Here is a 57,671-nt window from a genome sequence, read left to right as displayed (position 1 = left end):
AGGCATGGCGGGGCGACCGGCTGGGCCGGCTGCTCCGGGGCAGGCCGGTGCACGTCAACCTCATTCCGCTGAACCCGACGCCCGGGTCGAAGTGGACCGCCTCACGGCCCGAGGACGAGAAGGCCTTCGTCGAGGCCATCGCGGCGCACGGGGTGCCGGTCACCGTCCGGGACACCCGTGGTCAGGAGATCGACGGTGCCTGTGGTCAGCTCGCCGCCACCGAGCGGTAACCTGACCCGGTCAGTACATCTTCATATTCCGACAGGGGAGCGCCACAGCGCTGAGAGTGCGGCAACCGGGCCGCAGACCCTCTGAACCTCGCCCAGGTCATTCTGGGTAGGAAGTTCGGTCACCACTCAAGCTGTTGCGCCCTGCCCGGGCACCCTCGCGGAGCCCGGGCGGGGCCGCGTCTCTTCCTGGCCAACCCCCAGGAGGACAATCAGTGCACCACAAGACCTTCGTGGCCGCGGCGGCCGGGCTCGGCATGGTCACCATGTCCGCGCTCACCGGCTGCGGGTCGACGGACGCCAAGGAGTCCACGGACTCCAAGACCGTGACCCTGGTCAGCCACGACTCGTGGGCCGTCTCCAAGAACGTGCTCAAGGACTTCGAGAAGCGGTCCGGGTACAAGGTCAGGGTCCTCAAGAGCGGCGACGCCGGCCAGGCCGTCAACAAGGCGATCCTGACCAAGGACAACCCGCAGGGCGACGTCTTCTTCGGCGTCGACAACACCCTGCTGTCCCGTGCCCTCGACAACGGCCTCTTCCAGCCGTACGCGGCCAAGGGGCTCGGCACGGTCGGCGCCGAGTACCAGCTCGACAAGGCCAAGCACCGCGTCACCCCGATCGACTTCGGCGACATCTGCGTCAACTACGACAAGGCGTACTTCGGCGAGCACCGTCTGAAGCCGCCGCAGACCTTCGCCGACCTGGCCAAGCCCGCGTACAAGAACCTCCTCGTCACCGAGAACGCCGCCACCTCCTCGCCCGGCCTCGGCTTCCTGCTCGGCAGCGCCGCCAGCTACGGCGACCAGGGCTGGCCGGACTACTGGAAGAAGCTCAAGGCCAACGGCGTCAAGGTCGTCGACGGCTGGGAGCAGGCCTACTACCAGGAGTTCTCCGGCTCCTCGGAGGGCAAGAAGGCCGGCGGCGACCGCCCGCTCGTCGTGTCCTACGCCTCCTCGCCGCCCGCCGAGGTGATCTACGCCAAGAAGCGCCCCAGCACCGCCCCGACCGGCGTGGCGGGCGGCACCTGCTTCCGGCAGATCGAGTTCGCCGGGCTGCTGAGCAACGCGCACAACACCAAGGGCGGCAAGGCGCTCGTCGACTTCCTGCTCTCCAAGAAGTTCCAGCAGGACATGCCGCTGAACATGTTCGTGTACCCGGTGGTGAAGGGTGCGACCGTACCCGCCGAGTTCACCGAGTACGGGCCGGTCGCCAAGAACCCGGAGACCCTGGCCCCCGGGAAGATCGCCGCCAACCGTGACCAGTGGGTCAAGTCGTGGACGTCGCTCGTACTGAAGTAGCCCCCCGCGGGGGCGGCCGCACGAGGAGCGCGGCGCGGCTCGGCCTGATGGCCCTGCCCGTCGCGTTCTTCGCGGTGTTCTTCGCCTGGCCGGTGGCCGCGATCGTCGCGCGCGGACTGAAGGTGGACGGCGGCTGGCAGTTCGGCCGGATGGCGGACGTCGTCACCCAGCCGGACATCCGGCACGTGCTGTGGTTCACCACCTGGCAGGCCCTGGCCTCCACCGCGCTCACCCTGCTGCTCGCGCTGCCCGCCGCCTATGTCTTCGCCCGCCTCGACTTTCCCGGCAGACAGCTGCTGCGGGCGGTCGTCACCGTCCCGTTCGTACTGCCGACCGTCGTGGTCGGGACCGCCTTCCTCGCCCTCGTCGGGCGCGGCGGGCTGCTGGACGAACTGTGGGGCGTACGACTGGACACCACGGTCTGGGCGATCCTGCTGGCGCACGTCTTCTTCAACTACGCGGTCGTCGTCCGCACGGTGGGCGGGCTCTGGGCCCAGCTCGACCCCCGGCAGGAACAAGCGGCCCGGATGCTCGGCGCCTCCCCCCTGCACGCCTGGCGGAAGGTCACCCTGCCCGCGCTCGCGCCCGCCGTGGCCGCCGCCGCGCTGATGGTGTTCCTGTTCACCTTCACCTCCTTCGGCGTTGTGCAGATCCTCGGCGGTCCCACCTTCTCCACCCTCGAAGTGGAGATCTACCGGCAGACCTCCGAGGTCTTCGACCTGTCGACGGCCGCCGTCCTCACCCTCGTCCAGTTCGTCGCGGTCGGTGCGATCCTCGCCGTGCACGCCCGGACGGTACGGCACCGGGAGACCGCGCTGCGCCTGGTGGACGCCGCCACGACCGCCCGCCGGCCGCGCGGTGCCGGGCAGTGGGCGCTGCTCGCCGGTGTCCTCACCACCGTCGTCCTCCTCATCCTGCTGCCGCTCGCCGTGCTGGTCCGGCGCTCGCTCGACGCACCAGGGCTCGGCTACTACCGGACGCTGACCGACTCCGACGGCGGCACCTTCCTCGTGGCACCGCTGCACGCCGTGTGGACCTCGCTCCAGTACGCGGCCGCCGCCACCGCCATCGCCGTGCTCATCGGCGGTCTCGCCGCCGCCGCGCTGGCCCGCCGGGACGCGGGGCGGCTGGTACGGGGCTTCGACGCGCTGCTGATGCTGCCGCTCGGCGTCTCCGCCGTCACCGTCGGCTTCGGCTTCCTGATCGCGCTCGACAAGCCGCCGCTGGACCTGCGCCAGTCCTGGATCCTGGTGCCGCTCGCCCAGGCGCTGGTCGGCGCCCCCTTCGTCGTACGGATCATGCTGCCCGTGCTGCGCGCGGTGGACGGACGGCTCAGGGAGGCGGCGGCCGTGCTCGGCGCCTCGCCCTGGCGGGTGTGGCGGGAGGTCGACCTGCCGCTGGTGCGGCGGGCGCTGCTGGTCGCGGCCGGGTTCGCGTTCGCCGTGTCGCTGGGTGAGTTCGGGGCGACCGTGTTCATCGCCCGGCCCGACAACCCGACCCTCCCGGTCGCCGTCGCCCGGCTGCTGAGCCGGCCCGGCGACCTCAACTACGGGCAGGCGATGGCCCTGTCCACGATTCTGATGGTGGTGTGCGCGGCCGCGCTGCTGGTCCTGGAGCGGCTGCGCACCGACCGGACGGGGGAGTTCTGATGCTGCTGAGCCTCGACGCCGCGACCGTGCGCTTCGGCGGGCGGCCCGCGCTCGACGCGGTCGACCTCGGCGTCGCCGAGCACGAGGTGGTGTGCGTGCTCGGGCCCAGCGGCAGCGGCAAGTCGACCCTGCTGCGGGCGGTGGCCGGGCTGCAGCCCCTGGACGGTGGACGGGTGCTGCTCGACGGCCGGAACCAGGCGGGCGTGCCCGCGCACCGCCGGGGCGTCGGGCTGATGTTCCAGGACCACCAGCTCTTCCCGCAGCGGGACGTCGGCGGCAACGTGGCCTTCGGGCTGCGGATGCACGGCGTGCCGAAGGGCGAACGGGACGCCGAAGTCGGGCAGTTGCTGGACCTGGTCGGGCTCCCGGGGGCGGCCCGGCGTGCGGTGACCGCGCTGTCCGGGGGAGAGCAGCAGCGCGTGGCCCTCGCCCGGGCACTCGCGCCCCGCCCCCGGCTGCTCATGCTGGACGAACCCCTCGGCCAGCTCGACCGCTCGCTGCGGGAGCGGCTGGTGGTCGAACTCCGCGAGCTGTTCGGCCGGTTGGGCACGACCGTGCTCGCCGTCACCCACGACCAGGGCGAGGCGTTCGCGCTGGCCGATCGGGTCGTGGTGATGCGGGACGGCCGTATCGCCCAGTCCGGGACGCCGCTGGAGGTCTGGCAGCGCCCGGCGGACGCGTTCGTGGCCCGCTTCCTAGGCTTCGACAACGTGGTCCCGGCGACGGTCGCGGACACGGCCGCCGACACCCCCTGGGGCAAGCTGCCCGTCCCCGACGGCTCCGCCGAGGGCGCCCGGCACCTGCTCGTACGGCCCGCCGGGGTACGGCTCGTGGCGGTCGACGAGGGGCTGGCCTGCACGGTGACCGCCCGTACCTTCAAGGGGACCCATGTGGCCGTACGCCTCCAGCCCCGGGACGGCGGCCCGCGCCTGGAGGCGGCCTGCGCGCTGCGGGACGCACCGGCGGTGGGGGACGTGGTGGGCGCGCAGTTCGACGTGGCCGAAATCGTCGTGCTCGGATGATCACCGCGACCTAGGGTAAGGGGCATGGCCCTGCTCGCACATGACCGTTACTGTGACGAAATCGCCCACCAAGTAGCCCAGTTGAGGGCTGTGGTGGTCTCCGGCGCGGATCTCGCCGGCATCGTGCCGACCTGCCCGGACTGGTCGCTGGAAGACCTCGTCCGCCACATGGGGGGCGCGCTGCGCTGGGTGAACGCCCTGGTGCGCGAGCGGGCGCAGGAGGACATCCCGTTCGACCGGATCCCGCTGTGCGGGGGCCCGCAGGAGCGGGGTGACACGGCCGCGCTGGACGCGTGGCTGGGCGCGACCGGCGACCTGGTCGTGGAGGCGCTGCGCGAGGCCGGTCCCGACACCCAGGTGTGGAGCTGGGCCGGCATCCCGACCTCCGGCTTCTGGGCCCGGCGCATGGCCCACGAGATCACCGTGCACCGCGCCGACGCCACGCTCGCCGCCGGGCTGCCCTACGCGGTCGCGCCGGACATCGCCGCCGACGCGCTCGACGAGTGGCTCCAGGTCGTGGAGTGGGTGCAGCGCACCGCCTCCGATCCGTCGGCCGCCGAACTGCGCGGCCCGGGCCGCACCATCCATCTGCACGCCACCGACACCGACCCCGGCCTGAACGCCGAATGGCTCATCGAGCTGGGTGAGGACGGTGTCGCCTGGCGGCGCGGCCACGAGAAGGCCACCGTCGCCCTGCGCGGCGCGCTCACCCCGCTGCTGCTCGCCTTCTACCGACGCCTGCCGCTGGACGCCCCCGGCCTCGAGGTGCTGGGCGAGCGCGAGGTACTGGAGTTCTGGCTGGAGCGAACCTCGTTCGGCTGATCCGCTCCGCGGCTGATCCGCTCCGCGGCGAGCACCGTCCGCCGGCGGCGCGCCGCGCGCCGGTCGCCTGCCGCGCGCTCTCCGTCCGCCGGCTGTCCGCTCCTCGGCGACCGTCGCCGGCTGTCCGCCGGTTGCCTGCTTGCCGCCCGCCGACCGCGCGCTCTCCGTCCGCCGGCCGTCATCCGGTCGTCCGCCACTCGCCGACCGCCGCCGGCTGTCCGCCGACCACCGCGGGCTGTCCGACTGCCGTCGGCTGTCCGCCGGGCGTTCCGCCAGCCGCCGGGTGCGCGGTGCCTGCCCGCCGTCCGCGGGCTGTCCTCCGCTCGCCTGTCTGTGGGCCGCGGGCCGCCCGTCGGCCGTGCGCTCCCGTTCCGCCGTCCGCGGGCCGTCATCCGGTCGTCCGCCACTCGCCGACGGCCGACGCGGGCTGTCCGACTGCCGTGTCCGCCGGGCGTTCCGCCAGCCGCCGGGTGCGCGGTGCCTGCCCCTGGTCCGCGGGCTGTCAGCCGGTCGCCCGCCGCGCGCTGACTGCCCGGCGGCGTCCGCCAGCCGGTGGCCGCCGCCGCCCGCCCGTTGTCCACCAGCCGTCCGCGGGCTGCTCGCCGGTTGCCTGCCTGCTTGCCGCCCGCCGCCCCACCCGCCGCCTGCCGTCCGCCCACCCGACGTCCGCCGCCCGCGCACCCCCGCCGGACACACGACCGCGGCCCGTCCCCCGGGGATAGGGGGACGGGCCGTGGCCTTGTACGAGCGGTGGTGCCGGGGTGGCGCGAGGCGGAGCGTCAGCTGCCGGCCTTGGCCCCACGGCGGCGCATGCCGAAGTAGACCGCGCCACCGCCGACGACGACCAGGGCGCCCGCGACACCGGCGATCAGGCCGGTGTTGGAGTTGGCACCGGTCTCGGCGAGGTTCGAGTCACCGGTCGCCGGGGACGGCGCGTTGCTGGCCGGGGCCGCCGGGGCGGAGCTGGTGCTCTCGGAGGCCGACGGGGTCGGCGTCGAGGCCGGGGTGGACTTCGACGGCTTCGGCGTCGGGGAGGCCGGCGCGCTCGGAGTCGAGGACTCCTCCTTCTTGCAGGCCGTGGACTGCGTCACCAGGTTCGGCGTGACGTCGTCGTCGACACGGCCGGCCTTGACGTGGATGCGGTAGGTGGCGTCGGGCTTCCAGTCCTCCTGGAAGGTGACCGTGGTGCCGTCGGCGGAGCCCTTGACCTTCTGCGGCTCACCGACCTGCTTCGCGTCGGCACCGTTGTTCTCCAGGAACACGGTGATCTCGGCGGGGGTCGCGGAGGCGTCGTAGTCGGTCACGACGATGACGCCCTTGTCGCCGTCGCACTTGGCTTCGGCCTTGAACTCGCTGATGTTGCACGCGAGCGCCTGGCCGGCGACGCCGAGGGCCAGAGCGGCGGTGGCGGAGGCAACACCCAGGATGCGCACGGAACGGCGTGCACTGCGGCGGGTTATGGACAACGTTTGTCCTTTACAGAGTGCAGAACTGCGGGGGGTTTCGAGAGAGTTGAGACACCCGGTCGAGGCGAGGCCCCAACGCCCCCTGGAGTCTCACAGGTTTATAAGCGCTCCATAAGAGGTGTCAATGCATATGCCCGCAGCCCCCGTTGACTTTACCTCCTTATTACCTGCAGAGACGTTTCAACGCCTCGGGAGCCTGCTCGATCCGGTCAACGAGGGTGATACGGGACTCCATCGCCCGTCCCGCCGCAAGTGACCGCAGCAGCGGCCACGCCGGCAACTCACGCGTCCAGTGCCCCTCGTCCACCAGCACCATGGGCGTGGGCTCGCCCCGCGACTCGTAGTAGTTGGGCGTCGCGTTGTCGAAGATCTCCTGTACGGTGCCGGCGGCACCCGGCAGGAACACCACACCGGCGCCCGACCGGGCCAGCAGGCCGTCCTCGCGCACGGAGTTGGCGAAGTACTTGCCGATGTGCGCGGCGAAGGCGTTCGGCGGCTCGTGGCCGTAGAACCAGGTGGGGATGCCCACCGACTCCCCGCCGCCGGGCCAGCGTTCGCGCACCTCGAAGGCGGCTCGCGCCCAGTCGGTGACGGACGGCCGGAACGAGGGGGACTTGGCGAGGACCAGCAGCGCCTCTTCCAGCATGCCGTCCGCGAACGGTGCCGCGTACGCCCCGAGGTTGGCCGCCTCCATGGCGCCCGGCCCGCCGCCGGTGGCGACCGTGAAGCCCGCGCGCGTCAACTGCCGTCCCAGGCGGGCGGCTCCGGCGTACTCCGTGGTGCCACGGGCCATCGCGTGTCCGCCCATGACGCCCACCACCCGCGCGCCGTCCAGGAGTTCGTCCAGGGCGTCGGAGACGGCGTCGTCGTGGATCGCGCGCAGCATCGAGGCGAGGATGTCGCCGTCGCTCCTGGTGCGCTGGAACCAGGCGTAGGCCCGGGCGTCCGGGGTCGCCTCGTAGCCCGCGCCGAGCGAGTCGAACAACTCGTCGGGCGTGTAGGCGAATCCGCGGTACGGGTCGAAGGGGAGTCCGGGGACGGGCGGGAACACCAGGGCCCCGGACGCGCCGACGTGGGAGGCCGCCTCGGGCTCCATCGGGCAGCCGAGGAAGACGGCTCCCGTGGTGTCGACGGTGAGCAGGGTCTCGGTACGGGCCGTCAGATCGACGGCCTGGATCCGGAACCGGGCCAGTGAGCCGTGCCCGGCGACCGCCTCGTCGAACTCGGCGAGGGACTCTATCTCGCGGTCGTGGGCGGCTCGGTGCGGCTGGGCGGGTGTCTGATACACCCGCCCATGCTAGGCACCCCTGTTCGAACGGGAGGCACTCAGCCCTGCACCGCGGCCGGGTCCATCCACACGACCTCCCAGGTGTGGCCGTCGAGGTCGTCGAAGGAGCGGCCGTACATGAAGCCGAGGTCCTGGGTCTTGTCGCCTGCCGAGCCGCCCGCCGCGACCGCCTTCTCGACCAGCTCGTCCACCTTCTCGCGGCTCTCCGCGCTCAGACAGATCAGCACCTCGCTGGTGCGGGTCGAGTCGGCGATCTCCTTCCGCGTGAACGTGGCGTAGTGCTGCTTGCTGAGCAGCATCGCGATGATCGTGTCGCTGATCACGACGCAGGCGCACTCGTCGGTGGAGAACTGCGGGTTGATCGTGTAGCCGAGTTCGGTGAAGAACTTCTTCGACGTCTCGACGTCGGCGGTGGCCAGGTTCACGAAGATCATCTGCTGGTACATGGGGTTCCCTCCGGGGTGCCGTCCGTGTCGTTCGGGTGGGTAGACACCGGCCCGGCGGGAAATTCATCGCCGCGCCGGCGACTTGCTCCGAGCGCTCAGCGGGCCTCAGCGGGCCTCAGCGGGCCGACGGAAGCGCCGCCAGGTCGGCGACGGCCAAGGTGAGCGGCCCGAAGAGGACCAGCAGGGCGGCCGCGCGCAGGAGGGCGGCCCCGCGCAGCATGGTGGCCGGGGCGCCCAGGCGCAGCAGGGCGGCGGTGGTCTCGGCGCGGCACTGGCGGGCCTCGACGGCCGCCGTCAGCAGCGTCGCCACCGTGCATCCGGTGACCACGAGCGCGCCGAGCGTGGTCAGCGGGCCGAAGGCGGTGGCCGTGCCGTGGGACAGGGCGGTCAGGGCGTAGGCGGCCGAGGTGACCGCGCAGAGCACGCCGAGCGGGCGGCCGATCCGGGTGGCCTCCGCCATCAGCCCCCGGCCGGCCAGCAGCCGCAGGGCCCCCGGGCGCGCGGACTGCAGCAGGCGCCCGCACAGGTGGGTCAGTCCGGGCCCGGCGAGGACGAGCCCGAAGGCGGTGAGGACCCAGCCGGCCAGCACGGCGACGGCGTCGGCGGGCAGGTGGACGAGGGCGGGGACGGTACGTCCCGCGTACGCCTGCACGGTGAGCCCGGCGGCGACGGTCGCGACGCCCCAGGGCAGACCGGCGGGCGCGGCGCGCGGCGCCGGGGGAGGAGCGAGGGCACCGGCCCCTTCCGGGTGGGCCGCCGCGGCCTCGGCCGCTCCGGTCCCCGTACCGTCCACCGTGGCGCCGTCGGTCCGGGCGCCGTCCGCGCCGCCGGCGCTGTCCGCCCCGCTCGGGCGGTCAGCCGCGTCGCCGGTGTCCCGGTCGCTCTCCCCTCGCCGGGCGGGAGCGCGCAGCCGCGTCCCGAACCTGCCGTACGCCCCGAACGTCTCCCGGCCGGCCGTGTGGCCGTACGCGCCGAAGCGGCCGAGAGGGCGCGCGTCCCGGCGGGCCGGGCGCGGGTCGCGCGGCCTCAGGGCGAGGGCCACCGTCGCGCAGGCGAGCGCCGGGACCAGGGCCAGCAGGGTGAGGGCGCCGGGGAGCGGCAGGGGCTCGCCGGCGGCCAGGAACCCGGCCGCCGCGCCGTCGAAGGGCAGGCCCTTCAGGTCGCCGCGCAGGTGCAGGAAGGCCGCCAGCGCGAGCAGCGAGCCCAGCGATGTGGACAGGGCCGTGGTCAGGGCGGAGACCGCCATCAGGCGGGCCGGGCCGAGGCCGACGGCCGACAGGCCCGGGCGGGGCCGGGTGCCGGGGTCCGTGCGGGCCACCGCGAGCGCGAAGTACACGGTGGCGGCGAGCGGCACCACGCACCAGGCCAGCCGCGGCAGGGCCGTGCCCGGCGTCTCGGGGTGGCCGAGGGCGTAGCCGAGGGTGCCGAGCAGCAGGAAGCCGGTGCCGCCCGAGGCGGCGGTCACCAGCAGGCGGCGCAGTTGGACGGCGGGCCGCGCCGCGCGGGTCAGGCGGAGAGCGAGCACGCGGCCCGGCCCTCCGCGTCGGCGGCCTCGGGCAGGTGCACGGTCTTCACGCGCCGTCCGTCCCGCAGCGAGACGGTGCGGTCGGCGAGGGCGGCGGTCTCGGTGTCGTGCGTGGCCAGCACGACGGTGATGCCGTGCGAGCGGGCCGCCGTGGTGAGGGTGCGCAGCACGTGGGCCCGGTCGGCGCGGTGCAGCGGGGCGGTCGGCTCGTCGGCGAAGAGGACCGTGGGTCCCGTGGCGAGCGCGCGGGCGATGCAGACGCGCTGGCGCTCGGCCTGCTGGAGGCCGTGCGGCCGCTTGCGGGCCAGCTCGCCGACGTCGAGGCGCTCCAGCCACTCCTGCGCGGCCACCTTGGCCCGGCGGCGGCCGACGCCGCGCAGCATCAGGGGCAGGGCGGCGTTCTCCCAGACGTTCAGCTCCGGTACGAGCACGGGAGCCGGGTCGATCCAGCCGAACCGGTCGCGGCGCAGCCGCTCCCGGGCCACCGGCCCCATCGTGTGCACGGGCGTGCTGTTGAACCACACCTCGCCGCCCTGGACCGGGGCGAGGCCGGACAGGCACCGCAGGAGGGTGGTCTTGCCGCTGCCGCGGGGGCCGCCGACGGCCAGGATCTCGCCCTCGCGCACGCCGAGCGAGACGCCGGCCAGGCCGGGCGAGCCGTCCTGGTGCCTGAAGTGCAGAGCGCGTGCCCACAGCACGTCGTTGTCCGGCGGGGCCTCCATGGGCGTACACCTCGGTTCTGATCCGTTTTCCCGTGCCTCGTCCCCCGTTGGGCGGAACGACGGCAGGGCCGATCGGTCACTGGAACGCTAGGCAGCCGTCGCGGGGAGGCCGGACAGCACACGGCCCCGGGCCGCCGTTCTCACTCGAACGGACGGCACCGGGGCCGGCACCGGTCATCCAGTCGGATGATCAGAGCCTTCGGTGGGGGCTCAGAGCTTCGTCCACGCCTCGGAGAGGGTGGCGCGCAGGATCTGCTCGATCTCGTCGAAGGTCTCCTGGTTGGAGATCAGCGGCGGGGCGAGCTGGATCACCGGGTCGCCACGGTCGTCGGCACGGCAGTACAGGCCGTTGTCGAACAGCGCCTTGGAGAGGAAGCCGTACAGGACGCGCTCGGTCTCCTCGTCGTTGAAGGACTCCTTGGTGTTCTTGTCCTTCACCAGCTCGATGCCGTAGAAGAAGCCGTTGCCGCGGACGTCGCCGACGATCGGCAGGTCGTGCAGCTTCTGCAGGGTCTTCAGGAAGGCGCCCTCGTTGTCCAGCACGTGCTGGTTGAGGCCCTCGCGCTCGAACAGGTCGAGGTTGGCGAGGCCCACCGCGGCGGAGACCGGGTGGCCGCCGAAGGTGTAGCCGTGCAGGAAGGTGTTGTCGCCCTTGTAGAACGGCTCGGCCAGGCGGTCGGAGACGATGCAGGCGCCGATCGGGGAGTAGCCCGAGGTCATGCCCTTGGCGCAGGTGATCATGTCCGGGACGTAGCCGAACTTGTCGCAGGCGAACGTCGTGCCGAGGCGGCCGAAGGCGCAGATGACCTCGTCGGAGACGAGCAGCACGTCGTACTGGTCGCAGATCTCGCGCACGCGCTGGAAGTAGCCGGGGGGCGGCGGGAAGCAGCCGCCGGCGTTCTGCACGGGCTCCAGGAAGACCGCGGCGACGGTGTCGGGGCCCTCGAAGAGGATCTGCTGCTCGATCTGGTCGGCGGCCCAGCGGCCGAAGGCCTCGGGGTCGTCGCCGAAGATCGAGGCGCGGTAGATGTTGGTGTTCGGCACCTTGTGCGCGCCCGGTACGAGCGGCTCGAAGGGGGCCTTCAGGCCCGGCAGACCGGTGATGGACAGGGCGCCCTGCGGGGTGCCGTGGTAGGCGACCGCGCGGGAGATGACCTTGTACTTTGTGGGCTTGCCGATCAGCTTGAAGTACTGCTTGGCGAGCTTCCAGGCGGTCTCGACCGCCTCGCCGCCGCCGGTGGTGAAGAAGACCTTGTTCAGGTCGCCGGGGGCCTCGTGGGCCAGGCGCTCGGCCAGTTCGACGGCCTTGGGGTGGGCGTAGGACCACACCGGGAAGAACGCGAGCTCCTGGGCCTGCTTGGCGGCGGTCTCGGCGAGCTCGGTGCGGCCGTGACCGGCCTGAACCACGAACAGACCGGCGAGACCGTCGAGGTAGCGCTTGCCCTTGTCGTCGTAGATGTAGGTGCCCTCGCCCCGGACGATGGTCGGGACGGGGGAGTTCTCGTACGAGGACATGCGGGTGAAGTGCATCCACAGGTGGTCGTACGCGGTGCGGCTGAGGTCCTTCTGGCTCACGGTTATCGGGTTCCCCACATGTAGGTCTGCTTCTTCAGCTTCAGGTAGACGAAGCTTTCGGTGGAGCGCACGCCGGGCAGGGCCCGGATGCGTCGGTTGATGACGTCCAGCAGGTGGTCGTCGTCCTCGCAGACGATCTCGGCGAGGATGTCGAACGAGCCCGCGGCCATCACCACGTACTCGACTTCCGACATGCCGGTCAGCGCGTCCGCGATCGACTCGACATCGCCCTCGACGTTGATCCCGACCATCGCCTGCCTGCGGAAGCCCACGGTGAGCGGGTCCGTGACGGCGACGATCTGCATCACGCCCTGGTCCAGCAGCTTCTGGACGCGCTGGCGCACGGCCGCCTCCGACAGGCCCACGGCCTTGCCGATCGCGGCGTACGGCCGGCGGCCGTCCTCCTGGAGCTGCTGAATGATGGCGAGGGAGACGGCGTCCAGCTGGGGGCTGTTGCCGTTCCTGGACTCGCGGGGCGAGTCCCTCTGGTCTGCGCTTCGACTGGCCACGACCTCACTGTGCACGACGTCTCGACAGTTTTGCAAGGTCGCAGCGATGAAATTCGTTGTTTCTGAGGACGAGACTTGCGGATTTCGCAGAACGGGTGGCGATGGGGGTGTTGAAAACGTGGGTATGCCGATTAGGGTGGGTGTCTCAGCCTTCGGACAACCGCATCGGCGGCCCGGGGCTGGACAGCGTGAACCCTCGAACCAGATCAGGAGGCCGGCAGTGAGCACCGAGCTGCGTCGTCTGCGCAACTACATCGACGGTGAGTTCCGGGACGCCGCCGACGGACGGACCACCGAGGTGGTCAACCCCGCGACGGGCGAGGCGTACGCCACCGCTCCGCTGTCCGGACAGGCGGACGTGGACGCCGCGATGGCGGCCGCCGCCGCGGCCTTCCCGGCCTGGCGCGACACGACCCCCGCCGAGCGGCAGAAGGCCCTCCTGAAGATCGCCGACGCGTTCGAGGAGCGGGCCGAGGAGCTCATCGCGGCGGAGGTGGAGAACACGGGCAAGCCCACCGGGCTCACCCGCTCCGAGGAGATCCCGCCCATGGTCGACCAGATCCGCTTCTTCGCGGGTGCGGCCCGGCTGCTCGAGGGCCGCTCGGCCGGCGAGTACATGGACGGCATGACCTCGATCATCCGCCGCGAGCCGGTCGGCGTCTGCGCCCAGGTCGCCCCGTGGAACTACCCGATGATGATGGCGGTGTGGAAGTTCGCCCCCGCCATCGCCGCGGGCAACACGGTCGTCCTCAAGCCGTCGGACACCACCCCCGCCTCGACCGTCCTCATCGCCGACATCATCGGCGCGATCCTCCCCAAGGGCGTCTTCAACGTCGTCTGCGGCGACCGCGACACCGGCCGCGCGATGGTCGAGCACCCGACCCCGGCCATGGCCTCCATCACCGGCTCCGTGCGCGCCGGCATGTCGGTCGCCGAGTCCGCCTCCAAGGACGTCAAGCGGGTCCACCTGGAGCTGGGCGGCAAGGCCCCGGTCGTCGTCTTCGAGGACACCGACATCGCCAAGGCCGTCGAGGACATCTCCGTCGCGGGCTTCTTCAACGCCGGCCAGGACTGCACGGCCGCGACCCGCGTCCTCGTCCAGGAGTCCATCCACGACGAGTTCGTCGCCGCGCTCGCCAAGGCCGCGGCCGAGACCAAGACCGGCCAGCCGGACGACGAGGACGTCCTCTTCGGCCCGCTGAACAACCCCAACCAGCTCAAGCAGGTCTCCGGCTTCATCGACCGGCTGCCCGCGCACGCCAAGGTCGAGGCGGGTGGTCAGCAGGTCGGCGACAAGGGTTACTTCTACGCCGCCACCGTCGTCTCCGGCCTGAAGCAGGACGACGAGATCATCCAGAACGAGGTCTTCGGCCCGGTCATCACCGTCCAGTCCTTCTCGGACGAGGACCAGGCCGTCGAGTGGGCCAACGGCGTCGAGTACGCCCTCGCCTCCTCGGTGTGGACCAAGGACCACGGCCGCGCGATGCGCATGTCCAAGAAGCTCGACTTCGGCTGCGTGTGGATCAACACCCACATCCCGCTGGTCGCCGAGATGCCCCACGGCGGCTTCAAGAAGTCCGGCTACGGCAAGGACCTGTCGGCGTACGGCTTCGAGGACTACACGCGCATCAAGCACGTGATGACCTCGCTGGACGCGTAACCGCGTAACCGCGCAGGGGACAGGACCGGATCGTGCGGCCCCCGGACGGGATCACCTCCCCGCCCGGGGGCCGCTGCCGTCGTGCGGACGCGGGCCTTCGTCGTCCGGGGGCCGTAACCGCCCCGCCGTGGGGCCGGTCGACAAGGTGTCGGGTCCGCTCCGGCGCACTCGACGCAGCGTCGATTGTCCGCCCGCGCGCCGCGGAGGCATCCTTTCGGGTGTGCCCGAGACCTCCACCAGCAAGCCGCCGCCGACCCGTCGCTCGTTCCTGCGCGCCGTCGGCGGGACCGCCGCGCTCGGCGCCCTCGCCGGCTGCGGGGTGCCCGCCGCCTACGTCGAGCCGGGCGACCGGGCCGGAGCCGACGCCTCCACCGCCGACCGCAAGCTGACCTGGGCCAACTGGCCGCTGTACATCGACACCGACGACGACAACCCGAACAAGCGGCCCACGCTGGAAGCGTTCGAGCGGCGCACCGGGATCTCCGTCGACTACGTCGAGGAGATCAACGACAACGACGAGTTCTTCGGCAAGATCAGCCCCGCGCTGATGAACCACCAGCAGACCGGCCGGGACCTGATCGTCATCAGCGACTGGATGTGCGCGCGCTTCGTCCGGCTCGGCTGGGTGCAGCGGATGGACCGCGCGCGCCAGCCGAACGTCGCCACGTACCTCGACCCGCTGCTGCGCTCGCCCGCCTTCGACCCGGGCCGCAACTACACCGTGCCGTGGCAGTCGGGCATCACGGGCATCGCCTACAACCGCCGCAAGCTCGGCCGCGAGATCCGGCACGTGAAGGACCTCTGGGCGGACGACCTCAGGGGCCGGGTCACCCTGCTGTCCGGCCTCGACGAGGCGTTCGCGCTGCTGATGCAGGGCAACGGCGTCGACATCACCAAGTGGACGGCGGACGACTTCCACCAGGTGTGCGACGAGGTGGAACGGGAGGTCAAGCGCGGCCAGATCCGCCGCTTCACCGGCAACGACTACACCAAGGACCTGGTCAGCGGCGATGTCCTGGCCTGCCAGGCGTACTCGGGCGACGTCATCCAGCTCCAGGCGGACAACCCCGACATCCGCTTCGTCGTCCCCGAGGAGGGCGCCGAACTCTGGTCCGACTCCCTGATGATCCCCGACCTGGCGCGCCACAAGAGGAACGCCGAGCGGCTCATCGACTACTACTACGACCCCGCGGTCGCCGCGAAGCTCGCCGCCTGGGTCAACTACGTCTGCCCCGTCCCCGCCGCCAAGGAGGTCCTGGCCGCCTCCAAGGACAAGGACACGGCCGCACTGGCCGCCAATCCCCTGATCTTCCCCGACGACACGATGCGGCAACGCCTCGCCATCGCGCGGGACATCACGTCCACGGAACGGGTGGAGTTCGCCCAGCGGTGGAACAAGATCGTGGGGCTCTAGGGGCAACTGCGCGCCCTGCCGGGCGGGATGCCTTTTGAACGTGTTCAAAACAAGGCGTACGCTGTTGTCATGAGCGACAGAGCTGCCCTGCTCAAGGGCATTCGTGTGTGGCTGGGTCTCTTCGTCGTGTGTCTTGCGCTCAGCGGGGCCACCGCCTTTCCGCTGGTGCACGAACTGCGTTGGGTCGAGGGCGGGTTGCGGGCGCTGTCGGTGTCGGAGTGGCTGCCCGGGCTCGTGCGGTGGATCTCCCGGGTGCGGGAGGGGCTCGACGCCGTCGACGCCGACCATCCGTTCGTGCTCTACGGGACGGACTGGCTGGCCTTCGCGCATCTCGTCATCGCCGTCGCCTTCTACGGGCCGTACCGCGACCCGGTCCGCAACATCTGGGTGGTCGAGTTCGGGATGATCGCCTGCGCCGGCATCGTCCCGCTCGCGCTCATCTGCGGTCCGGTGCGGGGAATTCCCTTCTGGTGGAGCCTGATCGACATGTCGTTCGGGGTGTTCGGGGTCGTCCCGCTGTACATCGTGCGCCGGAAGATCAAGCGGCTGGAGGCGCTCGACGGAGCGACGGCCGCGAGGCCGGTGCCCGCTGTATGAGGGGTGAGGCCGTCCGGGCAGCACACGGCCGGGGCCCGTGGACGGGCCCCGGCCGGTGAACTGTGCGAAGTGCGCCGACGCGTGTCGCGTCAGCTGTAGTTGTCGCGGATGAAGCAGAAGTCCGCGTGGCTCACGTCGGGCAGCTGGCCGCCGTTGTTGAGCGGGGAGATGAGCCCCGAGTCGCTGTCGATGCCGTTCGGGAAGCCGGTCACCGCGTCGTAGAGGTAGCGGTTGGCGTTGTCGCCGCCCTTCACGGTGACCTGGCGGACCGCGAGGGTGTTGGGCTGCGCGATGCTGAAGTCGACGTCCTTGATGCCGTTGGAGAACGTGACGGTCACGTCACCCGTCCCGCCGTCGGGCAGCACGATGTGGAACGTCTGCGGCGTCGTCGACGGGTTCACCCGAAGCGCGTCCGAGCCGTCGGGGCAGACCGCTGCCGGGTTGCCGGGGACGAAGATGGGGGGCACCTCGGCGGCCGCCGCGGGGCCGGCGGCGATGCCGAGGGCCACGGCCGCGGCCATGCCGACGCCGGTGAACCGCGCTCCCCATCTCGGGCGTCGCGACTGGGTCTTCGATCGGGTGGTCACTCGCATGACGAGTACTCCTCCTTGTTGCTGCGTTCCTGCATCGGGCACCTGTCCTGGGCCGCCCACGGGGGAGTTCTCGCAGGTGTTCCGTCGAGAGTTCGAGTCCGGGACTCCAGTCCACCGAGGGCGCCCTGAACGTTTCCACCGCTTTCGTCCCGGCACTCCCGTGGCATGCCTTTCCTGCTCCATCCGAGCCCATAACAGGCCGTCAGGGTGAATGCCGACCCTTGCTCGGCATCGCGGTCGGGCGACACACGCCGAGGTTCTGATCGGCGGTCAGCTCGTCAGTGTGTGCATTACGTATAGTTTGTCGCGCTTTCTTCCCCGCCGGTCGACCCCTCCTCCACCCCGGGATGTCTCATGCGTCTGAGGAAAAACACGGTGAGGCTGGTCACCGGCACCTCCACCGTGGCCCTTCTCGCGGCCGCCTCGCTCACGACCGCCCACGGCGCACCGGCGCGCAGCGAAAAGGCGCCGGCCCGCAGCGAGCAGACCCTGACCGCCGCCGCGCTGCCGACCTGGCAGACCGACGGCATCGTCTGGTCGGTCGCCTACGCGCGCGGTGTGGTGTACGTCGGCGGCACCTTCGACAGCGTGCGTCCGCCCGGCGCCAAGCCCGGCCAGAAGGCGGTCGCCCGCAAGAACTTCGCCGCGTTCGACGCTGTCACCGGCCGGCTGCTGCCGTGCGCCCACTCCTTCACCGAGGGCGAGGCGACGGTACGGGCCCTGAAGGCGTCGAGCGACGGCAAGGTGCTGTACGTCGGCGGATCGTTCGGCAAGGTCGACGACACGAACGTGTCCAGCGCGGTCGCGCTCGACACGGCCGGCTGCTCCCTGCGGGCGGACTTCCGCCCCGCGGTCGCGGCCACGGTCCGCGCCATCGCCACCACCAAAAACACGGTGTACCTGGGCGGCGACTTCCTCACCGTCGACGGCCGCGGGAGGCAGTACCTCGCGGCCCTGCGACCGGGCGGCTCCCTGCTCCCGCTCAAGGCGCACATCGACGAGCCGGTACGCGCCCTGCTCGTGCCCCCCAGGCAGGGAAAGCTCCTCGTCGGCGGTGACTTCCACCAGGTCAACGGTGAGGCGCAGCAGGCCCTGGTCGCCCTGGACCCGTCCAGAGGTTCGACCGCCGCCTCGTTCCCGGGCTGGCTGCCCACGGGGTCCTCGGTGAAGGCGCTGGCGAGCGACGGCACGAACTTCTACGTCGCCGCCGAGGGCCGGGGGACCGGGATCTTCGACGGCCGCATCGCCGGGCGGCTGTCCGACGGCTCGATGGTCTGGAAGGACTACTGCCAGGGCGCCACCCAGGCCGTCGTGGTGGACCGGGGTGTTCTCTACAGCGCCTCCCACGCCCACTACTGCATGCGCACCCCCGGCGGCTTCCCCGACGGCCGCCGCCGCCACTTCCTGGCCCAGTCCGTCGGTGACAGCCGCATCCTGCACTGGTTCCCCGACACCGACGACGGACTCGGCGAGGGAATCGGCCCGCGCGCTCTGGTGATGACCAAGGGCATCCTGTGGGCGGGCGGCGAGTTCACCACGGTCAACGGCCGGCCCCAGCAGGGTCTGACACGGTTCTCGTCCGGGCCGGGGAACACCGCTCCGCTGGCGGCACCCGAACCGGCCGCTCGCAGCGACAAGGCCGGGCGCATCACGCTCACCTGGCGTGCCACGTGGGACCGCGACGACGCGGAGCTGACGTACCGGATCCGGCGCGACGGCGTCCTGGTGGCCTCGCGCAAGCAGCGCTCCACCGACTGGGAGCTGCCGGAGATGACCTACACGGACTCCGTCACCCCCGGCTCCCGGCACACGTACACGGTCACCGTCACCGACGGCAGGAACACCGTGCCGCGCTCGGCGCCGCACGCCGTGACCGCGGCCGCCCGGAAGTGAACGGGAAGGCCACGACGGTCAGCGCGCGTCGCGCACGATGCCGTCCCGGACGGTGTCGTCCCGAACGGTGTCGTCCCGCAGGATCTCGCCCCGCAGGGCGGTGAGCACGTCGACGCGGTTCGTGGTGATCGAGTCGACGCCCACGTCCAGGAGGCGGCGCATGGAGCGGCGGGTGTCCGGTGTCCAGACGGACAGCAGGTACCCGCCACGGTGGACACGGGCCGCCAGGTCGTGGTCGACCAGGGCGAAGCGGTAGTTGAGCCAGCGCGGGCGCACCGCGTCCAGCACCGCGGGACGGGGCGGCGCGAGCGAGGTCCAGGTCAGGGCGATCTCGGCGGCGGGATCGGCGGCCCGGACCGCGAGCACGGCCTCGGCGTGGGCGCTGTAGTACACCCGGTCCCCGGCCCCGCACTGCCGTACGACGTCCAGGGTCCGCTCCACGGACCGCCGGTCGACCCGCCCGCACAGGTCGATCATCACCCGGCTGCCCTCCGTCGCCAGGAGCGCCTCGGCCAGCGTCGGCACCGCGCCCCGGGTGAGTCCGCGCACCTCGTTCGCGGACAGCGCGCGCAGCGGCCGGTCGTGCGTCCACAGTCGGCGCAGCGTCTCGTCGTGCAGCAGCACGGGGACGCCGTCGCGGGTGAGCCGTACGTCGACCTCGACCGCGTCCGCGCCCAGGGCGAGCGCGGAACGCAGCGAGTCGAGGGTGTTCTCGCGGAACCGGTAGGGGTCGCCGCGGTGGGCCACGGCGGTCACGTTCTGCATGGCCCCATTGTGGGGTGCGTCAGGGCGCGAGCCAGGCGGCGGTGTAGGTGTCGATCTCGGCCTCGATCCGGGACTTGCCGGGGGCGTCGAGGAAGGACGCCCGTACGGCGTTCTTCGCCAGGTCGGCCAGGCCCCGCTCGTCGAGGTCGAGGAGGCGGGCGGCCACCGCGTACTCGTTGTTGAGGTCGGTGCCGAACATCGGCGGGTCGTCGGAGTTGATCGTGACCAGCACACCGGACCGGACGAACTCCTTGATCGGGTGCTCGTCCAGGGTGCGGACCGCGCGGGTGGCGATGTTGGAGGTCGGGCAGACCTCCAGCGGGATGCGGTGCTCGGCGAGGTGCGCGAGCAGCGCGGGGTCCTGGGCGGAACTCGTGCCGTGGCCGATGCGCTCGGCGCGCAGGTCGGTCAGCGCGTCCCACACCGTCTGCGGCCCGGTGGTCTCCCCGGCGTGCGGGACGGAGTGCAGCCCGGCCGCGATGGCGCGGTCGAAGTAGGGCTTGAACTGCGGCCGGGGCACGCCGATCTCCGGGCCGCCGAGCCCGAACGACACCAGGCCCTCCGGGCGGATCCGGTCGTCGGTCGCCAGGCGCGCGGTCTCCTCGGCGGACTCGAGGCCGGCCTCGCCGGGGATGTCGAAGCACCAGCGCAGCACGGTCCCGAACTCGGCCTCGGCGGCCTTGCGGGCGTCCTCGATCGCGGCCATGAAGCCCAGCTCGTCGATCCCTCGGCGGGTCGAGGAGAACGGGGTGATGGTCAGCTCGGCGTACCGCACCTGCTGGCGGGCCAGGTCCCGGGCCACCTCGTAGGTCAGCAGCCGGACGTCCTCCGGGGTGCGGATCAGGTCCACGACCGACAGGTACACGTCGATGAAGTGCGCGAAGTCCGTGAAGGTGAAGTAGTCGGCCAGGGCCTCGGGGTCGGTGGGCACCTTGGAGTCGGGGTGGCGGGCGGCCAGTTCCGAGACGATGCGCGGGGAGGCGGAGCCGACGTGGTGGACGTGCAGTTCGGCCTTGGGCAGTCCGGCGATGAAGGCGTGCAGATCGCGGTCGGGCGTGCCGACGGCGGGTACGGAGCTGCGGTCGGACAAGGGTTCCTCCCCGGGAACGGCGCCCGCGGACCTGGGTCCGTGGTCCGGGCGCGGGTGATCGGCTGATCGGTGACTCGAGGTCATCGTAGGCCCCCGGCCTCGACGGTCCCGGCCTCGCCCGTAGCATGGCCGGACGTCCGACACAGGGGGGTCCTGAGCCATGTCAGAGCAGGTGCCGCAGCCGATACCGCCGGAGTACGGCGCCGGCGACGGGTCCGTGGCACCTGAGGGCTCCGCGCCCCGGGTCTCCCTGGACAAGGGGAGCGGGCGGGAGCCCGTCGACTCCGCCGGGGCCGAGCGGTCCGCACCGGACGGGGCGCCGTCGACGCCGGCGCCGGCCGCGGGCGTGGGCGTGGAGGCCGATCCGTGGGCACCTCGGGTGAGCCCGCAGGGAGCCGGCGCCACGGTCGTCTCCGACGTCTCGGCCGCCGCCCCCTTCTCCGGGCCTTCGGCCGCTCCCGCCGGCGAGGCCGCCGCCCCGGCTCCCGCGCCGCAGCCCCCCGTCCACGACCAGCGGACGGTCGCCTCCCTGCCCGCCCCGGACGCGCCCGCCGACCCGGTGCCCCCGGCCTGGGCCAAGCCGGCCGACCCCTTCGCCCCACCGGCCCCCGCTCCGTCCGCGCCCGGTCAGGCGAACCTGTTCGCGCCCCCTGCCGACATGCCGCCCGCGCCGCCCGCCGCCGCAGCCACGAACCCGTTCGCGCCCCCTTCCGGCACGCCCGCGAACCCGTTCGCGCCGCCCGGGCCCGGCTCTCAGGCCGGAGCGCCGGTGCACCCCTACGTCCCGCCGGCCCCCGCCGGGCTCGGCAACCCGTACGCGCCGCCCCCGGCCGCCGCCGCCCAGCCCCAGGAATCGGTCCCCGTCCCGCCGCCGCCCATGTCCCCCGACGGCCCCGGCCAGGTGCCGTACGGCTATCCGGGCGCGCCGGCGGCGTACGGCTACCCGGCCCCGCAGCCGCCCCCGGGCTACGGCGGACCCGGCATCCCCGCCTACCCGGCGGCGGCCGGTTACGGCTGGCCGGGCATGCAGCCGCAGCCGAACAACGGCATGGGCACGGCCGCGCTGGTGCTGGGCATCCTGTCGGTGGTCGGCTTCTGTGCCTGGCCGCTGGCCATCGTGATGGCGATCCTGGCGGTGGTCCTCGGCTCCCTGGGCCGCGCCAAGGCCCGCCGCGGCGAGGCGGACAACCCGGGCGTGGCCCTCGCCGGGATCATCTGCGGCGCCGCGAGCATCGTCCTGATGCTGGGGCTTCTCGCCTTCGCCATCGCGTACTACCACTGAGCCGCCCGGGGGCTGGCCGGCTCCCCGGCGATGGGCCGGCAGGCGGCGCGGACCGCCCAGGGCACGCACCCCCGCCTCTCGGCGAGGGGTGCGATGCCGCCGGCCCCCGGACTTCCGCAGCTCCGCTGAGTGGCGAGTCGGGGCACGCCCCGGTCCCACCGACCCTTGCGATGTCACACCGTGACGGTCACGCCTCCGCCGGCGGCTCCCGCGATGACGTGGCGCCGGCCATGCCGCGTCGGCGGCCGCTCGCCGTGTCGCCCGCGATGCTCCAACCCCGCAGCCACCTCCCGGCGGCCGTCTCGGCCGGAGGCCCCGCCGGCCGCCCCGGACATGCCCTACCCCTCAGCCTGAGGCGCCGCGGGCGCAGCCGCCGAACCGTCCGCGTGTCAGCCGCGCTGGACGGGGCCTGCCCCCCCCGCACAGCCCCCGGACCACGGACCAGACGCCCGTCAGTCGTGCCGGACGGTCCTACCCCTCACACACAGCCCACGCGCCGCCCGCTGCCAGGCGGTTCCCTACGAGCCCCGCCTCTCCTCCCGGTCTCAGACCCTTACGCCCCCGCCAGCCTCTCCCGTGCCTCCATCAGGGCGAAGCCCAACAGGTTCGGGCCGCGCCAGCGTTCCGGGTCCGAGGCCGCCTCGTCGTCGGCCGCGAGGCCGATGCCCCAGACGCGGTCCACGGGGCTCGCCTCGACCAGGACGCGGTCGCCGGTGTTCAGCAGGAACATGCGGAGCTCGTCGTCCGAGGCGAACTTGTGCACGCTGCCCTCCACGACGATGCGGAAGCGCTCCCGCCGCCAGACGGCCTCGTCGAACCCGCGGACCAGCCGGCCCGCCTTCTTCGCCTCGGCGGGGTGCGCGGCCGCCAGGATCCGGCGCTCCGCCTCCGCGTCCCCGAAGAGCCGCGCCTTGCCGGCCATCATCCAGTGCTCGGCCGTCACGTACTCGACCCCGTCGACCACGAAGGGTGACGGCCACCACTGGCTCAGGCAGCTCGCGCCGACGCGGCCGTCCGGGCGCGGCCGGTGGCCCCAGAAGTGCAGATACTTGATGCGGGCACCCGCCCGGACCTCGCTGAGCAGGGCCTCCACCCCGTCGATCTTCCCCATGCACGCGAGTGTGGCACGCACCACGGACACTCCGTCCGCCCTTTTCCGCGCCGACTCGACACCTGGTCGACAGATTCCGTCGCGTAACCAAAAGGCAACAACGGAATCACTTGTTGGAGTGCACTTGCTCTGTCAGGATCGGCACTCAAATCGAGCTGGAGCTACGCCACCCACCCCCGGGACGGGGCGAAACGGCGGAGGAGAGCGACATGCACAACCCGGGCATCCCGGAACGATTCGACGCGCAGGGGCGCCTCGCGGACGGTGCGCAGTTCATCGCGGGCCGACTCACCAAGGGCACCTCGGGCCGCACCCACGCCGTGGTCGACCCCTCGACCGGCGAGGAGGTGTACACCTACGAACTGGCCGGCACGGACGACGTCGACGCGGCCGTGGCCGCCGCGCGCGAGGCGTTCCCGGGCTGGGCCTCCGCCACCCCGGGCGAGCGCTCGGACGCCCTGCACCGGTTCGCCGCCGTGCTCGCCGACCGCGCCGAGGAGTTCGCCCGCGCCGAGTCGCTGCAGTGCGGCAAGCCGCTGAAGCTCACCCGCGAGTTCGACGTCCCCGGGACCATCGACAACACCGCCTTCTTCGCCGGCGCCGCCCGGCACCTGCAGGGCCAGTCCGCCGGCGAGTACTCGGGCGACCACACCTCGTACGTGCGGCGCGAGCCGATCGGTGTCGTGGGCTCGATCGCGCCCTGGAACTACCCGCTCCAGATGGCCGCCTGGAAGATCCTCCCGGCGATCGCGGCGGGCAACACCATCGTGCTCAAGCCCGCCGAGCTGACCCCCCTGACCTCGCTGCTGTTCGCCCAGGCCGCCACCGACGCGGGCATCCCCGACGGTGTCGTCAACATCGTCACCGGGACCGGCCGGGAGGCGGGCGAGCGCCTCGTCGGGCACCCCGACGTGGCCATGACCTCCTTCACCGGGTCCACCGCCGTCGGCAAGCGGGTCGCCGAGATCGCCACCGCGACCGTCAAGCGCCTCCACCTGGAGCTGGGCGGCAAGGCGCCCTTCGTCGTCTTCGACGACGCGGACCTGGAGGCCGCCGTGCACGGCGCGGTCGCGGGCTCGCTGATCAACACCGGCCAGGACTGCACGGCCGCCACGCGCGCGTACGTTCAGCGACCGCTGTACGACGCCTTCGTGGAGCGGACCGCCGCCCTGATGGAGACCGTACGGCTGGGCGACCCGTTCGCCGCCGGCACCGACCTCGGGCCGCTCATCTCGCACGCGCAGCGCGACCGCGTCGCCGGCTTCGTGGACCGGGCGCGCGGCTACGCGCGCGTGGTCACCGGCGGCGAGGCCCCGCAGGGCGACCTCAAGGACGGCGCCTACTACCGGCCGACCCTGGTCGCCGACGCGGCCCAGGACAGCGAGATCGTCCAGTCCGAGATCTTCGGTCCGGTACTGGTCGTCCTGCCGTTCGACAGCGACGATGAGGGAATCCGGCTGGCCAACGACACGCCCTACGGCCTCGCCGCCTCCGCCTGGAGCGGCAACGTCTACCGGGCCAACCGGGCCACCCGCGAGATCAAGGCGGGCTGTGTGTGGATCAACGACCACATCCCGATCATCAGCGAGATGCCGCACGGCGGTTACAAGGCGTCCGGCTTCGGCAAGGACATGTCGGCGTACTCATTCGAGGAGTACACGCAGGTCAAGCACGTAATGTTCGACAACACGGCGGTGGCGAGGAAGGACTGGCACCGCACCGTCTTCGGGGACCGTTAGCCACGATCCGGCCGGTGAGATGGCCGATTCCTCCCGAAAGGGCACCACGCGCATGGAGCAGTACGAGCCCGACCGCCTGACCCCTCCTCAACTGGCCGCCATGCGGCGCAGCCTGCGCAACGGCCGGGCGGCGATGACCCGCCGGTCACTGCTGCGCGCCTCCGCGGGCGGCGCGCTCACGGTCGGCGGTCTCGGGGCGCTGAGCGGCTGCGGGATCCCCGCGGCGGGCAAGACCCAGGGCGGCACGTCCGCCCAGGATCACTCGGCCCAGGAGAAGGTCGTGAACTTCTCCAACTGGACCGAGTACATCGACGTCGACGACAGCGGGAAGCGCCACCCCACCCTGGAGACCTTCCAGAAGCGGACCGGCATCGCGGTCAAGTACACCGAGGACATCAACGACAACAACGAGTTCTTCGGCAAGATCAAGCCGCAGCTCGCCGCGGGCCAGGACACCGGCCGCGACATCCTCGTCCTCACCGACTGGCTGGCCGCACGGCTGATCCGCCTCGGCTGGGTCCAGAAGCTGGACCCGTCCAACCTGCCGCACGCCTACACCAACCTGTCGTCCCAGTTCCGCGACCCCGACTGGGACCCGGGACGGGCGTACTCCTACCCCTGGCAGGGCATCCCGACGGTCATCGCCTACAACAAGAAGGCGCTCGACGGCGTCGAGGTGAAGTCGGTCTCCGACCTGCTCGACAACCCGAAGCTGAAGGGCCGCGTCTCCTTCCTGTCGGAGATGCGCGACAGCATCGGCATGACGCTCCTCGACATGGGCAAGGACCCGGCGAAGTTCACCGACGACGACTTCGACGCGGTGATAGCCCGGCTGCAGAAAGCCGTCGACAAGGGCCAGATCCGCCGCTTCACCGGCAACGACTACACGTCCGACCTCACCAAGGGCGACATCGCCGCCTGTGTCGCCTGGGCCGGCGACATCGTCCAGCTCAAGCACGACAGCCCGGACGTCGACTTCGTCATCCCGGACAGCGGCTACATGACGTCGAGCGACAACATGCTGGTTCCCAACAAGGCGCGGCACAAGACGAACGCCGAGCGGCTGATCGACTTCTACTACGAGCCGGAGCAGGCCGCCGCGCTCGCCGCGTACATCAACTACGCGACTCCCGTCGACGGCGTGAAGCCCTACCTTGCGAAGATCGACCAGGACGCGGCGAACAACCCGCTGATCGTCCCCGACAAGGCCATGCAGGCCAGGTCCCACTCCTTCCGCTCGCTGAGCCAGAAGGAAGAGACGGCCTACGAAGAGAAGTTCGCGAAGCTCACAGGGGCGTGACGACCATGACGACAGACAACAGCGGCGACGTCCGCCTCTCCGGTATCAGCAAGACCTACGACAACGGCTTCACCGCCGTGCAGCCGCTCGACCTGATCGTGCCGCAGGGCTCCTTCTTCGCCCTGCTCGGCGCCTCGGGCTGCGGCAAGACGACCACCCTGCGCATGATCGCCGGTCTGGAGGAACCTTCCTCCGGCACCGTGCACCTCGGCGACCAGGACGTCACGCACCTGCCGCCGTACAAGCGGCCGGTGAACACGGTCTTCCAGTCCTACGCCCTCTTCCCGCACCTCGACATCTTCGAGAACGTCGCCTTCGGCCTGCGCCGGCGCGGCGTCAAGAGCGTGAAGAAGCAGGTCGAGGAGATTCTGGACCTGGTCCAGCTCGGCGAGCAGGCCCGGAAGAAACCGCACCAGCTCTCCGGTGGCCAGCAGCAGCGTGTGGCCGTGGCCCGCGCGCTGATCAACCACCCGAAGGTGCTGCTGCTCGACGAGCCGCTCGGCGCCCTCGACCTCAAGCTGCGCCGTCAGATGCAGCTGGAGCTCAAGCGCATCCAGACCGAGGTCGGCATCACCTTCGTGCACGTCACGCACGACCAGGAGGAGGCCATGACCATGGCCGACACGGTCGCCGTGATGAACGCGGGCCGTGTCGAGCAGCTCGGCTCGCCCGCCGACCTGTACGAGAACCCGCAGACCACGTTCGTCGCGAACTTCCTCGGCACCTCGAACCTGATCGAGGCCGAGGTCGACACCAAGAACGGCGACGACATCGTGCTCAAGGCGGGCGGCGGCAAGCTCGTCCTCCCCGAGGCGCGCTGTTCCGCCCCGGCGACGGCCGGCGGGAAGGTGCTGGTCGGCATCCGCCCGGAGAAGATCTCCCTCACCCACGCCGACGACGCCGGCTCCGTCCCCGAGGGCCGCAACCGCCTCACCGGCAAGATCGCCGACGCGAGCTTCATCGGCGTCTCCACGCAGTACGTGATCGACAGCCCGGTCTGCGACGAGCTCGCGGTCTACGTGCAGAACGTCGAGCGCGACGGACGGCTCGTCCCCGGTGCCGACGTCGTCCTGCACTGGAGCCCCGCGCACACCTTCGGCCTGGACGCGGCCCAGGACATCGACGCCGGTGTCGAGAGCGTCGAGGAAGAGGCCGCGTAGACATGTCGACCCTCACCGAGGCGCCCCCGCCCCTGGCTCCGGCCGAGCCCGACAAGAAGCCGCCGCGCAAGCGGGGCCGGTTCACGCCGTACTGGCTGCTGCTGCCCGGCCTGCTCTGGCTGGTCGTCTTCTTCGCGCTGCCGATGATCTACCAGGCGTCCACGTCCGTGCAGACGGGCTCCCTGGAGGACGGCTACAAGGTCACCTGGCACTTCGCGACCTACTGGAACGCGCTGTCGGCGTACTGGCCGCAGTTCCTCCGCTCCGTCTCCTACGCGGCCGGCGCGACCGTGCTGTGCCTGCTGCTGGGCTACCCGCTGGCCTATCTGATCGCCTTCCGCGCGGGCCGCTGGCGCAACCTGATCATGATCCTGGTGATCGCGCCGTTCTTCACCAGCTTCCTGATCCGCACCCTGGCCTGGAAGACGATCCTGGCGGACAACGGCCCGGTCGTGCACGCCCTGAACACGCTGCACGTCCTGGACCTCACCGACTGGCTCGGCTGGACGGCGGGCGACCGCGTCCTCGCCACGCCGCTCGCCGTGGTGTGCGGTCTGACGTACAACTTCCTGCCGTTCATGATCCTGCCGCTGTACACCTCGCTGGAGCGGATCGACGGGCGGCTGCACGAGGCGGCCGGCGACCTGTACGCCAAGCCGTGGACCACCTTCCGCAAGGTGACCTTCCCGCTCTCGATGCCGGGCGTGGTCTCCGGGACGCTGCTGACCTTCATCCCCGCGGCCGGTGACTACGTCAACGCCGAACTCCTCGGCTCGACCGACACCCGCATGATCGGCAACGTCATCCAGACGCAGTTCCTGCGCATCCTGGACTATCCGACGGCGGCCGCGCTGTCCTTCATCCTCATGGCCGCGATCCTGCTCATGGTGACGGTCTACATCCGCCGGGCCGGGACGGAGGATCTGGTCTAAATGCCTTTCGTCAACTGGCTCAAGCGCCAATTCGTGGTCATCGCGGGACTGCTCACCCTCGGCTATCTGCTGCTGCCGAACGTCGTCGTGACGGTGTTCTCCTTCAACAAGCCGAAGGGGCGCTTCAACTACGAGTGGCAGCAGTTCTCCACGGACGCCTGGAAGGACCCCTGCGGGGTCGCCGACATGTGCGGTTCGCTGTCGATCAGCCTGCAGATCGCCTTCTGGGCGACCATCGGCGCCACGCTGCTCGGCACGATGATCTCCTTCGCGCTGGTGCGCTACCGCTTCCGCGCGCGGTCCGCGGTGAACTCGCTGATCTTCCTGCCGATGGCCATGCCCGAGGTCGTCATGGCGGCCTCGCTGCTCACCCTGTTCCTCAACATGGGTGCTCAGCTCGGCTTCTACACGATCCTCATCGCGCACATCATGTTCTGCCTCAGCTTCGTGGTGGTCGCCGTCAAGGCGCGCGTGATGTCGATGGACCCGCGTCTGGAGGAGGCCGCCCGGGACCTGTACGCGGGGCCCGCACAGACCTTCCTGCGGGTCACCCTGCCGATCGCGGCACCCGGTATCGCCGCCGGCGCGCTGCTGTCGTTCGCGCTCTCCTTCGACGACTTCATCATCACCAACTTCAACGCGGGCTCGACCGTCACCTTCCCCATGTTCGTGTGGGGCTCGGCGCAGCGCGGTACGCCTGTCCAGATCAATGTCATCGGTACGGCGATGTTCCTGGTCGCCGTGCTGCTCGTCCTGACCTCGATGCTCATCACCAACCGTCGTAACAAGCAAAAGGCATAAGCCCCCGTAGGGAGTTGAAATCATGGCCCCGAGCGCCATGAGCCGTGGCAAAGACAACTGGATCGCCTCTCTTTCCGAAGCCCAGCCGGTCCCGTACTGGCTGGAAGACCCCGGCAAGCCGCAGGCCGAGCCCGCCCTCACCGGCGCCGAGACCTGCGACCTGCTGGTGGTCGGCGGCGGCTACAGCGGACTGTGGACCGCGCTCAACGCCAAGGAACGCGACCCGCAGCGCGATGTGGTGCTGCTGGAAGGCCGCGAGGTGGGCTGGGCCGCCTCCGGCCGCAACGGCGGCTTCTGCGCCGCCTCCCTCACGCACGGCCTGCCCAACGGCCTCACCCGGTGGCCGGACGAGATCCTCAAGCTCCAGGAGCTGGGGATGCGCAACCTCGACGAGATCGAGGCCGCGGTCGCCCGGCACGACATCGACTGCGAGTTCGAGCGCAGCGGCGAGATCGACGTCGCCACCGAGACCTACCAGGCCTGGGAGCTGCGCGACTGGCACCGTGAGCTGACGGAGAGGGGCCTGGCCGACGGCGTCGAGTTCCTGGACACCGACGCGGTGCGCGAGCAGGTGAACTCGCCCACCTTCGAGGCCGGCCTGTGGGACCGGCGCGGCGTGGCCATGCTGCACCCGGCCAAGCTGGCCTGGGGTCTGAAGCAGGCGTGCGTCAGGCTGGGCGTGCGGGTCTACGAGCACACGCCCGCCCTGACCCTGAAGCAGTACGGCGCCGGCATGGCCGTACGCACCCCGTACGGCTCGGTCCGGGCCCGCCGGGTCGCGCTGGGGACGAACATCTTCCCGAGCCTGCTGCGGCGCGTGCGCGCGTACACCGTCCCGGTCTACGACTACGCGCTGATGACCGAACCGCTCAGCGCCGACCAGCTCGCGGCGATCGGCTGGAAGAACCGCCAGGGCCTCGGCGACTCGGCGAACCAGTTCCACTACTTCCGGCTGTCCGCCGACAACCGGATCCTGTGGGGCGGCTACGACGCGATCCACCACTACGGCGGCCGGGTACGCGCGGAGTACGACGACCGGCCGGAGACGTACGCCAAGCTCGCGGGCCACTTCTTCACCTGCTTCCCGCAGCTGGAGGGCGTCCGCTTCACCCACGCCTGGGGCGGCGCGATCGACACCTGCTCCCGCTTCTCGGCGTTCTTCGGCACCGCGCACCAGGGGAAGGTGGCCTACGCCGCGGGCTACACGGGGCTCGGCGTCGGCGCGACGCGCTTCGGCGCGGACGTGATGCTGGACCTGCTCGCCGGGGAACGCACCGAGCGGACCGAGCTGGAGATGGTGCGCAAGAAGCCGCTGCCGTTCCCGCCGGAGCCCTTCGCCTGGACGGGGATCGCCCTGACCAAGTGGTCGCTGGCCCGCGCGGACGAGCAGGGCGGCCGGCGCAATCTGTGGCTTCGGACGATGGACCGGCTGGGGCTGGGCTTCGACAGCTGACGGCTCACCCGAAAGAAGAGCGGAAACCCGCGTAATGCGGGCCGGAGGCCTCCCTCTCCCTGGTGACGCGACCGCGTCCACGGGCGAAAGGGAGGCCTTCTCATGACTGGGGCGAAGACGGCGGTCGAGTGGCTGGCATCCGTCGCACCGGACCCGGAGACCTGCCGCTGGGAATGGGAGCGCAACCCCCTCGGGGTCGCGCTGCTGCCCGCCGGCCGGGCCTGGGACGTGCTGATCCTGCCGGCCGTCCTCGGCTATCCCACGCTCGACGTGCTGTTCCGGGTGCTCGACCGGCCCGGCCCGGTGCTCGCCGACTTCGGCGACAACCGGGTCGGCTTCTTCGTGCCGCCGGGCACCGCGGCCCGCTGGCTCGGCACCGGCATCAGGACCGCGGGTCCCGGCACCTGGATCGTGGTGCCCCACCCCGGCCGGGCCACCCAGGGGGTGCGCTGGCTGGTCCCGCCGGACGGCTCGGGCACGCTGACCGACCCGGCGCTGCTGGAACTGGCGATGCACGAGGCGGCGGCCGGCCCGAGCAGAGGCCGGGACGGAGGGAGGGACGGAGGCCGGAGCGGAGGCGGGCGGGGCGGCCGAGAGGGCGGTGACGGGTAGCGCCCGGACACCTTGACAAGAGGATTGGTCTGGACCAAATTGTGTGCGCTCCGCTCCTCCAACTCCCCGAACCCCGGAGGCCCTTGTGGACCGCGCCCGACCCGCGCGCAGCGCCAGACGCCCCAGATCCGTCCTAGCCCTGCTCACGGCCGCGCTGCTGGCCGTACCCGGCATCACCGCGCTCTCGTCGGCCGCCGTCGCGGCCGACGCCGACCTCGTCCGCAACGGCGGCTTCGAGTCCGGCCTCGACAACTGGTCCTGCACGGCCGGGAAGACGGTCGGCTCACCTGTGCACGGCGGCAGCGCCGCGCTGCAGGCGACCCCGGCCGGCAGCGACAACGCCCAGTGCACGCAGACGGTGACCGTCCAGCCGAACGCGCAGTACACGCTGTCCGGTTGGGTCCGCGGCTCCTACGTCTACCTCGGCGCGAACGGCACCGGCACCACCGACGTCTCCACCTGGACCCAGTCCGCCCCCGACTGGCAGAAGCTGACCACCACCTTCACCACCGGCGCGGCCACCACGAAGGTGACCCTCTACACGCACGGCTGGTACGGCACCGGCGCCTACTACGCCGACGACGTCTCCCTGGTCGGTCCCGGCGGGAGCACCGGGCAGCCGCCAGCCCCGCCCACCGGCCTGGGGACCGGCACCGTCACCTCGTCCTCGGTCGCGCTGTCCTGGTCGGCGGTGACCGGCGCCACCGGCTACGCGGTCTACCGCGACGGGGTCAAGACGCAGACGGTGACGGGCACTTCGGCCACCGTCTCCGGCCTCGCGGCCTCGACGGCGTACAGCTTCCAGGTCACCGCGACCAACGACGCGGGCGAGTCCGCGAAGTCGGCCGCCGTGACCGCGACCACCTCGGCCGGCACCGGCGGCGGGTCGCCCGGCCTGCCCGCCCACGCCCTCGTGGGCTACCTGCACACCACCTTCGCCAACGGCTCCGGCTACACCCGCCTCGCCGACGTGCCCGACAGCTGGGACGTCATCGACCTCGCCTTCGGTGAGCCCACCTCGGTCACCTCCGGAGACATCCGCTTCAACCGCTGCCCGGTCACCGAGTGCCCGAACGTCGAGAGCGACGCCGACTTCAAGGCGGCGATCAAGGCCAAACAGGCGGCCGGCAAGAAGGTGCTCATCTCGATCGGCGGCCAGAACGGCCAGGTGCAACTGACCACCACGGCCGCGCGGGACACCTTCGTCAGCTCCGTCTCGAAGATCATCGACGACTACGGCCTCGACGGCCTCGACATCGACTTCGAGGGCCACTCGCTGTCCCTGAACGCGAACGACACGGACTTCAGGAACCCCACCACGCCCGTGATCGTGAACCTGATCTCGGCCCTGAAGACCCTGAAGGCCAGGTACGGCACCAAGTTCGTGCTGACGATGGCCCCGGAGACGTTCTTCGTGCAGAACGGCTACCAGTTCTACGGCACCGGCAAGTGGGGCGGACAGGACCCGCGCTGCGGCGCCTACCTCCCGGTCATCCACGCCCTGCGGGACGACCTGACCCTGCTGCACGTCCAGGACTACAACTCGGGGCCCATCATGGGCCTGGACAACCAGTACCACTCCATGGGCGGCGCCGACTTCCACATCGCCATGACCGACATGCTGCTCACCGGCTTCCCCGTGGCGGGCGACGCGAACAACGTCTTCCCGCCGCTGCGCCCGGACCAGGTGGCGATCGGCATGCCGGCGTCGACGAACGCGGGCAACGGCTACGTCTCCCCGGCCGAGGTCACCAAGACCCTGGACTGCCTGACGAAGCGGACGAACTGCGGCTTGTACGCGACCCATGGGACCTGGCCCGCCCTGCGGGGGCTGATGACGTGGTCGGTGAACTGGGACCGGTACGCGAACTGGGAGTTCGAGAAGAACTTCGACGCCTACTTCGGCTGAGCACGAGGGACAGGGTGGTCAGCAGCACGGTGCTCAGGCACCAGCTGGCCACCACGTCCAGCGGCCAGTGCCAGCCGCGCCGGACCAGGCCGAAGGACACCCCGAGGACGAGGGCCGCGCACAGACCGACCAGGGCGCGGCGGGCGGCGGGGGAGCGGAGCCAGGGCAGGAGCAGCAGGGTCGCCGAGCCGTACGCCGTCGCCGCCGTGGCCGTGTGGCCGGACGGGAAGTAGCCGACCCCCGGCGGCACCACCGGGGTCCCCGCGCGTGCGGTCCACTCCTTCAGCGGTACGACCACCGCCGGGACCAGCGCCATCAGCACGGCGGCGGCGAGCGGCGGCAGCCACCACAGGCCCGCACCGGCGGCCCGGCCGCGCCACGCCGACCAGGCCAGGGCGGCCACGAGCACCGGCACGGCGACCTCGACGTTGCCGAGGTCGGACAGGCCGGCGGAGAACCGGTCCGGGTGGAGCAGCGCGCGGCTGAACTGTTCGTCCGCCCGCAGCAGCGGGCCGCCGGCCACGACCTGCCAGGTGATCAGCGCGAACAGGGCGGCCGCCAGGCCGGGGAGGAGAAGCAGGACGGAGACCGGCCGCTGTGCGGCGGGGGGCCTGTCGTCCTGGGCCGTCGGCCCGTGTCCCGGGTCCGGATTCTGCGAGCTCGACACGGTGCACAGTCTGACAGCCGCGGAGCTTCGTGCCCGGAAATGCCCGGAAAGAGGAAGAAGGAGGTCGGCCGCCCCGGAACAGGGGGGGTGGTTACGGGGCGGCCGTCCGGACCGGAACGTCGCTCGCCCCGGGGGGTTTGGGGCGGCGACCGTCCGATCGGTGAGGAGATCCCGGAGCCCTCAGGCCCCGGTTGTGTGCGCGAGGGCACGACCAGGTCGAAGCTGGGGAGGCCCCGGCCTGAAATCGCCCACAGTCCCCTGTGGGCGGGGTGTATCTCTCATCTGGGTAGAACCTACGGCAGCCCGAGGTGCTTGGGCAGACGGAATCGCGTCCCGCCATCCACCCCGCACACCTTCTTCACACGGCTGCCGCAGGCGCCCGACAGAGGTGCGTATCCCTCGCTCAGATGCGCGAGAACGCCTGCTCGATGATGTCCAGGCCCTCGTTGAGCAGGTCGTCGCCGATGACCAGCGGCGGCAGGAAACGCAGCACGTTGCCGTAGGTGCCACAGGTGAGGACGAGCAGGCCCTCCTGGTGGCACGCCTTGGCGAGGGCGGCGGTGGCCTCCGGGTTCGGCGCCTTGGTGCCGCGGTCCTTGACCAGCTCGATGGCGATCATGGCGCCGCGGCCGCGGATGTCGCCGATGACGTCGAACTTCTCGGCCATGGCGCCGAGGCGGGACTTCATGATCGCCTCGATGTTCTTCGCCCTGGCGTTGAGGTCCAGCTCCTTCATCGTCTCGATGGCGCCGAGCGCACCGGCGCAGGCGACCGGGTTGCCGCCGTAGGTGCCGCCGAGGCCGCCCGCGTGCGCGGCGTCCATGATCTCGGCGCGGCCGGTGACCGCGGCCAGCGGCAGACCGCCGGCGATGCCCTTCGCGGTCGTGATCAGGTCCGGGACGATCCCCTCGTCCTCGCACGCGAACCACTGGCCGGTGCGGCAGAAGCCGGACTGGATCTCGTCGGCGACGAAGACGATGCCGTTGTCCGCGGCGAACTGGCGGATCGCCGGCAGGAAGCCCTTGGCGGGCTCGATGAAGCCGCCCTCACCGAGCAGCGGCTCGATGATGATCGCGGCCACGTTGTCCGGGCCGACCTGCTTGGTGATCTGGTCGATGGCCTGGGCGGCGGCCTCGGGGCCCGCGTTCTCCGGGCCGGTCGGCCAGCGGTAGCCGTAGGCGACCGGGACGCGGTAGACCTCGGGCGCGAACGGACCGAAGCCGTGCTTGTACGGCATGTTCTTCGCGGTCAGCGCCATCGTGAGGTTCGTACGGCCGTGGTAGCCGTGGTCGAACACGACGACCGCCTGGCGCTTGGTGTACGCGCGGGCGATCTTGACCGCGTTCTCGACGGCCTCGGCGCCCGAGTTGAACAGCGCGGACTTCTTGGCGTGGTCACCCGGGGTCAGCTCGGCCAGCGCCTCGGCGACGGCGACGTAGCCCTCGTAGGGGGTGACCATGAAACAGGTGTGGGTGAAGTCGGCGAGCTGGGCGCTCGCGCGGCGTACGACGGCCTCGGCGGAGGCGCCGACGGAGGTCACCGCGATACCGGAGCCGAAGTCGATCAGGCTGTTGCTGTCGACGTCCTCGATGACACCGCCGCCGGCGCGCGTGACGAACACCGGCAGCGTGGAGCCCACGCCCTGGGCGACCACGGCGGTACGGCGGGCCTGAAGCTCCTGCGACTTCGGGCCGGGGATGGCGGTGACGACGCGGCGCTCCTGCGGAAGTGCGGTCATGGGGGGCTCCCTGAAGATCTTGCGTACCGGGTGTTCCCGGGGGTTCCGGACGGTGCGTTTTTCGGACGCTTGTCTCTTTCTTCGCAGGCTAGGGCCGAGAACGGAGGGTGGGCATGCTCCATGTGGGCGTTGTCGCGAGGATTCGTTGTCCGTGGTGGACATAGCACTGGGTGACGGGCACGGCCGACCGGTCCGTCCCTACGGCCGCGTAAGCGGTGAACTCCCTTGGTCGGGGCGTTAGATTGGCTCGCTGATGGTGGATGGAACGGCTGGTCAGGGGGCAGGGGCGATGGACAGCGACGGCACGCGGGACGTACGCGGCACGCATGCGAATCCTGTGCCGCGCCCAGCGGCGCCCCGGGAGAACACCGCCCTGCCGCCCATGCCGGCCGTGCCGCCCGGGGCACCGCCCCGACCCGACGGCTCGGCCTACCTGGCCTGGCTGCGGGCACCCCGGCCCGAGGCGGCGCCGGGCGTCTGGCGTTTCGGCCACCGGCCCCGGCCCCGGCAGGAGCCCGAGCGGATCCCGGCCCGGCAGTTGCTGAGCGGCGCGCTGATCGCCTTCCTCGTCGGCTGGCTGGTGTGGTCCCTGCTGTGGAACGGCTACCTCGGCGGCTGGTGGGTGCTGCCGCTGGAGCTGTTCACCCCGGACTCCTGGCGGCAGGGCAACGACCGGGTCGGCAACGCCCTGCTCTGGTACTCGTACTACACCCTCATCGCCCTCGCCATCATGTTCGTCGTCGGCCGGCTCGGCCGCTGGGGCGAGGTCTGGCGTCGCTACGGCCCGCCCGCCTGGCGCCCGGCCACGCCCGCTGCCCCGCCGCCGCCCGCACCCGAGCAGGACCCCGCCGAGTGGCCCCAGCTGCGCCGGGCCGGCGCCCACGAGGCCGCCGAGCGCCTCGCCGCCGAGGCCAGGGCCGGGCTCATGCGGGACGTCGACCATGCCCGGATCAGCCGTGCCTGGCACGGCGTGCGCTCGGGCTCGCACAGCCTCGCCTCCTTCACCGGCGCCGTGCTGCAGGACGGCTCGGCCGCCTGCCCGCACCCCTCGGGCGAGCGCGACCTGCCCGCCCGGCACGCCCGCCACGACCTGCTCACCGGCCAGGTGCGCCTCGGCACCACCGCCGACGACACCCGCAACCCCTACCAGTACCGCGGGGCCGGCCTCGCCCTCGGCCCCGAACTGCTCGGCACCTCGCTGCTCGCCGTCGGCCCGGCCGGGTCCGGGAAGACCGGCGCGGTCGTCCGGCCGCTCGCCGAGTCGCTGTGCCTGCACGCCCTCACCGGGAAGGCCGCCGTCGTGGCCGTCGGCGCGGCCGGCGCGGGGCTCGGTCCGGCCGAGGCGTACGACGTCGTGGTGCGCGTCGGGCACCCCGACTCCGTCCACGACCTCGACCTGTACGGCGGCACCACCGACCCGGACGAGGCCGCCGCCATACTCGCCGAGGCCCTCGTCGGCGACCTCGCCGACCCGCACCCCGGCGGCGACAGCCGCCGCTCCACCACCGTCCTGGCCCAGCTCCTCGGGCCCTTCCGCGCCGTCCACGACCGGTTCCCCTCCGTCCCCGAGCTGCGGCAGCTCCTCGACGGCACGCCGGGCCCGCTGGCCGCGCTCCGCGAGGCGCTCACCGACACCCGGCAGGAGGCGCTGCTCAGGGAACTCGACGCCCGCGAGCGGCAGATGGCCCACCCCGGCGACGTCGGCGCGGTGCTGGCCGACCGCATCGCGCTGCTCGACCGGCCCGCCTTCGCCGGCTTCTTCGACACCTCGGGGCAGTCCCGGCCGTTCTCGCTCAAGGCCCTCGACCACCCGGTGCGCGTCCGCATCGACCTGCCCCAGCGCGGGCACGCCGACGCCTCCCGGATCCTGGCCCGGCTGGTGCTCGCCCAGTTCACGGCCAGCGTCACGGTCCGGGAGGACCGGTCGCTGTTCGCCTGCCTGCTGCTGGACGACGCCTCCGGCGTGGTCACCCCGGAGGCGGTGCGCGGCATCCAGCGGCTGCGCTCCGCGAACGCCGGGGTCGTGCTGACTCTGCGCACCCTGGACGACGCCCCCCGGCCGCTGCGCGGACCGCTGCTCGGCGCCACCGGCTGCCGGATGGCCCTGGCCGGGCTGACCCCCTGGGACGGCCAGGACTTCGCCGAGGTGTGGGGCAAGGAGTGGACCGAGACCCGGGACGTCACCGACCGGCAGATCATCGCCGAGACCCCGGCCGGCAAGGCCGTGCACATGCTGCGCCGGGTCATCACCGGACAGGCCCCCACCGCCCGCGCCGTCACCGTCCGCCAGGTCGAGCGGGAGCGCTGGTCGGCCTCCGAGCTGGCGCACGAGGTGCCGCCGGGCCACGCGGTGCTGTCGCTGACCACGGTGCAGGGCGAGCACGCGCCGCCCCTGCTGGTGGACCTGCGGGGCTGAGGCGCCCGGCGCCGTCGTCTCCGGTATGTCCATAGCGTCAGCGGGTGACCGTACGGTGAGGCAGAATCGGCATAGGCCGTTCATACGCGGCGGCCAAAAGATCTCGGTTCTCCCAGACCTGAAGGCCCGATGCCCCCGACTCTCGCCTCGCTCGTCCACCACTCCGCGCTCAAGCTGACCGTGCGGGCCGGCGAGGACCGCCTCGACGTCCCCGTGCGCTGGGCGCACGTGAGCGAGCTGGCCGACCCCGTGCCCTACATGGAGGGCGGCGAGCTGCTGCTGATCACCGCGCTCAAGCTGGACGCGGAGGACCCCGAGGTCATGCGGCGGTACGTCAAGCGCCTGGCCGGGGCGGGGGTGGTCGGACTCGGGTTCGCCGTCGGGGTCAACTACGAGGAGATCCCCAAGGCCCTCGTGGACGCCGCCGAGGAGGAGGGGCTGCCCCTGCTCGAGGTGCCCCGCCGCACCCCGTTCCTCGCCATCAGCAAGGCCGTCTCCGCCGCGATCGCCGCCGACCAGTACCGGGCCGTGACGGCGGGCTTCGCCGCCCAGCGCGAGCTGACCAAGCAGGCACTCAACGCCGGCCCCGAGGGCCTGCTCGCCGCGCTCGCCGCCCAGGTCGACGGGTGGGCGGCCCTGTACGACGCCTCGGGCGCCGTCGTCGCCACCGCACCCGAGTGGGCCGGCCGCCGGGCCGCCCGGCTCACCGCCGAGGTCGAGCGGCTGCGCGAGCGGCCCGCGCCCGCCTCCTCCGTCGTCGGCGGCCCCGAGTACGAGGACCGGGTGGAACTGCACTCCCTGGGGACCGGCCGCCGCCCGCGCGCCGCGCTCGCGGTCGGCACCGCCGCGGCCCTCGGCACCGCCGAGCGGTACGCCGTGCACTCCGCGATCGCCCTGCTCACCCTCACCACCGAACGCTCCCGCTCGCTGCACGCGGCCGAGCAGCGCATCGGCGCCGCCGTGCTGCGCATGCTGCTCGCCGGGGAGCCGGACCACGCCCGGGCCGTCGCCGGGGACCTGTACGGCGGGCTGCTCGACGCACCCTTCCGGATGGTCGTCGCCGAGCCGGTGTCGGGCGCCGACCCGCTGGGCGCGCTCGCCGAGACGGTCGAGGCGGCCGCGGCCCGTTCCGGCGAGGCGGTGCTGGCCGTGCCGGAGGGCGAGCGGCTCGTGGTGCTGGCCGCGGACGGGGGCGCGGCGGCGGCCGCCTGCGTCGCGCACGCGACGGCGCTGGAGACCGCGCGGGCCGTCCCCGAGCAGGCGACGGGCGAGGAGGACGAACTGGTCGCCGGCCTGTCCGCGCCGGCCGGGCCGATCGCCGCTGCCGCCGCCTACAAGCAGGCCGAGCAGGCGCTGTCGGTGGCCCGGCGGCGCGGCCGGTTCCTGGTGGAGCACGAGCAGCTCGCGGCCGGCTCGGTGCTGCCGCTGCTCGCCGACGACGCGGTCAAGGCGTTCGCCGACGGGCTGCTGCGGGCGCTGCACGAGCACGACGCGACCGGCCGCGGCGACCTGGTGGCCTCCCTGCGCGCCTGGCTGTCCCGGCACGGCCAGTGGGACGCGGCCGCGGCCGACCTCGGTGTGCACCGGCACACCCTCCGGTACCGGATGCGCCGGGTCGAGGAGATCCTCGGGCGCTCTCTGGACGATCCCGACGTACGGATGGAGCTGTGGCTGGCACTCAAGGCGACCGCGAGCGAGTAACCGCGTAGGACAAACCGGCGTGTCCCCGGACCGTACTGCTACGGCTCGGACAAGCCCCCGTCCGCCGCGCCCGCCCTACCGTGGAGCACGAGAGCAGGAAACACCTTCGACGCGGAAAGGCCGGGACGTACATGACTTCCAGCCACGCCTTCTGGCTCGCCGGCCGCCAGGTCACCGGCGAGGACACCTTCGACGTCACCTCCCCGTGGGACGGCCGGGTCGTCGGCACGGTCAGCGTGCCGACCGAGGCCCAGGTCGAGGAGGCGGTGGCCGCCGCGTACGCCGTGCGGGACGAGTTCGCCGCCACCCCGGCGCACGTCCGCGCCGCCGCCCTCGACCACGTCAGCAAGCGCCTGGTCGAGCGCACCGAGGAGATCGCCCAGCTGATCTCCGCCGAGAACGGCAAGCCGATCAAGTGGGCCCGGGGCGAGGTCGGCCGTGCCGTCTCGGTGTTCCGCTTCGCGGCCGAGGAGGCCCGCCGCTTCAACGGCGGCGAGGCCCAGCGCCTCGACACCGACGCGGGCGGCCAGGGCCGGCTGGCGCTCACCCGCCGCTTCCCCAAGGGCGTCGTCCTCGGCATCGCGCCGTTCAACTTCCCGCTGAACCTGTGCGCCCACAAGGTCGCCCCGGCGATCGCCGCCGGCGCGCCGATCATCCTCAAGCCGGCCCCGGCCACCCCGCTGTCCGGCCTGATCCTCGGCGACCTGCTCGCCGAGACCGAGCTGCCCGCCGGCTCCTGGTCGATCCTGCCGGTCTCCAACGACCGCATGCCCGCCCTGGTCCAGGACGAGCGCCTTCCGGTCATCTCCTTCACCGGTTCGGAGAAGGTCGGCTACGCGATCATGGATTCCGTGCCGCGCAAGCACTGCACGCTGGAACTGGGCGGCAACGGCGCGGCCGTCGTGCTCGCCGACTTCGCGAGCGACGCCGACCTGGACTGGGCCGCGACCCGCATCGCGACCTTCTCCAACTACCAGGGCGGCCAGTCCTGCATCTCGGTGCAGCGCGTGATCGCCGACGCCTCCGTCTACGACCGCCTGCTGCCGCGCATCGTGGCGGCCGTCGAGGCCCAGGTCACCGGCGACCCGTCCGACGCCTCCACCGACGTCGGCCCGCTGGTCAGCGAGGACGCCGCCAAGCGCGTCGAGTCGTGGGTGGACGAGGCCGTCTCGGCGGGGGCGAAGCTCCTGGCCGGTGGCAAGCGTGACGGCGCCTCCTACGCGCCGACCGTGCTGACCGAGGTGCCCGCCGACACGACGATCTCCTGCGAGGAGGTCTTCGGCCCGGTGCTCACCGTGCAGAAGGTGGACGGCGAGGCCGAGGCGTTCGCCGCGGTCAACGACTCCAAGTACGGCCTCCAGGCGGGCGTGTTCACGCACGACCTCCAGGCCGCCTTCCGCGCCCACCGCGCGCTGGAGGTCGGCGGTGTCGTCGTCGGCGACGTCCCGTCCTACCGCGCCGACCAGATGCCGTACGGCGGCGCCAAGCAGTCCGGTGTCGGCCGTGAGGGCGTGAAGTTCGCGATGGAGGACTACACGTACGAGCGTGTGCTGGTCCTCACCGGACTCGCCCTGTGACCCACGGACGGGTCCGAAAGGACTGACCTGCCACGGACAGGTCGGACAGGACGGCCGCAGCCCACTGTGCGGGGGCTGCGGCCGTCACTGCGTCCGGGCGGTGCGGTTCTCCGGGACCGTGCCGTGCTCCGGCGCCATGCCCTGCTCCGGGCTAATGCTGTGCCCTGGTAAAGGATTCGGCATCGACGGGTCAACTGTCTTGTTATGTGCATGACTCACTCGATGGGATGCGTGTCGACCACCACGTCCGACCGCGGACCACTCAGGGGAACACATGCACATAGCCCGTACCGGGCGCGGTGTCGCGGCCTGCGCCGCCACCGCCGCCCTCGCCGCCGCCGCGCTGGCGACCACCTCGGGAGCCGGCGCCGCCGCCGCCGCGCCCGCCGCCGTACCGCACACCAAGGCGGTCCCGGCCGTCGCCGGCCACACCCTGGTGCGCGGTGTGGCCGACCCGCTGCCCATCGGGCAGTGCGAGACCAAGTGGCACATCGCCTGCTACAACCCGCTCCAGTACCGCACCGCGTACCACCTGAACGGGCTGTACCGCCAGGGCGTCACGGGCAAGGGGCGCACCATCGTCATCGTCGACTCGTTCGGCTCCCCGACCGTTCAGCACGACCTCGACGTCTACAGCAGGCAGTTCGGTCTGCCCAGCACCAAGGTCAAGGTGGTCAAGTGGGGTCACGTCCCCGCCTTCGACCCCAGGAACTCGGAGATGACCGGCTGGGCCGGCGAGACCACGCTCGACGTCGAGCTGGCCCACGCCGTGGCGCCCGGCGCGAAGATCGTCCTGGTGGAGACCGCGGTCTCGGAGACCGAGGGCACCACCGGCCTGCCGGAGATGATGAGCGCCGAGAAGCACCTCGTCGACCAGGGCGTCGGCGATGTCATCAGCCAGAGCTTCGGCGCCACCGAGAACACCTTCCCCGGGTTCGCCCGCGGCGACTTCTCCAGCATCAAGAAGCTGCGCTACGCCTTCGAGGACGCCCACCGCAAGCACGTGACCGTGCTCGCCGCCTCCGGCGACGGCGGCGCCACCGACATGAAGGCGGACGGCAAGCACTACTACGACAAGCGGGTCAACTCCTGGCCCTCCTCGGACCCGCTGGTCACCTCGGTCGGCGGCACCCAGCTCCACCTGAACGACCACGGCGACCGGGTCAGGCCCGACAGCGTCTACAACGACTACGGCGCCGGCGGCGGCGGTCAGTCCCACGTATTCACCCGCCCGTCCTTCCAGAACGGCGTGCGGCACACCGTCGGCACCCGCCGCGGCACCCCGGACGTGTCGATGACGGCCGCGGTCGACGGCGGCGCGTGGATCTACTCCAGCTACGACCCGACCGCCACGGGCTGGGACGTGACCGGCGGCACCAGCGAGGCCACCCCGATCTTCTCGGGCATCGTCGCCCTCGCCGACCAGGTCGCCGGCCACCGGCTCGGCGACATCAACGCGGCGCTGTACGAGCTGTCCGCCCGCCACGACGCCACGACCGGCGTCGTCGACGTCGCCGACGGCACGAACAACAGCTACGAGGGCGTCACCGGCTACAAGGCGGTCAAGGGCTACGACATGGCCACCGGCGTGGGCACGGTCAACGCCCAGCGCTTCGTGCCCGCACTCGCCCGGGCGGCCCGCCACGGCTGACCCGGCCGACACGGCATCCTGACGAAGGGACCCGGCACCGCTGCCTGACCGGTGCCGGGTCCCTTCCCCGTGCCGGGCCGTCCGAAGTCGCAGTCACCGCGGTCCCCGCATCCACCGATCGGACCGCGAGGGGTGGTGGGGTCGGCCCGTTTCGGGTACCAACGATCCAGTAGCACCGGTCGGTAAGGACCGGTCCCCATCGTCCCTCTTCGCGGCGAGGTGAGCCTCCATGTCCGCCACCACCACCCCACGCACCACCGTCACAGAGCGCGAGGCGCGCCGGGTGGCGGAGGCCGCCCGGGAGCAGGACTGGCGCAAGCCAAGCTTCGCCAAGGAACTGTTCCTCGGCCGCTTCCGGCTCGACCTCATCCACCCCCACCCCCTGCCCGACGCCGAAAGCGTGCGCCGCGGCGAGGAGTTCCTCACCAAACTGCGCGCCTTCTGCGAGTCCACCGTCGACTCCGCCCGCATCGAACGCGAGGCCCGCATCCCGGACGAGGTCGTCGCCGGCCTGAAGGAACTCGGCGCCCTCGGCATGAAGATCGACCCCAAGTACGGCGGCCTCGGCCTCACCCAGCTCTACTACAACAAGGCCCTCGCCCTCGTCGGCTCCGCGAGCCCCGCCGTCGGCGCCCTGCTCTCCGCCCACCAGTCGATCGGCGTACCGCAGCCCCTGAAGATGTTCGGCACCCAGGAGCAGAAGGACACCTTCCTGCCCCGCTGCGCCCGCACCGACATCTCCGCCTTCCTGCTCACCGAGCCCGACGTCGGCTCCGACCCGGCCCGCCTCGCGACCACCGCCGTGCCCGACGGCGACGACTACGTGCTCGACGGCGTCAAACTGTGGACCACCAACGGAGTCGTCGCCGACCTGCTCGTCGTGATGGCGCGGGTGCCCGCCTCCGAGGGCCACAAGGGCGGCATCACCGCCTTCGTCGTCGAGGCCGGCTCCGAGGGCATCACCGTCGAGCACCGCAACGCCTTCATGGGCCTGCGCGGCATCGAGAACGGCGTCACCCGCTTCCACCAGGTGCGCGTCCCCGCCGCGAACCGGATCGGCCCCGAGGGCGCCGGCCTGAAGATCGCCCTCACCACCCTCAACACCGGCCGGCTCTCCCTGCCCGCGATGTGCGCCGGCGCCGGCAAGTGGTGCCTGAAGATCGCCCGGGAATGGGCGGCCGAACGCGAGCAGTGGGGCAAGCCCGTCGCGCTGCACGAGGCCGTCGGTTCCAAGATCAGCTTCATCGCGGCCACCACCTTCGCCCTGGAGGCCGTCCTCGACCTCTCCTCGCAGATGGCCGACGAGGACCGCAACGACATCCGCATCGAGGCCGCCCTCGCCAAGCTCTACGGCTCCGAGATGGCCTGGCTGATGGCCGACGAACTGGTCCAGATCCGCGGCGGCCGCGGCTACGAGACGGCCGAGTCGCTGGGGGCCCGCGGCGAACGCTCCGTCCCGGCCGAGCAGATCCTGCGCGACCTGCGCATCAACCGCATCTTCGAGGGCTCGACGGAGATCATGCACCTCCTCATCGCCCGCGAGGCGGTCGACGCCCACCTCTCCGTCGCCGGCGACCTCATCGACCCCGACAAGTCCCTTTCCGACAAGGCCAGGGCGGGCGCCAACGCCGGTGTCTTCTACGCCAAGTGGCTGCCGAAACTGGTCGCCGGGCCCGGCCAGCTCCCCTCCGCCTACAACGAGTTCAGGCACGGCGTCGACCTCTCCGGCCACCTGCGCTACGTCGAGCGGCACGCCCGCAAGCTCGCCCGGTCCACCTTCTACGCCATGTCCCGCTGGCAGGGCCGCATGGAGACCAAGCAGGGCTTCCTCGGCCGGATCGTCGACATCGGCGCCGAACTGTTCGCCATGAGCGCGGCCTGCGTACGCGCCGAACGGCTGCGCGGCGAGGGCGAGCACGGCCGCGAGGCCTACCAGCTCGCCGACGCCTTCTGCCGCCAGGCCCGCATCCGCGTCGAGGAACTCTTCGCCCGGCTGTGGACCAACACCGACGACCTCGACCGCAAGGTCGTCAAGGGAGTCCTCGGCGGGGCCTACACCTGGCTGGAGGAAGGCATCGTCGACCCCTCCGGCGAGGGCGCCTGGATCGCGGACGCCACCCCAGGCCCCAGCGAACGCGAGAACGCCCGCCGCCCCTACGGCGCCTAGCCGCACCCGGCCGGACCGGCTCTCGCTCCGCCCCGGGGCGGGAGCCGGACCACGCCCCCCCCCGCACACCACCACGCCCCCCCGCACACCACCACGCGCCCCCGCACGCCGCACCGCACCCCATGGGCACCTCGGTACACCTCAACGCATCCCACTGTGCTCCACGGCACCCCACTGCGCCCCGATGCACCGCGGCGCACTCCCGTGCGCCCCCGGCCCCCAGCCGTTCCCGACCCGTCGCCCCTCACCCGCCCCTCACAAGCGGACAACCGCTCCATCCGGCGACGAAACCCGTCAACGCACCCGCGCGAGGGACGCCCTGTCCTGACGGCCGCGGCTTGCGGCCACAATGGGGGGCATGACCGACAGTCCCGCCAGTCCCGCACCCCTCGCCGACCCGCACCTCGTGTACGACCCCCTCGCGGGAGACGGCCCGAAGGACGTGGTGATCCTCGGCTCCACCGGGTCCATCGGAACCCAGGCCATCGACCTCGTACTGCGCAACCCCGGCCGCTTCCGGGTCACCGCCCTCTCCGCGAACGGCACCCGCACGGCCCTGCTCGCCGAGCAGGCGCACCGGCTGCGGGTGCGCGCCGTGGCGGTCGCCCGCGAGGACGCCGTGCCGGCCCTGCGCGAGGCCCTGACCGAGCGGTACGGCGCCGGGGAGGCGCTGCCCGAGATCCTCGCCGGACCGGACGCGGCCACCCACCTCGCCGCCTCCGGCTGCCACACCGTGCTCAACGGCATCACCGGCTCCATCGGCCTGGCGCCCACACTCGCCGCCCTGGAGGCCGGCCGCACCCTCGCGCTCGCCAACAAGGAGTCGCTGATCGTCGGCGGGCCGCTGGTCAAGGCGCTGGCCAAGCCCGGGCAGATCATCCCGGTCGACTCCGAGCACGCCGCGCTCTTCCAGGCCCTCGCCGCCGGCACCCGCGCCGACGTGCGCAAGCTGGTCGTCACCGCGTCCGGCGGCCCCTTCCGCGGCCGTACCAAGGCGGAACTGGCGAACGTCACCGTCGAGGACGCCCTCGCCCACCCCACCTGGGCCATGGGCCCGGTCATCACGATCAACTCGGCGACCCTCGTCAACAAGGGCCTCGAAGTGATCGAGGCACACCTGCTCTACGACATTCCCTTCGACCGCATTGAGGTCGTCGTGCACCCGCAGTCGTATGTCCACTCGATGGTCGAGTTCACCGACGGATCCACGATCGCCCAGGCGACGCCCCCCGACATGCGGGGGCCGATCGCCGTCGGTCTGGGCTGGCCCGAACGCGTTCCCGACGCGGCGCCCGCCTTCGACTGGAACAAGGCCTCCACCTGGGAGTTCTTCCCGCTGGACAACGAGGCCTTCCCCTCGGTGAACCTCGCCCGGCACGTGGGACAGCTCGCGGGGACCGCTCCGGCGGTGTTCAATGCGGCCAACGAGGAGTGCGTCGAGGCCTTCCGCACCGGCGCCCTGCCCTTCAACGGCATCATGGAGACCGTCACCCGGGTCGTCGAGGAGCACGGCACCCCGGTCACGGGAACCTCACTCACCGTGTCGGACGTCCTCGAAGCGGAGACCTGGGCGCGGGCCCGGGCGCGCGAACTGACAGACCGGACCGCGGAGGCGCGTGCATGACGACCCTGATGTTCATCCTCGGCATAGTGGTCTTCGCGGTCGGCCTGCTCGTCTCGATCGCCTGGCACGAGCTGGGGCACCTGTCCACGGCCAAGCTCTTCGGCATCCGCGTCCCGCAGTACATGGTCGGGTTCGGTCCCACCATCTGGTCGCGGAACAAGGGCGAGACCGAGTACGGCATCAAGGCGGTCCCGCTCGGCGGCTACATCCGCATGATCGGCATGTTCCCGCCCGACGAGGCCGGCCGGGTCTCGGCCCGCTCCACCTCGCCGTGGCGCGGCATGATCGAGGACGCCCGCTCGGCTGCCTTCGAGGAACTCAAGGCCGGTGACGAGACGCGCATGTTCTACACGCGCAAACCGTGGAAGCGGGTCATCGTCATGTTCGCGGGCCCGTTCATGAACCTGATCCTCGCGATCGGCCTGTTCCTCACCGTCCTGATGGGCTTCGGCATCCAGCAGCAGACCACGACCGTCGCCTCCGTCTCGCCCTGCATCATCGCGCAGAGCGAGCACCGCGACAGCTGCAAGAAGAGCGACCCGGCCTCCCCGGCCGCGGCCGCCGGGATGCTGGCGCGCGACAGGATCGTCTCCTTCGGCGGCAAGCCGACCCCGGACTGGAACACGCTGTCCGACCTCATCCGCGACAGCGCCGGCCGGACCGTGCCCATCGTCGTCCAGCGCGACGGCAAGGAACTGACCCTGCACGCGACGATCGCCACCAACCAGGTCACCAGGAAGGACTCCAGCGGCACCTACGTCCAGGGCGAGTACGTGAAGGCCGGCTTCCTCGGCTTCAGCGCCGCCACCGGCGTCGTCAAGCAGGACTTCGGCCAGTCCGTGACCTGGATGACCGACCGGGTCGGCGACGCCGTCGACTCGCTCGTCGCCCTGCCCGGCAAGATCCCGGCCCTGTGGAACGCGGCCTTCGGCGACGGCCCGCGCGAACCCGACTCCCCGATGGGCATCGTCGGCGCGGCCCGTGTCACCGGCGAGATCGCCACGCTCCACATCCCGGCCTCCCAGCAGCTGGCCATGGCCCTCTTCGTGGTCGCCGGGTTCAACCTCTCCCTGTTCCTGTTCAACATGCTCCCGCTGCTCCCGCTCGACGGCGGGCACATCGCGGGCGCCCTGTGGGAGTCCCTGCGGCGCAACGTGGCCCGAGTCCTGCGCCGCCCCGACCCGGGCCCTTTCGACGTGGCCCGCCTGATGCCGGTGGCCTACGTGGTGGCGGGGATCTTCGTCTGCTTCACGATCTTGGTCCTCGTGGCGGACATCGTTAACCCGGTCAAAATCAGTTAGCCGTCCGGTGTTCGAGGCGGCCCGGAAGGCTGGGATTCCGGGCCGCCTCCCAACGAGTGGGTTTACCGGGTGGGATGTGCCGCCCTTCGGGGCCGTGCCGTAATCTCGAAGTCCGGAGCCCGCCGTTCACGGGACCGGACCTTGATCCACGACTTGGGGTTGCACAGCAGATGACTGCGATTTCTCTCGGCATGCCGTCCGTTCCGACCAAGCTCGCCGAGCGCCGGAAGAGCCGGCAGATCCAGGTCGGGTCCGTCGCGGTCGGCGGGGACGCGCCCGTCTCGGTGCAGTCGATGACGACGACCCGTACGTCCGACATCGGTGCCACCCTCCAGCAGATCGCCGAGCTGACCGCGTCCGGCTGCCAGATCGTCCGTGTCGCCTGCCCCACCCAGGACGACGCCGACGCCCTCGCCACCATCGCGAGGAAGTCCCAGATCCCGGTCATCGCGGACATCCACTTCCAGCCCAAGTACGTGTTCGCGGCCATCGAGGCCGGCTGCGCCGCCGTCCGCGTCAACCCCGGCAACATCAAGCAGTTCGACGACAAGGTCAAGGAGATCGCCAAGGCCGCCAAGGAGCACGGCACCCCGATCCGTATCGGTGTCAACGCCGGTTCCCTGGACCGCCGTCTGCTCCAGAAGTACGGCAAGGCCACCCCCGAGGCGCTCGTGGAGTCGGCCCTGTGGGAGGCGTCCCTCTTCGAGGAGCACGACTTCCGGGACATCAAGATCTCCGTCAAGCACAACGACCCGGTCGTCATGATCGAGGCCTACCGCCAGCTCGCCGAGGCCTGCGACTACCCGCTCCACCTCGGCGTGACGGAGGCCGGCCCGGCCTTCCAGGGCACCATCAAGTCGGCCGTCGCCTTCGGCGCCCTGCTCTCCCTGGGCATCGGCGACACCATCCGCGTGTCGCTGTCGGCCCCGCCGGCCGAGGAGGTCAAGGTCGGCCTCCAGATCCTGGAGTCGCTGAACCTCAAGCAGCGCGGCCTGGAGATCGTCTCCTGCCCGTCCTGCGGCCGCGCCCAGGTCGACGTGTACAAGCTCGCCGAGGAGGTCACCGCCGGCCTCACCGGCATGGAGGTCCCGCTCCGCGTCGCCGTCATGGGCTGCGTCGTCAACGGACCCGGCGAGGCCCGCGAGGCCGACCTCGGCGTCGCCTCCGGCAACGGCAAGGGCCAGATCTTCGTCAAGGGCGAGGTCATCAAGACCGTCCCCGAGTCCAAGATCGTGGAGACCCTCATCGAGGAGGCCATGAAGCTCGCCGAGCAGATGGAGGCCGACGGCGTCACCTCCGGCGAGCCGTCCGTCTCGGTCGCCGGCTGAGCGCCCCGCGGGGCCGCCGGGAACCGCGCGGCCCGCAGCCGAATGCGGCCGCCAGGCGAGCGGCAAGCACCCGAAGTCCGGGGCGCACCGCCCAAGCGGCGCGGCTATAGTGCGGAGATCAGCAGAACCCAGGGTGAGGCCCCGCACGTGTTGACCCAGACCACCTCACGGGTGCTCGAACCGAGCGACCTTGACGCCGCGCTCGCCGTCCTCGACCGCGAGCCGGTCGCGAACGCCTTCGTGACCTCCCGCGTCCAGGTCGCGGGTCTGGACCCGTGGCGGCTCGGCGGGGAGATGTGGGGCTGGTACGAGGACGGCCTGCTCACGTCCCTGTGCTACGCGGGCGCCAACCTCGTACCGATCTGCGCCACCCCGCGGGCCGTACGCGCGTTCGCCGACCGGGCCAGGAGGGCCGGCCGCCGCTGCTCCTCGATCGTCGGGCCCGCCGGATCCACCGCCCAGCTGTGGCGCCTGCTCGAACCGCAGTGGGGCCCCGCCCGCGAGGTCCGCGCCCACCAGCCGCTGATGGTCACCGACCGGCTGCCCGCCGACATCGTCCCGGACCCCTACGTCCGTCGCATCCGCAAGGACGAGATGGAGACGATCATGCCGGCCTGCGTGGCGATGTTCACCGAGGAGGTGGGGGTCTCCCCGCTGGCCGGGGACGGAGGGCTGCTCTACCAGGCCCGGGTGGCCGAACTCGTCGGTTCCGGCCGCTCCTTCGCCCGCCTCGACGAGAACGGCAAGGTGGTCTTCAAGGCGGAGATCGGCGCGGCGACGCGCCACGCCTGCCAGATCCAGGGCGTGTGGGTGGCGCCGGAGTACCGGGGCCGCGGCCTGGCGGCGCCCGGCATGGCCGCCGTCCTGCGGTACGCCCTGGCCGACGTGGCCCCGGTGGTCAGCCTCTACGTCAACGACTTCAACACGGCGGCCCGGCGGACGTACCAGCGCGTGGGCTTCCAGGAGACCGGCGCGTTCATGAGCGTGCTGTTCTAGCCCGGGGCCAGCCCCAGGCCGGCCCCCCGGGGGTGAGCCGGTGGCGGGCCCGGTGGGTCCGACCCGGGGCCGAGGCCCGGCGGGCGAGCCGGGAACCGGGCACCCGCCCCGACCGCGCGAGCCGCACCCGGCCGGTGCGGACGCCGGCGCCGGCCACCGACGGGTGACCGCCCTGTACGCTCCCCGCATGGACGTCGTGATCGGCCCCCTGGACCTCACCGCCCACGTCGACGAGGCCCTGGCGGTGCAGGCCGTCGCCTTCGGACTGGGTCCCGAGGAGGTCGCCGTACGCCGCCAGATCGTCCAGCGGCACATGCAGTACCGCGGTGCGCGAGCCCTCGGCGCCACCAGCCGGGGGCGCCTGGTCGGCTTCGTCTACGGGATGCCCAACTCCCGCACCCACTGGTGGTCCACCGTCGTGGAGCCCTACCTGCGCGCCCGGGACAACGACCTCTGGCTCGACGACTCCTTCGTCATCACCGAGCTGCACGTCCACCCCGACCACCAGAACCTGGGTGTCGGCCGCCGGCTGATCACCGCGATCACCGACGGGGCAGCCGAGCCGCGCTCGATCCTCTCCGCGATCGACATGGACAGCCCGGCGCGGGGCCTGTACCACTCCCTCGGCTACGTCGACCTCGCCCGTCAGGTCCACTTCCCGAGCGCGCCCAAGCCCTACGCCGTGATGGGCGCCCCGCTGCCGCTGCGGCGCCGTTAACCGATTTCCACCGGCACAGGCGGCCCGGCTAACCTCCTTGCCATCACCCTTTCCCGTCAGGAGTAAGAGAGCCATGGCCAACGCACCGGTCCAGCGCATGTCCCAGTTGATGGCGAAGACGCTGCGCGACGACCCGGCGGACGCCGAGGTCCTCAGCCACAAGCTCCTCGTCCGCGCCGGCTACGTCCGCCGCACCGCCGCCGGCATCTGGAGCTGGCTGCCCCTGGGCAAGAAGGTCCTCGCCAACGTGGAGCGGATCGTCCGCGAGGAGATGGACGCCATCGGCGCCCAGGAGGTCTCGCTGCCCGCCCTGCTGCCGCGCGAGCCCTACGAGGCCACCGGCCGCTGGGACGAGTACGGCCAGGAGCTGTTCCGGCTCAAGGACCGCAAGGGCGGCGACTACCTCCTCGGCCCCACCCACGAGGAGATCTTCACCCTGCTGGTCAAGGACCAGTGCACGTCCTACAAGGACCTGCCGGTGATCCTGTACCAGATCCAGACCAAGTTCCGCGACGAGGCCCGCCCCCGCGCCGGCATCCTGCGCGGCCGTGAGTTCCTCATGAAGGACTCGTACTCCTTCGACCTGGACGACGAGGGCCTCGGCAAGTCCTACGCCCTGCACCGCGAGGCCTACCGGCGCGTCTTCGAGCGCCTCGGCCTCGACTACCGCATCGTCGCCGCCACCGCCGGCGCGATGGGCGGCTCCAAGTCCGAGGAGTTCCTGGCCCCGGCCGAGGCCGGCGAGGACACCTTCGCGGACTGCCCGAACTGCGACTTCGCCGCGAACACCGAGGCCGTCGTCTACGAGCTCAAGGCGGTGGACGGGGCGGACGTGCCCGCGCTGGAGGAGATCCCCACCCCGGACACCCCGACCATCGAGACCCTGGCCGCCTCGCTCGGCGTCCCCGCCTCCGCCACCCTGAAGAACCTGCTGGTCAAGGTGGACGGCGAGATCGTCGCCGTCGGCGTGCCCGGCGACCGCGAGGTGGACCTGGGCAAGGTCGAGGCGCACTTCGCCCCGGCCACCGTCGAGATGGTCACCGAGGCGGACTTCGCGGGCCGCCCCGACCTGGTGCGCGGCTACGTCGGACCGCAGGGCCTCGGCGAGAAGGTCACGTACATCGCCGACCCGCGCGTGGCCCCCGGCACCTCCTGGATCACCGGCGCCAACAAGGACCAGACCCACGCGAAGAACGTCGTCGCCGGCCGTGACTTCGAGGTCGACGCGTACGTGGACGTCGTGGTGGTCCAGGAGGGCGACCCCTGCCCGAAGTGCGGCACCGGCCTGAAGCTGGACCGCGCCATCGAGATCGGCCACATCTTCCAGCTGGGCCGCAAGTACGCCGACGCCCTCAAGCTCGACGTCCTCGGCCAGAACGGCAAGCCGGTCCGCGTCACCATGGGCTCCTACGGCATCGGCGTCTCCCGCGCCGTCGCCGCGCTCGCCGAGCAGACCGCTGACGACAAGGGCCTGGTGTGGTCCAAGGAGGTCGCCCCGGCCGACGTGCACGTGGTCGCCGCCGGCAAGGCCCTGCAGACCGAGCTGGCGCTCGACGTCGCCGACAAGCTGGCCGCGGCGGGCGTCCGCGTCCTGGTGGACGACCGGGCCGGGGTCTCCCCGGGCGTGAAGTTCACCGACGCCGAGTTGATCGGCGTGCCGCAGATCCTGGTGGCCGGCCGCCGCTCCGGCGAGGGCGTCCTGGAGCTGAAGGACCGCAGGACCGGTGAGCGCGAGGAGCTGTCCGTCGAGGACGCGATCGCCCGCCTGACGGCCTGATCATCCCGCGGTCGTACCGACGGCCCGGCACGGCCACGGCCCCACCGCCCGCAAGGGCGCGGGGCCGTGGCCCGTTTCCCGTCCGTCGTTCTTCGTTCGCCGTCTAGAGCCAGCCGGCGAACTCCAGCAGCAGCTCGCCGTCCTTGGGCCGTCCCACCCGGAAGGCCCGTACGCCGGACTCCACGGCCCGGAACAGAGTCCAGCCGCGCAGCCGGTCCTGATCGACCTCCAGGGACTCCGCGAGCCGCTTGATGCGCCGCCGCGTGGTCGAGGGGCCGGACGGCGCGGCGATCAGGTCCTCGACCCGGTCGCGCACCAGCCGCGCCAGGTCGAACGCGCTCTCGCCGACCACCGGGTCCGGGCCCACCGCGAGCCACGGCATCCGGTCCCCGGCGAGCACCTTGCTCTGCCGGAACGTCCCGTGCAGCAGCCGGTGGTCGGGCGGCGCGGCCAGCAGGTCCGCGCGGGCCGTGAGCGCCGCCTCCACCAAGGGCGCCGCCTCGGGTTCGGTCAGGGCGCCGGCCCGCATGGCCTCCGCCTGCCGCCCGGTGCGCTCCGCCACCGTCTCGAAGATGTGGTGTCCCGGCGGTTCGACCCACAGCCTGCGCAGTGTCCCGGCCGCCTCCAGCAGGGCCTTGGCCTCCGGCAGCGACCGTACCGACACGTCCGGGTGCAGCCGCTCCAGGAGCAGCGCCCCGTCGGCGGTGTCCTCGTCGTCCGACTCCAGCAGTTGTACGGCGCCCAGGCCGGCCCAGTGCGCCAGCGCGGCCCGCTCGCTCTCGGGGCGGGCGCGGGCGGGGGCCAGCTTCAGTACCGCCGGGGTGCCGTCGGCGCGCCGTACCAGCACCACGAGGCTGCTGCGGCCGCCCGGTACCTGGACCCGCTCCACGGTCAACTCGCGCCGGGCGACCGCCCGCTCGGCGGTCCCGGGCAGCCGGGCCAGCCAGTCGTCGCCGGCCGGCGCCGTCTCACCGAGCGCCCGCACCAGCCGCTGCGGCGGTTCGAAAACCATGCGCGAGTCCGTTCCCTTCTCTCCGGTCTCCCTGACCCTTCCCGGCCCTGTCAGGACTTGGCCCGGCCCTTCTCCGCCCGGCACTTGGCCCGGCCCTTCCTGGCCCTGCCCGGACTTGGCCCGGTCTTTCCCAGCCCCGACCGGACTTGGCCCGGCCCCGTCCGGACCTGGGCCGGCCCCGTCCGGACCTGGCTCGGCCCTTCCCAGCCCCGTCCCTACCTGGCCAGGCCCTTCCTAGCCCTTTCCGAACCCGGCCCGGTCTTTTCCCGGCCCCGTCCGGCCCGAGCCGGTCCTTCTTCGTCTCCGCACGGCCTTCCCCGGCCCCATCCGGTTCCCGGGCCGGGGCTCGCGCGGTCACCGCACCGCGGACGCGGTCACCGTGCCGTCACGGCGTCGGGGACGCCGATCCGCCGGCTCCGGCCGCGCCCGTGTCGCCGGTGCCGGTGTCGGTGCCGTCGGTGGTCCGTTCGGCGAGCCCAGGGAAGGCTACGCTCTCCCCGCTCCAGCGCACCGCCCGCACCGCGGCCTCGCGCAGCGCCCCGGCGGCCGTGCCGCGCCGCTCACCGGTCGCCGCCCGCACCAGGTCGGAGTACACACCGGCCACCCGCTCCTCCAGGCCGGCGGCCAGCCGCGCCGCCGTGGCCGCGTCCGGCACCTGGAACGGCAGCGCGTACGCGGCGCCGGCGGCGACCGGCTCGCCGCCCAGGTCGCGCACCTCCCGCACCAGCGCGTCGCGCCGCGCCCGGTGGGCGTCGTACGCCGCGCGCGCCTCGGCACGCCGGTGCTCGCCGATCCGGCCGCCGACGACGCCGTACCCGTACACGGCCGCGTGCTCGGCCGCGAGGGCCGACTGCAGGGCCGTCAGTTCGGCCTTCCGGTCGGTGTCCCCGGCCGATTTCCGCGCGGTCGCGCGATCGGTCGCGCGGTCCGTCCCGCGCTGTGCGTCGCTCACTTGGCCGCCTCCGTCAGCAGGTACGCGTGCGCCGCACCGGCGGCGGCCACGGACGCCATGAGCCGGGCCAGTTCGCCCGGCACGTCCAGCAGGGCCTGCGCGCGCCGGTCGGCGAGATCGCGCTCGGCGCCGGCGAGGGAGGCGAGGGCGTCCTTGGGGGCGGCGGGCACGGCCGGCGGGGTCGCCGTGACGGAGCCGGAGGCGGTGGCGGCCGCGGGGGAGGGGGACTTCGTGGCCCCGGCGCCGCCGAACGCCTCGGCGTGCGCCGCCACCGCGGCGCGCAGCGGCCGCAGCCGGTCCGTCAGCGCCGGGTGCGCGGCGGCCACGGCGTCGTAGCGCTCCAGCAGGGACGCGCTGTCCCGGGCCGCACGCGCGCGTGCCCGCGCGGCGCGCGAGGGGCCCGCGTCCCCGGAGTCCGGAGCGGCCGAACAGCCCACCAGCAGGGCGGCCCCGGCGGCCGACGCGATCAGGGATCTTCTGCGCGGCCCCGAAAGGGCGCGCGGCGGTGGGGAGTACGGCACTGCAGACGTCCTCGGGGCACTCGTACGAAAGGAACGGCGAAGGAAGAACAGCCGGCGGGCGGCACGCCCGTGATCACCGTACCCGCGCGCCCCCCGGACACCACCCACCGGCACCGCGCGAACACAGGTGGACGGCAACACTCCCCTCGACCGGATACCCTTTGATCAGACACGCGCCCCATCCCACAACAGCACACGCGGCCGAGGAGTCACCCGGATGAGCACCACCCAGAGCGAGAGGCTGCGAGAGCTGCTCGAACCGCTCGTCACCTCGCAAGGGCTGGATCTCGAAGAGATCGCCGTGGACGCCGTGGGACGCAAGCGGGTGCTGCGCGTGGTCGTCGACTCCGACACCGGAGCGGACCTGGACGCGATCGCCGATGTGAGCCGCGCGCTCTCGGCGAAGCTCGACGAGACCAACGCGATGGGCGACGCCGCGTACGACCTGGAGGTCGGCACCCCCGGCGCCGAGCGCGCCCTGACCGAGCACCGGCACTTCGTGCGCGCCACCGACCGGCTGGTGAAGTTCCAGCTGGCCGAGGGCGGCGAGCTGGTCGCGCGGATCCTGACGGTCGACGAGGACGGTCTCGACGTCGAGGTCCCCGGTGTGAAGGGCCGCAAGGCCACCGCCCGCAGGCTCGGCTTCCCGGAGATCGCCAAGGCGCGCGTGCAGGTCGAGTTCAACCGCAAGGACAAGAAGGACATGAAGGAAGAGGAGGAGGCGTAGCCGTGGACATCGACATGAGCGCCCTGCGGGGCTTGGTCAGGGAGAAGGAGATCTCCTTCTCCCTGCTGGTCGAGGCGATCGAGTCGGCCCTCCTCATCGCCTACCACCGCACCGAGGGAAGCCGCCGGCACGCGCGCGTGGAGCTCAACCGGGAGACCGGGCATGTGACCGTGTGGGCGAAGGAGGACCCGGAGGACCTCGAGGAGGGCCAGGAGGCCCGCGAGTTCGACGACACCCCGTCCGGCTTCGGCCGGATCGCCGCGACCACCGCCAAGCAGGTGATCCTGCAGCGGCTGCGCGACGCCGAGGACGACGCCACGCTCGGCGAGTACGCGGGCCGCGAGGGCGACATCGTCACCGGTGTGGTCCAGCAGGGCCGCGACCCGAAGAACGTGCTGGTCGACATCGGCAAGCTGGAGGCCATCCTGCCGGTGCAGGAGCAGGTGCCCGGCGAGACGTACCCGCACGGCATGCGGCTGCGGTCGTACGTGGTCCGCGTGGCCAAGGGTGTCCGGGGTCCCTCGGTGACGCTCTCGCGCACGCACCCGAACCTGGTGAAGAAGCTCTTCGCCCTGGAGGTGCCGGAGATCGCCGACGGCTCGGTGGAGATCTCCGCGATCGCCCGTGAGGCCGGTCACCGGACCAAGATCGCCGTACGGTCCACCCGTTCGGGCCTGAACGCCAAGGGCGCCTGCATCGGCCCGATGGGCGGCCGGGTGCGCAACGTGATGGGCGAGCTGAACGGCGAGAAGATCGACATCGTCGACTGGTCGGACGACCCGGCGGAGATGGTGGCGAACGCCCTGTCACCCGCTCGGGTGAGCAAGGTCGAGGTCGTGGACCTGGCCTCCCGGTCCGCCCGGGTGACCGTGCCGGACTACCAGCTGTCGCTGGCGATCGGCAAGGAAGGGCAGAACGCCCGGCTCGCGGCCCGGCTCACCGGCTGGCGGATCGACATCCGCCCGGACACCGAGCAGGTCGGGGACCGGGACGGGGAATAGATCTCGGCCGTGAGCCGCTGAGATCACGTCAGCCTGGAGCAAGCAAGTGTTCGACTTTTCCCCCGGAGGGGTGAGGTCGGTCCGGGGAGGTAGACTTAGGAGTGTCTGGCCGGACGCGAGCCCGCGCATGCCCTGAGCGCACCTGTGTGGGGTGCAGGCAGCGAGCGGCCAAAGACGTTCTGCTGCGGACCGTGGCGGATCAGGAACAGTGCGTTCCCGATCCTCGCGGTACGCTGCCCGGCCGGGGTGCGTACGTTCACCCCGACCCGGTCTGCCTCGACCAGGCGGTGCGCCGCCGGGCGTTCCCGAGGGCGCTTCGCGTCCCGGGACCGCTCGACATAAAGGCGTTGCGTCGGTACGTCGAGCAGACGGACAGTTGCTGAGCAGGCAACACGGTAAGAAAGCGTCGCGCGGAAGCCCCCGTGCGGCCTGGTACCTCGCGAGTCGAAAGCAGGTCGAGATTGCGATGAGCACTCGATGAGTACGCGATGAGTACGCCCATGAAGTAGCGACGGTCCGGCTTCACCCGGACCTCAAAGGAGCGAAGTGGCTAAGGTCCGGGTATACGAACTCGCCAAGGAGTTCGGCGTGGAGAGCAAGGTCGTCATGGCCAAGCTCCAAGAACTCGGTGAATTCGTACGTTCGGCGTCTTCGACCATCGAAGCGCCCGTTGTACGCAAGCTGACTGACGCCTTCCAGGGAGGCTCCGGCAAGTCCGCCGGCAAGCCCGCCCCGCGCAAGGCTGCCCCCAAGCCCGCCGCGCCCTCTCCGGTGCAGGCGGCCCGTCCGGCTGCTCCGCGGCCGGCGGCCCCCAAGCCCCCGACGGCCCCGGCTGCCCCGCAGCCCGCCGCGTCGTCGGCTCCCTCGGCGCCCGCGCCGGCCCAGGGCCCGCGTCCGGTTCCGGGTCACGGGTGAGTCCGACACCGATCTCCCGATG

General features: G+C 72.0%; 46 protein-coding genes, 3 pseudogenes and 1 riboswitch (1 of these 50 running past the window's edge). Of the genes and pseudogenes, 33 read left to right on the top strand and 16 right to left on the bottom strand.

What is annotated here, in order from left to right; all coding sequences use genetic code 11:
- The 5 genes from rlmN to PV343_RS22240 form a co-directional block, all read left to right on the top strand.
- Window positions 1-230, top strand: partial view of a 23S rRNA (adenine(2503)-C(2))-methyltransferase RlmN gene (gene rlmN, locus PV343_RS22260; protein WP_319148720.1) — the 3' portion only. 877 nt of this gene lie to the left of the window's left edge; the window shows 230 of its 1,107 coding nt (coding positions 878-1,107); its start codon lies beyond the left edge, outside the window; it ends in the stop codon at window positions 228-230.
- 23 nt (window positions 231-253) lie between these two features.
- Window positions 254-361, top strand: a riboswitch (TPP riboswitch).
- 81 nt (window positions 362-442) lie between these two features.
- Window positions 443-1,525 (top strand): thiamine ABC transporter substrate binding subunit, encoded by a 1,083-nt coding sequence (locus PV343_RS22255; protein ID WP_319148719.1) that lies wholly within the window; start codon window positions 443-445, stop codon window positions 1,523-1,525.
- A gap of 47 nt (window positions 1,526-1,572) precedes the next feature.
- Window positions 1,573-3,174 carry an iron ABC transporter permease gene (locus tag PV343_RS22250; protein ID WP_319148718.1) on the top strand — a complete coding sequence of 534 codons (1,602 nt, stop codon included), beginning with the start codon at window positions 1,573-1,575 and terminating at the stop codon, window positions 3,172-3,174.
- Window positions 3,174-4,196: an ABC transporter ATP-binding protein gene (locus tag PV343_RS22245; RefSeq protein ID WP_319148717.1), complete on the top strand. Its 1,023-nt coding sequence runs from the start codon at window positions 3,174-3,176 to the stop codon at window positions 4,194-4,196. Before PV343_RS22250 ends, PV343_RS22245 begins: the two co-directional genes overlap by 1 nt.
- A gap of 24 nt (window positions 4,197-4,220) precedes the next feature.
- Window positions 4,221-5,018 (top strand): maleylpyruvate isomerase family mycothiol-dependent enzyme, encoded by a 798-nt coding sequence (locus PV343_RS22240; RefSeq protein ID WP_319148716.1) that lies wholly within the window; start codon window positions 4,221-4,223, stop codon window positions 5,016-5,018.
- Window positions 5,019-5,797: 779 nt separating this feature from the next.
- On the opposite strand, the gene PV343_RS22235 is transcribed toward PV343_RS22240, so the two are convergent.
- The 7 genes from PV343_RS22235 to PV343_RS22205 form a co-directional block, all read right to left on the bottom strand.
- Window positions 5,798-6,451 carry an LAETG motif-containing sortase-dependent surface protein gene (locus PV343_RS22235; protein ID WP_319148715.1) on the bottom strand — a complete coding sequence of 218 codons (654 nt, stop codon included), beginning with the start codon at window positions 6,449-6,451 and terminating at the stop codon, window positions 5,798-5,800.
- A gap of 196 nt (window positions 6,452-6,647) precedes the next feature.
- Window positions 6,648-7,772 carry a Rossmann fold nucleotide-binding protein gene (locus tag PV343_RS22230; RefSeq protein ID WP_319148714.1) on the bottom strand — a complete coding sequence of 375 codons (1,125 nt, stop codon included), beginning with the start codon at window positions 7,770-7,772 and terminating at the stop codon, window positions 6,648-6,650.
- 38 nt (window positions 7,773-7,810) lie between these two features.
- Window positions 7,811-8,218, bottom strand: coding sequence for a VOC family protein (locus PV343_RS22225; RefSeq protein ID WP_319148713.1), 408 nt, complete (start codon window positions 8,216-8,218; stop codon window positions 7,811-7,813).
- Between the two features lie 115 nt (window positions 8,219-8,333).
- Window positions 8,334-9,743, bottom strand: coding sequence for a hypothetical protein (locus PV343_RS22220; RefSeq protein ID WP_319148712.1), 1,410 nt, complete (start codon window positions 9,741-9,743; stop codon window positions 8,334-8,336).
- A complete protein-coding gene (locus tag PV343_RS22215; protein WP_319148711.1) occupies window positions 9,725-10,465 on the bottom strand; it encodes an ABC transporter ATP-binding protein in 741 nt (246 codons plus the stop codon). Before PV343_RS22215 ends, PV343_RS22220 begins: the two co-directional genes overlap by 19 nt.
- A gap of 210 nt (window positions 10,466-10,675) precedes the next feature.
- Complete coding sequence (locus tag PV343_RS22210) at window positions 10,676-12,040, bottom strand: aspartate aminotransferase family protein (protein ID WP_319148710.1); 1,365 nt, start codon at window positions 12,038-12,040, stop codon at window positions 10,676-10,678.
- A gap of 2 nt (window positions 12,041-12,042) precedes the next feature.
- Window positions 12,043-12,564: an Lrp/AsnC family transcriptional regulator gene (locus PV343_RS22205; protein WP_020942526.1), complete on the bottom strand. Its 522-nt coding sequence runs from the start codon at window positions 12,562-12,564 to the stop codon at window positions 12,043-12,045.
- A gap of 205 nt (window positions 12,565-12,769) precedes the next feature.
- Between PV343_RS22205 and PV343_RS22200 the strand changes: the two genes are divergently transcribed.
- The 3 genes from PV343_RS22200 to PV343_RS22190 all read left to right on the top strand — a co-directional run bounded on the left by PV343_RS22200 (window position 12,770) and on the right by PV343_RS22190 (window position 16,220).
- The gene (locus tag PV343_RS22200) at window positions 12,770-14,209 is read left to right on the top strand and encodes a gamma-aminobutyraldehyde dehydrogenase (protein ID WP_319148709.1); all 1,440 of its coding nucleotides are present in this window, start codon (window positions 12,770-12,772) and stop codon (window positions 14,207-14,209) included.
- Window positions 14,210-14,429: 220 nt separating this feature from the next.
- Window positions 14,430-15,623: an ABC transporter substrate-binding protein gene (locus PV343_RS22195; RefSeq protein WP_319148708.1), complete on the top strand. Its 1,194-nt coding sequence runs from the start codon at window positions 14,430-14,432 to the stop codon at window positions 15,621-15,623.
- Window positions 15,624-15,692: 69 nt separating this feature from the next.
- Window positions 15,693-16,220 carry a hypothetical protein gene (locus tag PV343_RS22190; RefSeq protein WP_319148707.1) on the top strand — a complete coding sequence of 176 codons (528 nt, stop codon included), beginning with the start codon at window positions 15,693-15,695 and terminating at the stop codon, window positions 16,218-16,220.
- Between the two features lie 89 nt (window positions 16,221-16,309).
- Here the strand turns inward: PV343_RS22190 and PV343_RS22185 are convergent, their stop codons facing one another.
- Window positions 16,310-16,813, bottom strand: a complete 504-nt coding sequence (locus PV343_RS22185) for a hypothetical protein (protein WP_319148706.1) — start codon at window positions 16,811-16,813, stop codon at window positions 16,310-16,312.
- A gap of 375 nt (window positions 16,814-17,188) precedes the next feature.
- Here PV343_RS22185 and PV343_RS22180 point away from each other — a divergent pair, with 375 nt between their 5' ends.
- Window positions 17,189-18,706: a fibronectin type III domain-containing protein gene (locus PV343_RS22180; protein WP_319148705.1), complete on the top strand. Its 1,518-nt coding sequence runs from the start codon at window positions 17,189-17,191 to the stop codon at window positions 18,704-18,706.
- 18 nt (window positions 18,707-18,724) lie between these two features.
- On the opposite strand, the gene PV343_RS22175 is transcribed toward PV343_RS22180, so the two are convergent.
- On the bottom strand, window positions 18,725-19,471 hold the full coding sequence (locus PV343_RS22175; protein ID WP_319148704.1) for a glycerophosphodiester phosphodiesterase: 747 nt from the start codon (window positions 19,469-19,471) through the stop codon (window positions 18,725-18,727).
- Between the two features lie 19 nt (window positions 19,472-19,490).
- A pseudogene (locus tag PV343_RS22170) lies at window positions 19,491-20,620 on the bottom strand (adenosine deaminase).
- Between the two features lie 101 nt (window positions 20,621-20,721).
- Between PV343_RS22170 and PV343_RS22165 the strand changes: the two are divergent.
- The gene (locus PV343_RS22165; RefSeq protein WP_319148703.1) at window positions 20,722-21,843 is read left to right on the top strand and encodes a DUF4190 domain-containing protein; all 1,122 of its coding nucleotides are present in this window, start codon (window positions 20,722-20,724) and stop codon (window positions 21,841-21,843) included.
- 553 nt (window positions 21,844-22,396) lie between these two features.
- Here the strand turns inward: PV343_RS22165 and PV343_RS22160 are convergent.
- Window positions 22,397-22,954 carry an NADAR family protein gene (locus PV343_RS22160; RefSeq protein ID WP_319148702.1) on the bottom strand — a complete coding sequence of 186 codons (558 nt, stop codon included), beginning with the start codon at window positions 22,952-22,954 and terminating at the stop codon, window positions 22,397-22,399.
- A 209-nt stretch (window positions 22,955-23,163) separates the two neighbouring features.
- Between PV343_RS22160 and PV343_RS22155 the strand changes: the two genes are divergently transcribed.
- The 8 genes from PV343_RS22155 (at window position 23,164) to PV343_RS22120 (ending at window position 32,860) form a co-directional block, all read left to right on the top strand.
- A complete protein-coding gene (locus PV343_RS22155; RefSeq protein WP_319148701.1) occupies window positions 23,164-24,693 on the top strand; it encodes a gamma-aminobutyraldehyde dehydrogenase in 1,530 nt (509 codons plus the stop codon).
- 52 nt (window positions 24,694-24,745) lie between these two features.
- A complete protein-coding gene (locus PV343_RS22150; RefSeq protein ID WP_319148700.1) occupies window positions 24,746-25,993 on the top strand; it encodes an ABC transporter substrate-binding protein in 1,248 nt (415 codons plus the stop codon).
- Window positions 25,990-27,153, top strand: a complete 1,164-nt coding sequence (locus PV343_RS22145; protein WP_319148699.1) for an ABC transporter ATP-binding protein — start codon at window positions 25,990-25,992, stop codon at window positions 27,151-27,153. Before PV343_RS22150 ends, PV343_RS22145 begins: the two co-directional genes overlap by 4 nt.
- A 2-nt stretch (window positions 27,154-27,155) precedes the next feature.
- Entirely contained in the window at window positions 27,156-28,085 is a 930-nt protein-coding gene (locus PV343_RS22140; protein ID WP_319148698.1) for an ABC transporter permease, read from the top strand.
- Complete coding sequence (locus tag PV343_RS22135) at window positions 28,086-28,886, top strand: ABC transporter permease (protein ID WP_319148697.1); 801 nt, start codon at window positions 28,086-28,088, stop codon at window positions 28,884-28,886.
- A 22-nt stretch (window positions 28,887-28,908) separates the two neighbouring features.
- Window positions 28,909-30,339, top strand: coding sequence for an NAD(P)/FAD-dependent oxidoreductase (locus PV343_RS22130; protein WP_319148696.1), 1,431 nt, complete (start codon window positions 28,909-28,911; stop codon window positions 30,337-30,339).
- A gap of 102 nt (window positions 30,340-30,441) precedes the next feature.
- Window positions 30,442-30,951, top strand: a complete 510-nt coding sequence (locus tag PV343_RS22125; RefSeq protein WP_319148695.1) for a hypothetical protein — start codon at window positions 30,442-30,444, stop codon at window positions 30,949-30,951.
- Window positions 30,952-31,036: 85 nt separating this feature from the next.
- Entirely contained in the window at window positions 31,037-32,860 is a 1,824-nt protein-coding gene (locus PV343_RS22120) for a glycoside hydrolase family 18 protein (RefSeq protein ID WP_319148694.1), read from the top strand.
- On the opposite strand, the pseudogene PV343_RS22115 reads toward PV343_RS22120, so the two are convergent.
- Window positions 32,802-33,440: pseudogene (locus tag PV343_RS22115) on the bottom strand (phosphatase PAP2 family protein); the annotation flags it as partial. The gene PV343_RS22120 and the pseudogene PV343_RS22115 sit on opposite strands and share 59 nt — an antisense overlap.
- Window positions 33,441-33,930: 490 nt before the next feature.
- The gene (gabT, locus tag PV343_RS22105; protein ID WP_319148693.1) at window positions 33,931-35,265 is read right to left on the bottom strand and encodes a 4-aminobutyrate--2-oxoglutarate transaminase; all 1,335 of its coding nucleotides are present in this window, start codon (window positions 35,263-35,265) and stop codon (window positions 33,931-33,933) included.
- Window positions 35,266-35,554: 289 nt separating this feature from the next.
- On the opposite strand from gabT, the gene PV343_RS22100 reads away from it, so the two are divergent.
- The 11 genes from PV343_RS22100 (at window position 35,555) to PV343_RS22050 (ending at window position 52,521) form a co-directional block, all read left to right on the top strand.
- Window positions 35,555-37,681: an ATP-binding protein gene (locus tag PV343_RS22100; protein ID WP_319148692.1), complete on the top strand. Its 2,127-nt coding sequence runs from the start codon at window positions 35,555-35,557 to the stop codon at window positions 37,679-37,681.
- A gap of 129 nt (window positions 37,682-37,810) precedes the next feature.
- Window positions 37,811-39,382 (top strand): PucR family transcriptional regulator, encoded by a 1,572-nt coding sequence (locus PV343_RS22095; protein ID WP_319148691.1) that lies wholly within the window; start codon window positions 37,811-37,813, stop codon window positions 39,380-39,382.
- A 131-nt stretch (window positions 39,383-39,513) separates the two neighbouring features.
- Window positions 39,514-40,959 carry an aldehyde dehydrogenase family protein gene (locus PV343_RS22090; protein WP_319148690.1) on the top strand — a complete coding sequence of 482 codons (1,446 nt, stop codon included), beginning with the start codon at window positions 39,514-39,516 and terminating at the stop codon, window positions 40,957-40,959.
- Window positions 40,960-41,233: 274 nt separating this feature from the next.
- Complete coding sequence (locus PV343_RS22085) at window positions 41,234-42,610, top strand: S53 family peptidase (RefSeq protein ID WP_319148689.1); 1,377 nt, start codon at window positions 41,234-41,236, stop codon at window positions 42,608-42,610.
- 229 nt (window positions 42,611-42,839) lie between these two features.
- Window positions 42,840-44,777, top strand: coding sequence for an acyl-CoA dehydrogenase family protein (locus tag PV343_RS22080; protein WP_319148688.1), 1,938 nt, complete (start codon window positions 42,840-42,842; stop codon window positions 44,775-44,777).
- A 358-nt stretch (window positions 44,778-45,135) separates the two neighbouring features.
- On the top strand, window positions 45,136-46,401 hold the full coding sequence (gene dxr, locus PV343_RS22075) for a 1-deoxy-D-xylulose-5-phosphate reductoisomerase (protein ID WP_319148687.1): 1,266 nt from the start codon (window positions 45,136-45,138) through the stop codon (window positions 46,399-46,401).
- Entirely contained in the window at window positions 46,398-47,702 is a 1,305-nt protein-coding gene (locus PV343_RS22070; protein ID WP_319148686.1) for a M50 family metallopeptidase, read from the top strand. The genes dxr and PV343_RS22070 overlap by 4 nt, the downstream gene beginning before the upstream one ends.
- Before the next feature lie 170 nt (window positions 47,703-47,872).
- Window positions 47,873-49,030 (top strand): flavodoxin-dependent (E)-4-hydroxy-3-methylbut-2-enyl-diphosphate synthase, encoded by a 1,158-nt coding sequence (gene ispG, locus PV343_RS22065; RefSeq protein ID WP_319148685.1) that lies wholly within the window; start codon window positions 47,873-47,875, stop codon window positions 49,028-49,030.
- 147 nt (window positions 49,031-49,177) lie between these two features.
- Window positions 49,178-50,026 carry a GNAT family N-acetyltransferase gene (locus tag PV343_RS22060; protein ID WP_319148684.1) on the top strand — a complete coding sequence of 283 codons (849 nt, stop codon included), beginning with the start codon at window positions 49,178-49,180 and terminating at the stop codon, window positions 50,024-50,026.
- Window positions 50,027-50,213: 187 nt separating this feature from the next.
- Window positions 50,214-50,744, top strand: a complete 531-nt coding sequence (locus PV343_RS22055) for a GNAT family N-acetyltransferase (protein ID WP_319148683.1) — start codon at window positions 50,214-50,216, stop codon at window positions 50,742-50,744.
- A 73-nt stretch (window positions 50,745-50,817) separates the two neighbouring features.
- Window positions 50,818-52,521, top strand: a complete 1,704-nt coding sequence (locus tag PV343_RS22050; protein WP_319148682.1) for a proline--tRNA ligase — start codon at window positions 50,818-50,820, stop codon at window positions 52,519-52,521.
- A 103-nt stretch (window positions 52,522-52,624) separates the two neighbouring features.
- Here PV343_RS22050 and PV343_RS22045 read toward each other — a convergent pair whose 3' ends face one another.
- The 3 genes from PV343_RS22045 to PV343_RS22035 form a co-directional block, all read right to left on the bottom strand.
- On the bottom strand, window positions 52,625-53,533 hold the full coding sequence (locus PV343_RS22045) for an aminoglycoside phosphotransferase family protein (protein ID WP_319148681.1): 909 nt from the start codon (window positions 53,531-53,533) through the stop codon (window positions 52,625-52,627).
- Between the two features lie 385 nt (window positions 53,534-53,918).
- Window positions 53,919-54,398: a ferritin-like domain-containing protein gene (locus PV343_RS22040; protein WP_319148774.1), complete on the bottom strand. Its 480-nt coding sequence runs from the start codon at window positions 54,396-54,398 to the stop codon at window positions 53,919-53,921.
- A gap of 83 nt (window positions 54,399-54,481) precedes the next feature.
- Window positions 54,482-55,006 carry a hypothetical protein gene (locus PV343_RS22035; RefSeq protein ID WP_319148680.1) on the bottom strand — a complete coding sequence of 175 codons (525 nt, stop codon included), beginning with the start codon at window positions 55,004-55,006 and terminating at the stop codon, window positions 54,482-54,484.
- Window positions 55,007-55,223: 217 nt separating this feature from the next.
- Between PV343_RS22035 and rimP the strand changes: the two genes are divergently transcribed.
- From rimP to PV343_RS22015, 4 genes and pseudogenes are all read left to right on the top strand, one after another.
- Entirely contained in the window at window positions 55,224-55,733 is a 510-nt protein-coding gene (gene rimP, locus PV343_RS22030; protein WP_319148679.1) for a ribosome maturation factor RimP, read from the top strand.
- A gap of 2 nt (window positions 55,734-55,735) precedes the next feature.
- Entirely contained in the window at window positions 55,736-56,734 is a 999-nt protein-coding gene (nusA, locus tag PV343_RS22025) for a transcription termination factor NusA (RefSeq protein WP_319148678.1), read from the top strand.
- A 101-nt stretch (window positions 56,735-56,835) separates the two neighbouring features.
- Window positions 56,836-57,117, top strand: coding sequence for a YlxR family protein (locus PV343_RS22020; RefSeq protein WP_020942562.1), 282 nt, complete (start codon window positions 56,836-56,838; stop codon window positions 57,115-57,117).
- A 163-nt stretch (window positions 57,118-57,280) separates the two neighbouring features.
- Window positions 57,281-57,640 (top strand): annotated as a pseudogene (locus tag PV343_RS22015) (translation initiation factor IF-2 N-terminal domain-containing protein); the annotation flags it as partial.
- Window positions 57,641-57,671: the final 31 nt, after the last annotated feature.

It is taken from the genome of Streptomyces sp. WI03-4A, assembly GCF_033792105.1.
In the GTDB taxonomy this organism is placed as follows: domain Bacteria; phylum Actinomycetota; class Actinomycetes; order Streptomycetales; family Streptomycetaceae; genus Streptomyces; species Streptomyces collinus_A.
Note: the sequence above shows the minus strand (reverse complement) of the source record. Positions and strands in the feature narration are given on the sequence as shown.

Bases quoted from the DNA above. Each gene is read 5' to 3' on its own strand.
- PV343_RS22250 (WP_319148718.1), top strand. From the start codon at position 1,573: ATGGCCCTGCCCGTCGCGTTCTTCGCGGTGTTCTTCGCCTGGCCGGTG.
- PV343_RS22245 (WP_319148717.1), top strand. From the start codon at position 3,174: ATGCTGCTGAGCCTCGACGCCGCGACCGTGCGCTTCGGCGGGCGGCCC.
- PV343_RS22240 (WP_319148716.1), top strand. From the start codon at position 4,221: ATGGCCCTGCTCGCACATGACCGTTACTGTGACGAAATCGCCCACCAA.
- PV343_RS22225 (WP_319148713.1), bottom strand. From the start codon at position 8,218: ATGTACCAGCAGATGATCTTCGTGAACCTGGCCACCGCCGACGTCGAG.
- PV343_RS22215 (WP_319148711.1), bottom strand. From the start codon at position 10,465: ATGGAGGCCCCGCCGGACAACGACGTGCTGTGGGCACGCGCTCTGCAC.
- PV343_RS22190 (WP_319148707.1), top strand. From the start codon at position 15,693: ATGAGCGACAGAGCTGCCCTGCTCAAGGGCATTCGTGTGTGGCTGGGT.
- PV343_RS22185 (WP_319148706.1), bottom strand. From the start codon at position 16,813: ATGCGAGTGACCACCCGATCGAAGACCCAGTCGCGACGCCCGAGATGG.
- PV343_RS22175 (WP_319148704.1), bottom strand. From the start codon at position 19,471: ATGCAGAACGTGACCGCCGTGGCCCACCGCGGCGACCCCTACCGGTTC.
- PV343_RS22165 (WP_319148703.1), top strand. From the start codon at position 20,722: ATGTCAGAGCAGGTGCCGCAGCCGATACCGCCGGAGTACGGCGCCGGC.
- PV343_RS22160 (WP_319148702.1), bottom strand. From the start codon at position 22,954: ATGGGGAAGATCGACGGGGTGGAGGCCCTGCTCAGCGAGGTCCGGGCG.
- PV343_RS22155 (WP_319148701.1), top strand. From the start codon at position 23,164: ATGCACAACCCGGGCATCCCGGAACGATTCGACGCGCAGGGGCGCCTC.
- PV343_RS22150 (WP_319148700.1), top strand. From the start codon at position 24,746: ATGGAGCAGTACGAGCCCGACCGCCTGACCCCTCCTCAACTGGCCGCC.
- PV343_RS22140 (WP_319148698.1), top strand. From the start codon at position 27,156: ATGTCGACCCTCACCGAGGCGCCCCCGCCCCTGGCTCCGGCCGAGCCC.
- PV343_RS22135 (WP_319148697.1), top strand. From the start codon at position 28,086: ATGCCTTTCGTCAACTGGCTCAAGCGCCAATTCGTGGTCATCGCGGGA.
- PV343_RS22130 (WP_319148696.1), top strand. From the start codon at position 28,909: ATGGCCCCGAGCGCCATGAGCCGTGGCAAAGACAACTGGATCGCCTCT.
- PV343_RS22125 (WP_319148695.1), top strand. From the start codon at position 30,442: ATGACTGGGGCGAAGACGGCGGTCGAGTGGCTGGCATCCGTCGCACCG.
- gabT (WP_319148693.1), bottom strand. From the start codon at position 35,265: ATGACCGCACTTCCGCAGGAGCGCCGCGTCGTCACCGCCATCCCCGGC.
- PV343_RS22100 (WP_319148692.1), top strand. From the start codon at position 35,555: ATGGACAGCGACGGCACGCGGGACGTACGCGGCACGCATGCGAATCCT.
- PV343_RS22095 (WP_319148691.1), top strand. From the start codon at position 37,811: ATGCCCCCGACTCTCGCCTCGCTCGTCCACCACTCCGCGCTCAAGCTG.
- PV343_RS22090 (WP_319148690.1), top strand. From the start codon at position 39,514: ATGACTTCCAGCCACGCCTTCTGGCTCGCCGGCCGCCAGGTCACCGGC.
- PV343_RS22085 (WP_319148689.1), top strand. From the start codon at position 41,234: ATGCACATAGCCCGTACCGGGCGCGGTGTCGCGGCCTGCGCCGCCACC.
- PV343_RS22080 (WP_319148688.1), top strand. From the start codon at position 42,840: ATGTCCGCCACCACCACCCCACGCACCACCGTCACAGAGCGCGAGGCG.
- dxr (WP_319148687.1), top strand. From the start codon at position 45,136: ATGACCGACAGTCCCGCCAGTCCCGCACCCCTCGCCGACCCGCACCTC.
- PV343_RS22070 (WP_319148686.1), top strand. From the start codon at position 46,398: ATGACGACCCTGATGTTCATCCTCGGCATAGTGGTCTTCGCGGTCGGC.
- ispG (WP_319148685.1), top strand. From the start codon at position 47,873: ATGACTGCGATTTCTCTCGGCATGCCGTCCGTTCCGACCAAGCTCGCC.
- PV343_RS22055 (WP_319148683.1), top strand. From the start codon at position 50,214: ATGGACGTCGTGATCGGCCCCCTGGACCTCACCGCCCACGTCGACGAG.
- PV343_RS22050 (WP_319148682.1), top strand. From the start codon at position 50,818: ATGGCCAACGCACCGGTCCAGCGCATGTCCCAGTTGATGGCGAAGACG.
- PV343_RS22045 (WP_319148681.1), bottom strand. From the start codon at position 53,533: ATGGTTTTCGAACCGCCGCAGCGGCTGGTGCGGGCGCTCGGTGAGACG.
- rimP (WP_319148679.1), top strand. From the start codon at position 55,224: ATGAGCACCACCCAGAGCGAGAGGCTGCGAGAGCTGCTCGAACCGCTC.